The sequence below is a fragment of the Variovorax humicola genome (assembly GCF_037889915.1).
Lineage (GTDB): Bacteria > Pseudomonadota > Gammaproteobacteria > Burkholderiales > Burkholderiaceae_C > Variovorax > Variovorax humicola.
In genome coordinates this window covers 1-56,359 of sequence record NZ_JBBKZV010000032.1, presented here as the reverse complement: position 1 = coordinate 56,359, position 56,359 = coordinate 1, and the positions used below count along the sequence as shown (strand labels likewise).

The window sequence follows — 56,359 nt, the reverse complement described above, 5'->3', positions numbered from 1 at the left end:
GAAGGCGCCGCCGAACGCGACGCCCTGCTGCGGGACCTGAACGAGATGCGCGACCTGATCAGTGACCTGCTCGAAAGCGAACGCCTTGCAAGCCCGCATGCCGCGCTTCAGCGCGAGCCGATCGACCTTGCGGCGCTGGTACGCGAGGTCGCCGCCGAACTGCCGAACGGCGAATCCGTCGTGCTCGACCTGGCGACCGGCCTGCCGCCGCGTCCACTCGACCGCACGCGCATGCGCCTGCTCGTGCGCAACCTGCTCGACAACGCATTGCGCTACAGCGCCGGTGCACCGCAACCGCCGCGCGTCTCATTGAAATCACAAGGGCAGGGCGTGCGTCTCGAGGTGCGCGATTTCGGCCCGGGCGTCGACGAGGCCCAACTCGAACACCTGACAGAACCCTTCTACCGGACCGACAGCGCACGGCAGCGCGCGACGGGCGGCGTGGGGCTTGGCATGTACCTGTGCCGGCTGGTCGCCGAAGCGCACGGCGGCACGCTGGAGGTGCGCAACGCGCACCCCGGACTTGTCATCTCGGTGCTGCTGGGGTGACCCGGCGCGCCCTAATTCGAATACCAGAGCGCCGCAAAGAAGTGGCAGACGCTGCCCGCCAGCACGAACAGGTGCCACACGAAATGCGCGTAGCGCAGCTTCGAATCGAGCAGGAACACAACCGCACCCGCCGTGTAGGCCAGGCCCCCGGCAACCAGCCAGCCGAGCCCGGCCGGCGACATGCGCTCGTACAGCGGCACGGCTGCAATCAGCGCCATCCAACCCATCGCCACGTAGAGGCCAGTCGACCATAGCGGATGCCGCAGCCGATCGAACAGCTTGGCGCCCACGCCCAGTACCGCTGCCGCCGTCACGACCGCGAACAGGACCCAACCCACCGGCCCACGCAGCACGCCCAGCAGGAACGGCATGTAGCTGCCCGCGATGAACAGGTAGATGGCCGCATGGTCTAGCCGGTTCAGCAGGACCTTGGCGCGGCCCGCAGGCAGTGCGTGATACAGCGTCGAGATCAGATACAGCACGATGGCCGTGCCCGCGAACAACGACGCACCGACAATATTCGCCGCCTGGCCATGCTGCGCCGCGTCGTAGACCAGGATCGGCAACGAAGCCAGTGCCAGCAGCAGCCCAAGTCCGTGGCTTATCGCGTTGGCGATTTCTTCGCCGAGGGTCTGGATCCGGGGGGGTACGACTTCATGCATCGGCCTATTCTGCACAAACCGCTGTCGCGCGCGCTACGCCGGCCGATGTATGCCCGGGCTAGCATCCGGATCCGACACGCATCTCTCCAGGAGACACACATGACCGCCGCCTCACTCACCAATCGCCAGGTCCGCCTCGCCAAGCGCCCCGAAACCACCGCCCTGCGAGAGCACTGGAACTTCACCACCGAGCCCGTCGGCGAACCGGCCGATGGCGGGGTCCTGGTCAAGACGCTCACGCTGTCGCTCGACCCGGCCATGCGCGGCTGGCTCAACGATGCCAAGAGCTACATCCCGCCGGTCGCGATAGGCGAAGTGATGCGCGCCGGCGGCATCGGCCGTGTCATCGCGTCGAAGAACCCGGCCTTTGCGGTTGGCGACACGGTCTACGGCACGCTCGGCGTGCAGGAGTACATGCTCATTGCGCAGGAAGACATCAAGCGCAACGGCCTGGTGAAGATCGACCTGCGCGCCGGCACCATCGGCCAGTGGCTCAACGTGTTGGGCATGCCCGGCATGACCGGTTACTTCGGCCTCATGGACGTGGGCCAGCCGAAGCCGGGCGAAACCGTCGTCATCTCCGGCGCGGCCGGCGCGGTCGGCCAGACCGTGGGCCAGCTTGCGAAGATCAAGGGCTGCCGGGTTGTCGGCATCGCCGGCGGCGCGGCCAAATGCGACTGGGTCGTGAAGGAACTGGGCTTCGACGCCTGCATCGACTACAAGGCCGGTCCCGGCGCGGTGCGCGAAGGGCTGAAACAGCATTGCCCGAAGGGCGTCGACATCTACTTCGACAACGTCGGCGGCGAGATCCTCGACCAGGTGCTGGCCAAGCTCGCGCGCAAGGCCCGCGTCATCATCTGCGGCGCCATCAGCCAGTACAACAACGCCAACAGCATGCCGGCGGCCGGCCCGCGAAACTACCTGAGCCTGCTCGTGAACCGCGCCCGCATGGAAGGCATCGTGGTGTTCGACTACGCCGATCGCTATCACATCGCCATCGCCGAACTCGCGGGCTACCTGAAGGACGGCCGCATGAAGAGCAAGGAAGACACGGTGAAGGGAATCGACACCTTTCCCGAAGCGCTCAACAAGCTCTTCGCGGGCGAGAACTTCGGCAAGCTGGTGCTCGAGGTCGCTGCGGACTGATCTTGGCCAACCACCCGCGTGTGCTGCCGATCGAGAAGACCGGTGAATTGCTCGAGGCGTACCCCGATTTCCTGCTCGTCTTCTCGTACAACCCTGGTTTGCCCGGTCAGCGGAGTCGATGCGGGACTGCCCATCGGCTCGCTACCTCCTCGGCGATGGCGCTTGACCGATGACGCGTTGGCGTTGAGGCGCCAGCTCAGCTGCCGGCCTTGTTCGGGTCGCGCCAGGCCCGCTCGAAGGGCAGGCGCCAGGCGTGCGGTGCGATCAACTGGTGCACCGGCTTGGGCCCCCATGAACCCTGTTCATACAGTCGCACCGGCGGCGGCGACTCCAGCAGATGGGTCGAGACTTCCCACAGCCGCTCGATGCCTTCGGCGGTGGTGAACAGCGTGCGGTCGCCGCGCATCGCATCGAGGATCAGCCGCTCGTAGGCCTCGAGCACCTCGCCCGCCAGGCCGGTGTCGCGCATCGCGAATTGCAGGCTCAGCTTGTCCAGGCGCATGCCGGGGCCGGGGCGCTTGCCGTAAAACGAAAGCGACATCTTCGATGCATCCGCCAGGTCGAAAGTCAGGTGGTCGGGCCCCTGGGCGCCAACGCCCGAGCCCGGCGGAAACATGCTCTTCGGCGGCTCGCGAAAGGCGATCGAGATGATGCGCTGCCCCTCGGCCATGCGCTTGCCGGTGCGCAGGTAGAACGGCACGCCTGCCCAGCGCCAATTGTCGATGTGGCACTTGAGCGCGATGAAGGTCTCGGTGTCGGAATCGGGGTCCACGCCTTCCTCGTTGCGGTAGCCGCTGTACTGGCCGCGCACCACGTCGCGGGGCTGGATCGGCTCCATGCTGCGGAACACCTTGTTCTTTTCCTCGCTGATCGGCGCAGGCTCCAGCGCGGTGGGCGGCTCCATCGCCATGAACGCGAGAATCTGGAACAGGTGCGTGACCACCATGTCGCGATATGCGCCGGTCTGCTCGTAGAAGCCGGCGCGCTTGCCGAGGCTCAATGTCTCGGGCACGTCGATCTGGACGTGATCGATGAAGTTGCGGTTCCAGATCGGCTCGAACAGGCCGTTGGCAAATCGGAACGCAAGGATGTTCTGCGCCGGCTCCTTGCCCAGGAAGTGGTCGATGCGGAAGATCTGCTCTTCCTGAAACACCTCGTGCAGCTTGCTGTTGAGCGACACGGCGCTTTTGAGGTCGGTGCCGAACGGTTTTTCCATGACGATGCGCGAGCGCTCCACCAGGCCTGCCTCGCCGAGCAACCGAACCACGGTCAGCGCGGCGTTGGGTGGCACGCTCAGGTAATGCAGGCGCCGGCATTCGGCCCCCAGGGACTGTTCTGCGCGCTCGACGGCTTCGCGTAGCACCGACGCGCCGGCTGACAGCGGCACAAAGTCGAGGGTTGCGGCAAAGGTATCCCATGCCGCGGGCGTCATCTTGCGGCTCCCGAACTCGTCCAGCGCGGAGCGCGCGGCTTTGCGAAAGCCGTCGACGTCGATCTCGTCGAGCGACACGCCGATGATCCGGCAGGCGGGTATGAACCCGGCACTGCACAAATGAAACAAGCCGGGCAGCAGCTTGCGCCGCGCCAGGTCGCCGGTCGCGCCCACCAGCACCACCACTTGCGGAAACCGTGGACCGACGCCGGGAGGTATCTTCGCCATCTTCGTCATCTTGGAGTTGTCGTGCGCAATTGCCAAGCGAATTCGATGCCAGCGCTCCAGTGCAGATGCCGAAGATGACCGGCGAATCGAATGACTGTGCGATGGTCGAGGCGAGACCTCAGCCACGAGCATGCTGTTCGCGCAACTCCCGTTTCAACACCTTGCCGATTGCGCTGCGGGGCAACTCGGCGATCAGGTACAAGCCTGCGAGCCGCTGGGTCTTGCCGAGTTGGGCATTGCTCCATTCCAGCACGACGGCCGGATCGGTCGTATCGCCCGGCTTGCGGACCACAAAACCGATCGGCGTTTCCCCCCAGAGCTCCGAGGGCACGCCCACCACCGTTGCGTCGGCCACGGACGGATGGCCGCGAAGCACGGCTTCCAGGTCGCTCGGGTAGATGTTGAAGCCGCCGCTGATGATCATGTCCTTCTTGCGGTCGAAAAGCGTCAGGAAACCGTCTCCGTCAAAACGGCCTACATCGCCAGTGCGAATGAACCGCTTGCCATCGGGCGCGAACCACTCCGCCTCGCGCGTCTTCTCCGGCTGGCGGTGGTATCCGACCATCATGCCGGCCGAATTGCCCACCACTTCACCGTCGCAGCCGGGCGCCACTTCCTTGCCTTCATCGTCGATCAACCGGATATCGCTGCCTTCGGCCGGTCGGCCCACCGTGTGCAGCTTGTCCGGATGCAGATGCGCTTCAAGGATGCAGGTGCCGCCACCTTCGGTCATTCCGTAGAACTCGATCAACCCGCCGGGCCACCGCTTCAACACATCCGCCTTCAAGATAGCGCCGAAGGGAGCGCTGGTGCTGAACTTGAATTGAAACGATGAGAGATCGTGTGCGTCGAACGCAGGATGTGCCATGAGGCGCTGGTATTGCACGGGCACGAGCATGGTGTGGGTCACCCGGTGCTTTTCAGCGAGTTGCAAGTAACCCGCCACGTCGAACTTCGCCATCAAGATGACCTGTCCCCCGAACGCGATGGTCGGGAAGAACACGACCAGGGTTGTGTTGGAGTAAAGCGGCGTGGAAAGTAGCGTGACCGTGTCGGGCCCATAGCGATAACGCTCGCCGCGCTTCACATGAGACCAGCGCATTCCGTGCCCCTGCACGATGCCCTTTGGCTCGCCCGTCGTGCCGGAGGAATAAATGATGTTGAAGGGAGAAGAGGGTTGGAGCTCGACTTTCGCCGGCAGCGTGCCCGCCGGCGCCAGCCAATCGTCGAAGTCGCGGCCGACATCGGAACTGTCGAGCGCAATGCGCGGGATCCCATTCGCTATCTCAGGCCCGATGACGTCGGCCGTCGTAGCGTCGGCGAACAGCAGCTTTGCCTCGGCATCTCCTTGCATGCGCGCAAGGCTCGCGGGCGTCGAGCTCGGCGCCAGCGGTGCCACAGCCAGTCCGGCCCGCAGGGCACCCAGAAAAACGGCTGCGTAGTGGACGGAGGACGTCGCGCAAACGGCAATAACGTCGCCTTTTTGCAGGCCATCGCGCTGCAGCGCCGATGCGATCCGATCCATCAAGGTGCTCAGTGCACTGTAAGTAAGCGTGCGCTCGCTGTCGCGCAGTGCAATGCTATTTGGCCTCTCAGCGGCGTGAACCCGCACGAGATCGGCTATGAGTCCGAAGTCCTGGGCAATGGTGGCTTCAAGTGGGTCGGTGGTGGTCATAGGCAAGGTAATTGAAACGTCAACGGATCGTCGTGGCGCCGCGTTGAATGATGCCGCGAGCCTTGAGGCCGCGTCTCAAAACCAGGAGGCATGATGACCCGTTCAACCAAACCCGATGTTCGCGCGGATGACAAGCGCTCCGGTCCGCCGACTCGTCGTCGCCCGGCCCGCCAAACCAACCCTTCCTGATTCCTCGGATGGGCAGGCGCCGCATTCAGCGGGCCTGAATTCACCAGCTCACACGCCGGCGGCGTGTGCTTGCTGGTCGGCGTGGTAGCTCGATCGCACCATCGCTCCCACGGCCGCATGACTGAACCCCATCTTGCCGGCTTCTTCCTCGAACATCTTGAAGGTGTCGGGATGCACGTAGCGGCGCACCGGTAAGTGGCTGTTACTGGGTGACAAGTACTGGCCAATGGTCAGCATGTCGATGTCATGTGCGCGCATGTCGCGCATTACCTGCAAGATTTCTTCATCGGTTTCGCCCAAGCCGACCATGATGCCGCTCTTGGTTGGCACGTTCGGGTGCAACGCCTTGAACTTCTTCAGCAGGTTCAGGCTGAATTGGTAGTCGCTGCCGGGGCGTGCTTCCTTGTACAAGCGCGGCGCAGTTTCAAGGTTGTGGTTCATCACATCGGGCGGCGCGGCCTTCAGGATTTCCAGGGCCCGGTCGTCGCGGCCACGGAAATCGGGCACGAGAATCTCGATCTGCGTCGTGGGCGACAGTTCGCGAATGTTGCGGATGCAGTCGACAAAATGCTGGCTGCCGCCATCGCGCAGATCGTCCCGATCGACGCTGGTGATTACCACGTACTTCAGCTTGAGCTTGGCAATCGTCTTCGCGAGGTTGAGCGGTTCATCGGCATCGAGCGGATCTGGCCGGCCGTGGCCGACGTCGCAAAACGGGCAGCGGCGGGTGCACTTGTCGCCCATGATCATGAACGTTGCCGTCCCGTTGCCGAAACATTCGCCGATGTTGGGGCAAGAAGCCTCCTCGCACACGGTGTGCAGGTTGCTTTCGCGCAGGATCTGCTTGATCTCGTAAAAGCGCGTCGTGGGGCTTCCTGCCTTGACGCGGATCCACTCCGGTTTCTTCAGAACTTCGCCCTGCACCACCTTGACGGGAATGCGCGACAGCTTGGCGGCGGCCTTCTGCTTTGCGAGCGGGTTGTAGGATTCCTGGCTCTGGGCCTCGCGGACGACTTCAGGGGTGCTCATGGTTCAGGGGGCCAACCAGGCGGCGAGCTTTCGGCCCAGTACCTGCGCAGCTTCTTCCCAAGTGGTTTGGACCCCGATTGTAGAAAGATCGACGGTTTTCAGCCCGGCATAGCCACAAGGGTTGATGCGATCGAAGGGTTCCAGATCCATCGCGACGTTGAGCGACACACCGTGGTATGTGCAGTGGCGGCTGACCTTGATGCCAAGTGCCGCGATCTTTCCAAGGCCGCGAAAGGGGTCCCCCGGCGCGGCCGGCCCGCTCAGCGCTGCGTGCGAGAACGGATCGTCCAACCGCACATAGATGCCGGGTGCGCCGCCGACGCGGTGGCCAGTCACCGCGAAATGCGCAAGCGTGCGGATCACGGCTTCTTCGATGCGGTAGACATATTCCTTGACGTAGTAGCCGGCCCGTTTGAGATCCAGGAGCGGATAAGCCAAGACCTGGCCGGGTCCATGAAAAGTGACCTGGCCGCCCCGATCGGTCTGAATCACCGGAATGTCGCCCGGATTCAGCACATGGTCGGCCTTGCCGGCGATGCCTTGCGTATAGACCGGCGGGTGCTCGCAAATCCACAGCGCGTCTTGCGCTTGCGCCGAACGCTCCTGCGTGAATTGCCGCATGGCGGCCCAGGTGGCCTCGTAGTCGACGCGGCCGAGCCATTCGACCGCGATGACTGGGGCGGTCTCCGCCGTCAGAGCACCACCTTGACCATGGGATGCGTCGACAGCGCGCGGTAGAGGTTGTCGAGTTGCTCCCGGCTGGTCGCGGTCACGGTCACTGTCACGCCGAGGTACTTGCCGGTCTTGCTGTCGCGCAACTCGACGGTCGTGGCGTCGAATCCAGGGTCGAACTGCTTTGCAATGGCCGTGACCGCGTGCACGAAGCCGTCGACGTTTTCCCCCATCACCTTGATTGGAAATTGCGAGGGGTATTCGATCAGCGAGTCTTGCCGCGTCTCGATCTTGTCGTTGTTGTCGTTGTTGTCGGTGGTCATGGGGAAGTTCCGTTGCGCTGCTTGGCCTGCTGGTAGGCTGCATACAGGGCGTGGTAGGTGGGGCCGGGTGTGCCGGTTCCAATGGCCATGCCGTCCAGCGTGGTCACGGGCAGCACCTCCTTGCTCGCGGAAGACAGCATCAACTCATCGGCGCCGAATACCTCTTCGCGAGTGACGCGGCGCAGCTCGAATGGAATGCCGGTCTCGCGACACAGGCGTTCCAGCAGTCCGTAGCGGATACCTTTCAGCACCATTTCGTCCGGCAGCGGGCCGGCCACGCGGCCATCCTTCACGACCCAGACGTTGCTGGATGACGCTTCGCTCAATGCTTCGCCACGAAACATGATGGTCTCCGTCGCGCCCGCCTCGATGCTGATCTGCCGTGCGAGCACTGCGCCAAGCAGGCTGGTGGTCTTGATGTGCGCCTTCTGCCAACGGAAGTCATCGGACGTCACGCACGGCACGCCTGTCGCACGAACGCTGTCCGCCACTTGCTTCATTGTGTTGACCATTGCAAAGACGGTTGGCTTGATGCCGCGCGTCATCGCATGGTCTCGCGGAGCGACGCCGCGCGTCACCTGGAAGTACACGGCAAGAGAAGGCCCACCGACCTGGTCGACCAGTTGTTGCGCGATAGCTCGCCATTCCTTCTCCGTGTGCGGATTCGCCATCTGCAACGCTGCGAGCGAGCGGCCCAGCCGGGCGATGTGTTCGTCGAAGCAGAACAGGTGGCCGTCATAGGCCGGCACCACGTCATAGACGCCATCCCCGAAGATGAAGCCGCGATCCAGCACGCTGATTTTTGCGTCGCGCAAAGGCGTAAACGCCCCGTCCAGGTAGCACAGCGTCTCGGGTAGCAAGGAGGTGAGCGGGCCCATGGTGGAATTATGGACGGCGCACCTTGCCGCACCGGCCCGTACAGGAATCGCGGCGGTGTCGCAACATCCTCAGCCAACAGCGGGCTGCAAAAAGGGAGGAGGCCATGGGTTTTTACTTATAATCAATGGCTTTGTAAAAATTCTGGTTTGACTTTCGGGCGCATGCACATGAGAAAAACAGCCCGGGATGTCGAGTTTGAAGATGCAGAAGAAGAATTCAAGCCGCTGACCGCCGAGGAGGCGCAGCGGCTGCGGGAAAAGAGTCCGTCGGTCTCCCCTTGGTGGGTGATTGCGGGCCAGTTGATGGCGGGCTTGCTGGTGGCGTTGGCTGCCTGGGGTCTGACCGGGAGGCAAAATCTGGGTTGGTCGGCCGGTTACGGCGCGCTTTCGGTGGTGGTTCCGGCTGCTGTCTTTGCGCGCGGATTAACGGGCCGCCTGTCTTCCCTGAGCCCGAGCACGGCGATGCTCGGGTTCTTTGTGTGGGAGATGGTCAAGATGGCTTTGACGCTGGCAATGTTGCTGGCGGCGCCAAGGCTGATTACGGCGCTGAGCTGGCCTGCGATGCTGGTTGGTTTGGCGGTGGCAATGCAAGCGTATTGGGTGGCGTTGGTGTTCGCCCCCAAGCGCAAGAAACGAGAGAACGAGTAACAGAATGGCTGCTGAAAACGCTGCGGAACACGGTCAGACCGCTGGTGAATACATCATTCACCATCTGACGCAATGGCAAAACGTCAAGCCCAAGGCAGTTGTCGACTTCTCGGTTTTCAACTACGACTCGATGTTTTATTCGATCGCACTTGGCGCGCTTGGGTGTTTCGTCTTGTGGCTTGCCGCGCGCAAGGCCACTTCAGGTGTGCCGGGTCGCTTCCAGGCCGCTGTCGAGTTCCTCGTCGAGATGGTCGACCAGCAAGCCAAGGGCATCGTCCACAACAAGGAAAGCCGCAAGATGGTCGCGCCGCTCGCGCTGACGATCTTTGTCTGGATCTTCATGCTCAATGCGATGGACTTGCTGCCCGTCGATCTGCTGCCTTTCCTCTGGAGCAAGGCCTACGCTGCGATGGGTCACGACCCCGAGCATGCCTACATGCGCGTCGTGGCCACGGCCGACCTGTCGGTGACCATGGGTCTGTCGGTCGGCGTGCTGCTGGTGTGCCTGTTCTATAACGTCAAGATCAAGGGCGTCGGCGGCTGGGTCCATGAACTGTTCACGGCGCCGTTCGGCAACCACTGGGCCCTGTATCCGTTCAATTTCGCGATGCAGATGATCGAGTTCATCGCCAAGACCGTCTCGCACGGCATGCGTTTGTTCGGCAACATGTACGCCGGCGAACTGATCTTCCTGCTGATCGCCCTGATGGGCGGCGCCTTCACCATGTCGGCCACCGGCATCGGACTGGCGTTCGGCCACATCGTCGCGGGCACCGTCTGGTCGATCTTCCACATCCTGATCATCACGCTGCAAGCGTTCGTGTTCATGATGCTGGCGCTCGTTTACATCGGCCAGGCCCACGATCACCACTGATCCGTCTTTTCAGTTTTCAGTTTTCTTTTTTCTCGTCAACCAAGTCCCCTTAGGAGTCATCATGGAAGTTATCAGCTTTGTTGCCCTGGCCGCCGGCCTCATCATCGGTCTCGGCGCGTTCGGCGCTTGCGTCGGCATCGGCATCATGGGCAGCAAGTACCTCGAATCGGCTGCACGCCAGCCCGAGCTGATGGGTGAACTGCAAACCAAGATGTTCCTGCTGGTCGGCCTGATCGACGCATCGTTCATCATCGGTACCGGTGTGGCGCTGTGGTTTGCAACGGCCAACCCGTTCCTGGCGCAAATCGCCACCCTGGCCAAGTAAGTTTTTCTCCTCGGATCAAGTCGTCATTCCTCATGGAATGGCTTCCAGCTCCATTGCATAGAGAGGGTGAAAAGTGAGCATTACCGGTACCTTAATCGTCCAGTTGATCGTGTTCCTGATCCTGGTCGGATTCACGATGAAGTTCGTGTGGCCGCCGATCGCGAAGGCGCTCGACGAGCGCGCCGCCAAGATCGCGAGCGGGTTGGCTGCGGCTGACAAGGCCAAGACGGAACTGGCTGCCGCCGACAAGAAGGTCGAAGCAGCGTTGGGCCAGGCCCGCAACGAATCCGCGCAGCGTCTGGCCGATGCGGAGCGTCGTGCGCAAGCCATCGTGGAAGAGGCCAAGGGCCGCGCCACGGAAGAAGGCAACAAGATCGTCGCCGCTGCACGTGCCGAGGCCGAACAGCAGTCCGCCAAGGCCCGCGAAGCACTGCGCGAGCAGGTCGCTGCGCTGGCTGTCAAGGGCGCCGAGCAGATCTTGCGCAAGGAAGTGAACCCCGCGGTCCACGCCGACTTGCTGGCTCGCCTGCAGACCGAACTCTGAAGCAGAAGGCGCATCGAGGAATACCATGGCAGAAATCGCCACCATCGCACGCCCTTACGCCGAGGCCTTGTTCAAGGCTTCAGCGTCGGATCTTCAGGGCACGGGCGCCTGGCTGGAACAAGTTGCGGCCATCGCCGGCAACTCGCAGCTGCAGCAATTTGCCGACAACCCGAAGGCAACGCCCGAGCAAGTGCTCGGCGTGATCGCCGGCGTGGCTGGCGGCTCGCTGCCGGCGCAGGCCAACAACTTCCTCGGCGCATTGCTCGAGAACGGTCGCTTCGCGGCGCTGCCGGAAATCGCGCGTCAATACCGCGTGCTGGCCAATGCCCTCCGCGGCTCGTCGGACGCCGTGGTGTACAGCGCCTTCCCGATCGATGACGCTGCGCTCGCGCAGTTGACGACGGCGCTTGAAAAGCGTTTCGGTCGCAAGCTGCAGGTCTCCGTGACGCTCGACCCGTCGTTGATCGGTGGCGTTCGCGTGGCAGTGGGTGACGAAGTGCTCGACACCTCGGTCAAGGCCCGTCTTGAACAAATGAAAGTTGCGCTGGCGGCGTAAGCCTTCGGCCCCTCACAAAGAAAGAAGGAACGAGTCATGCAACTCAATCCCGCAGAAATCTCCGAACTCATCAAGAGCCGTATCGAAGGCCTTGGCGTTTCCGCCAACATCCGCAATGAAGGCACCGTGGTGTCGGTGACCGACGGCATCGTGCGCGTGCACGGCCTGTCGGACGCGATGCAGGGCGAAATGCTGGAATTTCCGCCGAGCGCGGACGGCACGCCTTCGTTCGGGCTGGCGCTGAACCTCGAGCGCGACTCGGTCGGCGCCGTGATCCTGGGCGAGTACGAGCACATCTCCGAAGGCGACACGGTCAAGTGCACCGGCCGCATCCTGGAAGTGCCGGTCGGCCCCGAGCTCATCGGCCGCGTGGTGAACGCACTGGGCCAGCCGATCGACGGCAAGGGTCCGGTCAACGCCAAGATGACCGACGTGATCGAAAAGGTCGCACCGGGCGTGATCGCACGGAAGTCGGTGGACCAGCCCCTGCAGACCGGCCTGAAGTCGATCGACTCGATGGTACCGATCGGCCGTGGCCAGCGCGAGCTGATCATTGGCGACCGCCAGACCGGCAAGACGGCCGTGGCCATCGACGCGATCATCAACCAGCGGGGCCAGGGCGTGACGTGCATCTACGTCGCCATCGGCCAGAAGGCTTCGTCGATCAAGAACGTGGTGCGCGCGCTGGAACAGGCCGGTGCCATGGACTACACGATCGTGGTGGCTGCTTCCGCTTCGGAATCGGCGGCCATGCAGTACGTGTCGGCCTACTCGGGCTGCACCATGGGCGAGTACTTCCGCGACCGCGGCGAAGACGCGCTGATCGTGTATGACGACCTGTCGAAGCAAGCCGTTGCGTACCGCCAGGTGTCGCTGCTGCTGCGCCGCCCGCCAGGCCGCGAAGCCTACCCCGGCGACGTGTTCTATCTCCATAGCCGCCTGCTCGAACGCGCAGCCCGCGTGAACGCCGACTACGTCGAAGCGTTCACCAAGGGTGAAGTCAAGGGCAAGACGGGTTCGCTGACCGCGCTGCCGATCATCGAGACGCAAGCCGGCGACGTGTCCGCTTTCGTGCCGACCAACGTGATCTCGATCACCGACGGCCAGATCTTCCTGGAAACCAACCTGTTCAACGCCGGTGTCCGTCCCGCCATCAATGCCGGTATCTCGGTGTCGCGCGTGGGTTCGTCGGCACAGACCAAGGTCATCAAGGGCCAGTCCGGTGGTATCCGTACCGACCTGGCGCAGTACCGTGAACTGGCTGCGTTCGCGCAGTTCGCTTCCGACCTGGACGAAGCCACCCGCAAGCAGCTCGACCGCGGTGCCCGCGTGACCGAATTGTTGAAGCAGACACAGTACAGCCCGCTGCCGATCTCGCTGATGGGCGCGACGCTGTTCGCCGTGAACAAGGGCTTCATGGACGATGTCGAGATCAAGAAGGTGCTGCCGTTCGAACATGGCCTGCACCAGTTCCTGAAGTCCAGCCACGCCGCGCTGCTCGACAAGATCGAGAAGTCGAAGGCGCTCGACAAGGACGCCGAAGCCGAGCTGACGACTGCCATCACGTCGTTCAAGAAGTCGTTCGCCTGATCGACCTGACTGAACTGACAAGGAGCTCTCATGGCAGCTGGTAAGGAAATCCGCGGCAAGATCAAATCGGTGGAGAACACCAAGAAGATCACCAAGGCCATGGAAATGGTCTCGGTTTCCAAGATGCGCAAGGCGCAGGAACGCATGCGCGCCGCTCGCCCCTACAGCGAAAAGATCCGCAAGATCGCGGCCAACCTCGGCAAGGCGAACCCGGAGTACACCCACGCGTTCATGAAGACGAACGAGTCCAAGGCGGTCGGGTTCATCGTCGTGACCAGCGACAAGGGCCTGTGCGGTGGCTTGAACACCAACCTGCTGCGCGCGGTCACGGCCAAGTTGCGCGAGGCGCAGGCCGCCGGCAAATCCATCGATTCCGTGGCGATCGGCAGCAAGGGCCTCGGCTTCCTGAACCGCATCGGTGCGCGCGTGGTGTCGCATGTCACCCACCTGGGCGACACGCCGCACCTCGAAAAGCTCATCGGGCCGGTCAAGACGCTGCTCGACGCCTATGCGGAAGGCAAGCTGTCGGCCGTGCACCTGTGCTACACGAAGTTCATCAACACCATCAAGCAGGAGCCGGTGGTGGAGCAACTGCTGCCGCTGGCGGCCGAGTCGCTTCAGACCGAGCAGGGCCAGCACTCGTGGGACTACATCTACGAGCCGGATGCGCAGAGCGTGATCGATGAACTGCTGGTTCGCTATGTCGAATCGCTGGTGTATCAGGCGGTGGCCGAGAACATGGCGTCCGAGCATTCGGCGCGCATGGTGGCCATGAAGGCTGCGACCGACAACGCCGGCAACGTGATCGACGAACTGAAGCTGGTCTACAACAAGACGCGTCAGGCCGGCATCACGAAGGAACTGTCCGAAATCGTTTCGGGCGCGGCGGCTGCCGCGGGCGTGTAAGCCGGTTCCACCGTCGTCCCCCTACAAACAACTTTTATCGGAGCACACATGGCTCAAGCAAACGCAGCACAAGGCAAGATCGTTCAATGTATCGGCGCCGTGGTCGACGTGGAATTCCCGCGCGACCAGATGCCGAAGGTCTACGATGCCCTGAAGTACGACGAAGGTGGCCTGACGCTCGAGGTGCAGCAGCAACTCGGTGACGGAGTGGTGCGCACCATTGCACTCGGTTCGTCCGACGGCCTGCGCCGCGGCATCATGGTGACCAACACCGGCGCGGCCATCACGGTGCCGGTCGGCAAGGCCACGCTGGGCCGCATCATGGACGTGCTCGGACGTCCGATCGACGAGCGCGGCGACGTGGGCCAGGAGCTCACCGCTTCGATCCACCGCAAGGCCCCCGCCTACGACGAACTCTCGCCCTCGCAAGACCTGCTCGAAACCGGCATCAAGGTGATCGACCTGGTGTGCCCGTTCGCCAAGGGCGGCAAGGTGGGCCTGTTCGGCGGCGCCGGCGTGGGCAAGACCGTGAACATGATGGAACTCATCAACAACATCGCCAAGGCTCACTCGGGTCTGTCGGTGTTCGCCGGCGTGGGTGAGCGTACCCGCGAAGGCAACGACTTCTATCACGAGATGGCCGATTCCGGCGTGGTGAACCTGGAGAACCTGGCCGAATCCAAGGTGGCCATGGTCTACGGCCAGATGAACGAGCCCCCGGGCAACCGTCTGCGCGTGGCGCTGACCGGCCTGACCATCGCCGAGTCGTTCCGCGACGAAGGCCGCGACGTGCTGTTCTTCGTGGACAACATCTATCGCTTCACGCTGGCCGGTACCGAAGTGTCCGCTCTGTTGGGCCGGATGCCTTCCGCCGTGGGTTACCAGCCCACGCTGGCCGAGGAAATGGGCCGCCTGCAAGAGCGCATCACCTCGACCAAGGTCGGCTCGATCACCTCGATCCAGGCCGTGTACGTGCCGGCCGATGACTTGACCGACCCGTCGCCCGCCACCACCTTCGCCCACCTGGACTCCACCGTGGTGCTGTCGCGTGACATCGCTTCACTCGGTATCTACCCCGCCGTGGACCCGCTCGACTCGACCTCGCGGCAGCTCGACCCGCTGGTGGTCGGTGAAGAGCACTACAACGTGGCCCGCGCCGTGCAAGGCACGCTGCAGCGCTACAAGGAACTGCGCGACATCATCGCGATCCTGGGCATGGACGAACTGGCACCGGAAGACAAGCTGGCCGTGGCCCGTGCCCGGAAGATCCAGCGTTTCCTGTCGCAGCCGTTCCACGTGGCCGAAGTGTTCACGGGTTCGCCTGGCAAGTACGTGTCGCTGGCCGAAACCATCCGTGGTTTCAAGATGATCGTGAACGGCGAAGCCGACCACCTGCCGGAACAGGCGTTCTACATGGTCGGCGGTATCGACGAAGCCTTCGAAAAGGCGAAGAAGGTCGCGTAAAGCGGCGCATTCGACCGCCTGGCGTCGTTGCCGTGCTCGCCGTACATTTGTCGGCTCTGCGCGGCGCCTAGTCAGACGGTCGATTGCTTGCTTTCCACACCCTTCTCCAGGATTGCAAAGGACAACAAATGGCAAACACCATTCATGTGGACGTGGTCAGCGCAGAAGAGTCGATCTTCTCGGGCGAGGCCAAATTCGTCGCGCTGCCCGGTGAAGCCGGCGAACTCGGCATCTATCCGCGCCACACCCCGCTGATCACGCGCATCCGTCCCGGTGCCGTGCGCATCGAGACGGCCGACGGCGGCGAAGAGTTCGTCTTCGTGGCCGGCGGCATCCTCGAAGTGCAGCCAACCACCGTCACCGTGCTGTCCGACACCGCGATCCGCGGCAAGGATCTCGACGACGAGAAGGCCAACAAGGCCAAGGCCGCCGCCGAGGAAGCACTCAAGAACGCGCGGAGCGACATCGACATCGCGATGGCGCAATCGGAACTGGCCGTCATGGCCGCGCAGATCGCTGCGCTGCGCAAGTACCGTCAGAAGAAGTGAGCGCGCTCGGCCTCGTGCCGCGTGTCACCGACCCACACAGAGCCGCCTCCGGGCGGCTTTTTGCTGCGCGCGATGTTCGACTTCGAATTGAAATAGGTCGAAGTTAAGCCTTGTGCGGCTGAAGAGCTGTCCCTAGTATTCGCGTTCGCCCGGCCCGCAGGCCGTGCATGACGAGACCGGAGACAAGAAGCTTGGTACGTTGGAGCAGGCTCACTGGCGATGAGATGCAGTTGCTGGAGACGACTTTCTGGTCGGCCGGCGGCTCGCGGCATGGCATGGCCGAGCGGCTGGGCTTTTCCAAGAGCAAGGCGAACACGCTGATTGCCGGGCTGATCGAACAGGGCTTGCTCGCCGAATCGGGTTTGCAGGAGTCCTCCGGTGGCCGGCGCGCAGAGAACTTGCAGTTGCACAGCGGGCTGGGTGTGCTCATCGGTGTCGATGTAGGAGCGACCAGTCTCGACGTGGCAGTGCTGCGGCCGGATCTCACGCCGCTCGCGCAGCATGCCGAGGCGGCCGATGTGCGGCAAGGTCCGGGCGTGGTGCTGGCGCGCGTGCGCACGCTCATGCGGGAACTCCTGGCGCAATGCGGCTTTGGCGCGAAGGACGTGCTGGGGATCGGCGTTGGGGTGCCGGGACCGGTCAACTTTGCGATCGGGCAGCTCGTCAATCCGCCCTTGATGCCCGCCTGGGACAGCTTCTCGATCCGCGACTACCTGCGCGAGGAATACGTTGCGCCTGTGTTCGTCGACAACGATGTGAACCTGATGGCGCTCGGCGAACTGTGGCGACTGCGCCGTTCGCTGAGCAACTTCCTGGTGATCAAGGTTGGCACGGGGATTGGTTGCGGCATCGTCTGCCACGGCGAGGTGTATCGCGGCGCTGCCGGTTCGGCCGGCGACGTGGGCCACATCTGCGTGGACCAGGAAGGGCCCCGCTGCCACTGCGGCAATGTGGGGTGCGTGGAGGCGATGGCGGCCGGGCCGGCCATCACGCGCATGGCGATCGAGGCGGCCAATGCGGGCGAGAGCGTGGCGCTCGCGACCTGCCTGAGGGAGAAGGGCCGCATCGACGCAATCGATGTTGGCGAAGCGAGTCGCGCGGGGGATGCGGCGGCCAACGGGATCATTCAGCGCGCCGGCAATCTCATCGGGCAGATGCTGGCCTCGGTCGTCAACTTCTTCAATCCGTCGCATGTGTTCATCGGCGGCGGCATCACGCGCATCGGGCCGTTGTTCCTGGCAGCTGTGCGTCAAAGCGTGTACCAGCGCTCGCTTGCGCTATCGACGCGGCACCTGGAGATCCAGTACACGCCGTTGGGCACGCAGGGCGGGGTGATCGGCGCGGGGGTGCTTGCGTTGCACGAGACTCTGAAGGTTCGTGGGGTGGCGCCGTGAGCGCCGCTCGGCCGCCCGAAGGCACTCGAACCGCAGTGCCCAGAGCGGAACGTGCCCTATGAGCGCAGTTCAGAGCCCGGAGGCGAGGCAATGAACGCCGTGGCGTCGGTGCCCGCCGTCAAGCGCAGCGTCGCGGTCGAGTTCAATGGCATCGTCAAGGCGTTTGGGCCGGTGCAGGTGCTGCATGGCGTGAGCTTCTCGCTGGCACCGGGGCGCGTGTATGGATTGCTTGGCGAGAACGGTGCGGGCAAGTCCACGATGATGAAGATCCTCGCGGGCTACGAGCAACCGAGCGGCGGCAGCTTCAGCATCAACGGCACGGTCAGGCACTTTGCGAACTCGCGCGACGCCGAGGCGCTGGGCATCGTGCTGATTCACCAGGAGTTCAACCTGGCGGAAGACCTGAGCGTGGCGCAGAACATGTTCCTGGGCCACGAGAAGAAGAAGGGGCTCTGGCTCGACGACGCGGCGATGGAGCGAGAGTCCCTGGCTGCGCTGGCCGAGGTGGGGCTGCAGGTCGACCCGCGACTCAAGGTGCGTCGCCTCATCGTGGCGGAGAAGCAGTTGGTCGAGATCGCCAAGGCGATTGCACGCCACGCGCGGCTGCTGATCATGGACGAGCCGACCGCGACGCTCACGCCGGGCGAGACCGAGCGGCTGTTCAAGCTCATCGCGCAATTGCGTGCGGACGGCGTGACCATCGTCTACATCTCGCACAAGCTCGATGAAGTGGAGCGGGTGACGGATGAGGTGATCGTCATGCGCGACGGCCGCTTCGTGGCGCGCGCTCCGACGGCCGATCTCACGCACCAGCAGATGGCGAACCTCATGGTGGGGCGCGAGTTGGCCGATCTTTTTCCGCCACGGGACCCGGTGGTTGCCGACAAGCCGCCGGCGATGCAGGTGCGCAATTTCAGTGTGCCCGGGTGGGCACGGGAGGCCAGTTTTGAGGTGCGGCCGGGCGAGATCCTGGGCTTTGCCGGGCTGGTGGGCGCCGGGCGTACGGAGCTGTTCGAAGGGCTGATGGGGCTGCGCCCGTCCAGCGGCGAAGTGCAGATTCTTGGCGAGCCGGTGCACCTGCGCAATCCGCGCGACGCCGCGCGGCACGGCTTCACCTACCTGAGCGAGGACCGCAAGGGCAAGGGCCTGCATGTGAACTTCGGGCTGCGGCAGAACCTCACGCTGATGGCGCTCGAGCAATACACCCGGCCATGGCTGCGACCCGACGCCGAGCGCGCGGCGCTGGGCGAGGCGGTGAAGGACTTCGGCATCCGTACCGGATCGCTCGAAGCGAAGGCGTCGTCGCTGTCGGGCGGCAACCAGCAGAAGCTCGCGCTCGCCAAGGTGCTGCAGCCACGGCCGAAGATCGTGGTGCTGGACGAGCCGACGCGCGGCGTCGACGTGGGGGCCAAGCGCGACATCTATTTCCTGATCCAGCGACTGGCCCGCGAAGGGCTTGCCGTGATCGTCGTCTCGTCGGAATTGATGGAACTGATCGGCCTGTGCCACCGCGTCGCGGTGATGCGGGCGGGCCGGATCGTCGCCACGCTCGATGCAGACCATCTGACCGAAGAGGAGCTGATCGCTCATGCCACCGGAACAGCAAGCTAGACCCGCCCCCGTGGCATCGACGCCGGAATCGGACGCGCCTCACCGCGCGGAAGCCAAGCCGCGCTGGACCGAGCGTCTGCGCGGCGTGGGGCCGGTCGCCGGCCTGGTGCTGCTGTGCATCGCCGGCACGCTGCTCAACAGCGACTTCGCGACGGCCGACAACGTCATGAACGTGCTCACGCGCACCGCCTTCATCGGGATCATCGCGGTGGGGATGTGCTTCGTCATCATCTCGGGCGGCATCGACCTGTCGGTCGGTTCGATGGCGGCGCTGATCGCAGGCAGCGTGATCATGTTCATCAACTGGGCGGGGCCGGCGACGGGCTCGCCGCTGATGGCGGTGGTGCTGGGTGCCGGGCTGGCGGTGGTGCTGGGCGCGGTGTTCGGTCTGGCGCACGGGTTGCTGATCACCAAGGGACGCATCGAGCCGTTCATCGTGACGCTGGGCACGCTGGGGATCTTTCGCGCGTACCTCACGTACTTTGCGAACGGCGGCGCGCTGACGCTCGACAACGACCTGTCGGACCTCTATGCCCCGGTGTACTACGCGAGCATCGCGGGCATTCCGATTCCGGTGTGGGTGTTCGTGATCGTCGCGGTGGTTGGCGCGCTCATCCTCAACCGCACCGCCTACGGGCGGTATGTACAGGCGATCGGGTCCAACGAACAGGTGGCGCGCTATGCGGCCGTCGACGTCGACCGCGTGAAGATCCTGACCTACGTGCTGCTGGGCGTGTGCGTGGGCATTGCGACGTTGCTGTACGTGCCGCGCCTGGGCTCCGCATCGCCGACCACCGGCCTGCTGTGGGAGCTGGAGGCCATCGCCGCCGTGATCGTCGGCGGCACCGCGCTGAAGGGCGGCGCGGGCAGCATCACCGGCACGGTGATCGGCGCGATCCTGCTGTCGGTCATCAGCAACATCCTGAACCTCACCAGCATCATCAGCGTGTACCTCAACGCCGCGGTGCAAGGCTTCGTGATCATCATCGTCGCGTTCCTGCAGCGCGGGCGGCGCTAGGCGGCCGCTTCCCTTTTCGTTCCGTTCCCGTTCCATCCACCACAAGGAGACATCCCGCATGACATCCATCACCCGTCGCATCGCTCTCACGGCCGTCGCGGCCGCCGCGTTCGCCAGTTTGCCGGCGTTCGCGCAGGAGAAGGTCAATCTCGGCGTTTCGATCCCGGCTGCCACGCACAGCTTCATGGGCGGCATCAACTACTGGGCCAACGAAGCGAAGAAGGACCTCGAGAAGGCGCACAAGGACTTGAAGATCACGATCAAGACGGCGGCCAACGCGGGCGAGCAGGCGAACCAGCTGCAGGACTTGTCGACTGTGACCAAGATCAATGCGCTGGTCGTGTTCCCGTTCGAGTCGGCCGCGCTGACCAAGCCGGTGGCGCAGGTGAAGGCCAAGGGCATCTACGTGACCGTGGTCGACCGCGGCCTGACCGACACCAGCGCCCAGGACGCGTATGTGGCCGGCGACAACACGGCCTTCGGCAAGATCCCGGCCGAGTACATCGTGAAGCAGCTCGGCGGCAAGGGCAACATCGTGGCGCTGCGCGGCATCGCGACGACGCTGGACAACGAACGCATGGATGCCTTCAACGCGGTGCTGAAGGGCAGCCCCGACGTGAAGCTGCTCGATGCCAAGTACGCCAACTGGAACCGCGACGATGCGTTCAAGGTGACGCAGGACTACCTGACGCGCTTCAAGAACATCGACGCGATCTGGGCGGCCGACGACGACATGGCGGTGGGCGTGCTGAAGGCGATCGAGCAGGCCAAGCGCGACGACATCAAGATCATCTTCGGCGGGGCCGGCGCCAAGGGCATGGTCAAGACGATCATGGACGGCAAGGACAAGCGCATCACGGCCGACGTGAGCTACTCGCCGAAGTTCATCTACGACGCGATCAAGCTCACGGCCGAAGCGCGGCTGAAGGGCGAGAAGCTGCCGGCGACCACGATCATTCCGTCGGTGCTGATCACGAAGGACAACGCCAAGGAGTTCTATCACCCGGACAGCCCGTTCTAAGGCGCTCCCCTGGTTGCTTGCACTTCGTGCGAGCGCCCATCCCCTCACCGGGGGCGACTCCAGCGGCCCGCATGACCGGTTTCGCGGTGTCTCCCCCGGGGCCTCTCACTTCGCCGGCCGGCTGGGTCGATTGAATGAACACTTCTACTTCTCCGCGCAAGCTGCGCTACGCGATGGTCGGGGGCGGGCGCGATGCGTTCATTGGTGCCGTGCACCGGCATGCGATTGCGCTGGATGGGCAGGCCGGCTTCGTGGCCGGCGCGCTGTCTTCGACGCCCGGGAAGGCCCTTGCCTCAGGTCGCGACCTGGGGCTGGCGGATGGCCGCAACCACGGGGATTGGCAGGCGCTGCTCGCGGACGAACTGACGCGGCCCGCGGATGAGCGGATTGACTTCGTCTCGATCGTCACGCCGAACCATGTGCACTTTCCGGTGGCGCTGGCGTTTGCCGAGGCGGGCTTTCATGTGGTGTGCGACAAGCCGCTGGTGCATACGTGCGAGCAGGCCGATGCGCTGGTGAGGGCGGTGCGCAGGGAGGGCACCGTGTTCGGCGTGACCTACAACTACACGGGCTATCCGATGGTGAGGCAGGCGCGGGCGATGGTGCGCTCGGGCGAGCTTGGCGAGATTCGCAAGGTGGTCGTCGAGTACAACCAGGGCTGGCTGGCGACGCATCTCGAGGGCACCGGCAACAAGCAGGCCGACTGGCGCACCGACCCGGCTCGCAGCGGCGCGGCAGGCGCCATCGGCGACATCGGCTCGCATGCGGAAAACCTCGTCGCGACGGTCACCGGGCTGGAAATCGAAAGCATTTGCGCCGACCTCGGCTGCCTGGTCGCGGGCCGCGCGCTGGACGATGACGGCAGCCTGTTGCTGCGCTTCAGGGGCGGCGCGCGCGGCGTGCTGATTGCCTCGCAGATCAACACCGGGCTGGAGAACGACTTGCGGCTGCGCGTGTCCGGCACGCTGGGCACGCTGGTCTGGCGGCAGGAGCAGCCGAGCCAGCTGGTGCATCTGCCGCACGACGGGCCGAAGCGCGTCCTCACGCGCGGCTCGCCTTGGCTGCACCCGTCGGCGCAGCGCGCGAGCCGCATTCCGGCGGGGCATCCGGAAGGCTTCATCGAGGCCTTTGCCAATGTGTATGGCGGCGTCATGGCCGATATCCGCGCGCATCTGGACGGCAGCGCGGCCGACCCGCTTGCGGCCGACTATCCACGTGTGGAGGACGGTGCGCGCGGCGTGCGTTTCATCGAGCGCACGGTGGCGTCGGCGGCGAGCGAGGCCAAGTGGACGTCGTGGGCAAGCTGAACATCTGTCCCGTGGCGGCACTCAAGTGCGCGATGCACGAGGGGCTGTAGGGGTGTCGTTCCTGCCCGGCGTATGTCGATTGCCCTATTTCGGTGCGCAGTACGGCACGGTAAAAGCCAAGAGGTGTCCTTGCCGACCAAGTTGCCGATCATGAAAAAACTGCTGCCTTCCACCGTGCTGTTTCTGCTTTGCGGCCCCGCGCTGGCCGCGTCGGCAGCCGACTATCCGCCGCGCAAGCCAGGGTTGTGGGAGATGACGCTGCAGACCGAGTCGTCCGGCAGCGCGAAGGCGCCCGTCGCACACACGACCCAGCAATGCATCGACGCCGCGAGCGACAAGGCCATGCGCGAGATGGGAATGGGCATGGGCAAGGAGATGTGCAGCAAGCAGGAGATGCGCGCCGAGGGCAGCACCTTCGTGGTCGACTCGGTTTGCACCATCAGCTTCGGCAGCGGCGCCAGCACCGCGACCACCCACGGCGTGATCAGCGGCGACTTCAGCTCGGCCTACAAGATGGTCATGAGCTCCAGCTACAACCCGCCGATGATGGGCCGCACCAAGGGCGAGACCGTCATGGAAGCCAAGTGGCTCGGCCCCTGCAAGGCCGGCCAGAAACCGGGCGACATGGTCATGCCGGGCGGCCAGACGATGAACATGCTCGAGATGATGAAAAACCAGCCGAAGAAGTAGGGCAGGTGCGCTCAGTTCATCAGGCTCACGTGGGCGGACACAACCCGCCACCCTTCAGGCATCCGCACCCAGGTCTGGCTTTGCCTGCCGACGCGGTCGCTGCCGGCACGCTTGAACTCGACGTTGGTCACCGCGAAGTCCTGACCGAAGCTGGTGATCGAGGTGGCGGTGATCTCGCGTTCGAGGTTCACCGCCGGCCGGCCCTTGCGGAATTCGCGGATCGCTTCGTAGCCGTAGAGGTTTTCGCCGGCGCCGTAGCGCAGTGTGTGTGGCGAGTTCCAGAACAGCATGTCGAGCACGGCAATGTCGTTGCGGACCAGCGCCTGCTGGTATTGGGCGAACACGGCTTCGACTTCGGCGAGGACAGCGGGCAGGTTGATGTCGATCATGGATGGAGCGAAGAGCAAGTTGCATGCCGAACCGGCGCGGTGGGCGGCCCCATGACCAAGGGTAGCGCTAACGGTTGACTAAAATTCTGAACATGAGCGCATCCGGCAGCCCTACACGACGTCCGCGGCGCGGCAGCGGCGCCGTCACGTTGCACGACGTGGCCAAGCTGGCCGGGGTGGCGCCGATCACTGCATCGCGTGCGTTGAGCAAGCCCTCGCAAGTGTCCGCGGACGTGCTGCGCAAGGTCACCGAGGCAGTGAACCGTACCGGCTACGTGCGCAACGTGCTGGCAGGGGGCCTGGCGTCGGCGCGCAGCCGGCTGGTGGCGGCGGTGGTGCCGACCATCTCGGGGCCGGTGTTCCTGCAGACGGTGCAGGCGCTCACCGATGCGCTGGCGGAGCATGGCTACCAACTCATGCTGGGCCAGAGCGGCTACGTCGATTCGCGCGAGGATGCACTGCTCGACGCCATCATCGGGCGCCGGCCCGACGGCATCGTCCTGACCGGCATCATGCATTCGGCCGAGGGGCGCAAGCGGCTGATGGCCGCCGGCATTCCGGTGGTGGAAACCTGGGACCTCACGCCCACGCCGCTCGACATGCTGGTGGGCTTCTCGCATGGCGACGTGGGGCGGGCGGTGGTCGAATTCCTGCGCCGCAAGGGGCGCAAGTCGCTGTCCATCGTGGCGGGCGACGACGAGCGCTCGGTGCGGCGGCTCAAGGCTTTCCAGGAGGCCGCCGCGGCCGCGGGGCTGCCCGTGACGGTGGTCTACGTGCCGGCGCCGACCACGCTGAAGAGCGGACGCTCCGCCCTGCGTCAATTGCTGGAACAGCGCCCGGACATCGACGCGGTCTTCTGCAGTTCCGACCTGCTGGCATTGGGCGTGATGACCGAAGCGCAGGTCGGCGGCGTCCGGGTGCCGGAGCAACTGGCCGTGGTCGGCTTCGGCGACCTCGAGTTTTCTGCCGACCTGCATCCCGCACTCACCACGGTTCGCATCGACGGCACGGCCATCGGGCGGCAGGCGGCGCAGTTCATCGTCGACCGCGCGGAGGGACGCGAAATTGTCGAATCGGTGGTCGACGTGGGGTTTTCCATCGTGGAGCGCGAGAGCGCCTGACGACTGAAAACGGCACCGCGAATCAGGGGTTTTGCTTTTTGCTTGATAGCGCTATCATCGACTTGGCCGGGCTGATGCGGCCCCCAACCTACAGGAACCCGTGACAACCTCCTCGACCCCCCTGGTCACCGCCATGCGCGTGATCCCCGTCGCAGGCCGCGACAGCATGCTGCTCAACCTGAGCGGCGCTCACGGCCCGTTCTTCACCCGCAACATCCTCCTGCTCACCGACAGCGCCGGCCGAACCGGCGTCGGCGAAGTGCCCGGCGGCGAGAAGATCCGCCAGACGCTCGAAGACGCGGGTCCGCTCATCGTGGGCCAGCCGCTCGGCTCGCACCAGCGCCTGCTGCAGGAAGTGCAGGCGAAATTCGCCGACCGCGACAGCGGCGGCCGCGGCCTGCAGACCTTCGACTTGCGCACCACGATCCATGCGGTGACGGCGATCGAATCGGCGCTGCTCGACTTGCTGGGCCAGCACCTCGACGTGCCGGTGGCCGCGCTGCTTGGCGAAGGGCAGCAGCGCGAATCGGTCGAGATGCTCGGCTACCTGTTCTACGTCGGCGACAAGGCGAAGACCGACCTGCCGTATGCCAGCGCTCCCGGGGCGGACAACGACTGGTTCCGCCTGCGCCACGAGAAGGCATTGACGGCTGCGGCCATCGTGCGCCTGGCCGAGGCCGCGCGTGAGAAGTACGGCTTCAACGACTTCAAGCTCAAGGGCGGCGTATTGCGCGGCGACGAGGAGGTAGAGGCCATCGTCGCGCTGCATGAGCGCTTTCCGCAGGCCCGCGTCACGCTAGACCCCAACGGCGGCTGGCTCCTGAAGGACGCCATCCGCCTGATGCGCGACATGTGCGGCGTGGTCGCCTATGCCGAGGACCCGTGCGGTGCAGAGGAGGGCTTCTCCGGCCGCGAGGTGATGGCCGAGTTCCGCCGCGCCACCGGCCTGCCGACGGCCACCAACATGATCGCCACCGATTGGCGCCAGTTGAGCCATGCGCTCGCGCTGCAATCCGTCGACATCCCGCTGGCCGACCCGCACTTCTGGACCATGGCCGGCTCGGTGCGCGTGGCACAGACCTGCCGCGATTGGGGCTTGACCTGGGGCTCGCATTCGAACAACCATTTCGATGTGTCGCTGGCCATGTTCACCCACGTCGGCGCCGCCGCGCCCGGGCGCGTGACCGCGATCGACACGCACTGGATCTGGCAGGACGGCCAGCGCCTGACGAAGGAGCCGCTGCAGATCGTCGACGGCCATGTGCAGGTACCGAAGAAGCCGGGGCTGGGCATCGAACTCGACATGGCCGAAGTCGAGAAGGCGCACCAGCTCTACAGGCAGCACGGCCTGGGCGCGCGCGATGACGCGACGGCCATGCAGTATCTGGTCCCGGGGTGGAAGTTCGACCCGAAACGCCCTGCGCTCGACCGCTGAATCGATCAACCAACCGACAAGGCTCGCCATGAGAGAAAACCGCTTGCGCACCCTCTGGAAATCCGGAGGTGCGGCCATCAATGGCTGGCTCGCCATTCCCAACAGCTTTTCGGCCGAGACAATGGCGCACCAGGGCTGGGACTCGCTGACCATCGACCTGCAGCATGGCGTGGTCGACTACCAGGCCATGGTCCCGATGCTGCAGGCCATCTCGACCACCGACACCGTGCCGGTGGTGCGCGTTCCGTGGCTCGAGCCGAGCGCGCTGATGAAGACGCTCGACGCCGGCGCCTATGCCGTCATCTGCCCGATGATCAGCACGCGCGAAGAAGCACAGAAGCTGGTCGCCTACACCCACTACGCTCCGCGCGGCACGCGCAGCTTCGGGCCGATCCGGGCCTTGCTGTATGGCGGCGCCGACTACGCCTCGCATGCCAACGACGCCATCGTGACCTTCGCGATGATCGAGACGGCGCAGGCGCTCGACAACCTGGACGCGATCATGTCGGTGGAAGGGCTGGACGCGGTCTACATCGGGCCGTCGGACCTGTCGCTGGCATTGGGCTGCCGGCCGGTGTTCGACGACGTCGACCCCAAGGCGCAGGAGGCCATCGACCACATCCTCGAACGAGCCAAGGCGCATGGCCTGGTCGCGGGCATCCACAACGGCACGGCCGAAGGTGCGATGGCGCGCATCGCCAAGGGCTTCCAGTTCGTCACCGTCAGCTCGGACGCGCGGCTGATGGCCGCGGGCTCGCAAGCCGTGCTGTCGAAGATGCGCGCCGCGCCGGCCAAGGCCGGCTCCTCCAGCTATTGAAAACATGGCGCGGCCATGCAATTGAACTCGACAAGGAAGCTCAAATCATGAAGATCGGATTCATCGGCCTCGGCATCATGGGCGCACCCATGGCCTTGCACCTCGTCAACGCCGGCCATCAGCTCTACTACGTCAAGCGCGGCAAGGTCAACGCCGAGATCGCGGCGACCAATGCCGTCGCCTGCGCCACGGGCAAGGAGGTTGCACAGCAGGCCGAGGTCGTCATCCTGATGGTGCCCGATACGCCCGACGTGGCCGCGGTGCTGTTCGGCGAGGACGGCGTTGCGCAAGGCCTGTCGAAGGGCAAGACCGTGATCGACATGAGCAGCATCTCGCCGATCGAGACCAAGGCCTTCGCGCAGAAGATCAACGACCTGGGCTGCGACTATCTCGACGCACCGGTCTCGGGCGGCGAAGTGGGTGCCAAGGCCGCGAGCCTGACCATCATGGTCGGGGGTACCGAAGCGGCCTTTGCCAGTGCCAGGCCGCTGTTCGAGCGGATGGGCAAGAACATCACGCACGTCGGTGGCGTCGGCGACGGGCAGACCACCAAGGTCGCCAACCAGATCATCGTGGCGCTGAACATCGCCGCCGTCGGCGAGGCGCTGCTGTTCGCCAGCAAGGCCGGCGCCGATCCGGCCAAGGTGCGGCAGGCGCTGATGGGCGGCTTTGCGTCGTCGCGCATCCTCGAAGTGCATGGCGAACGCATGATCAAGCGCACCTTCAACCCGGGCTTTCGCATCGGCTTGCACCAGAAAGACCTGAGCCTGGCGCTGGCCGGCGCCAAGGCGATCGGCGTGGCGCTGCCGCAGACCGCATCGGCCGCGCAACTGATGCAAGCCTGTGCGGCCAACGGATGGGACCAGCTGGACCACTCGGCGCTGGTCAAGGCGCTGGAATTGATGGCTTCGCACGAGATCGCGAAAGCCTGATACTTTGCCTCGTCGGCAGGCAGGCAGCCTGCATGGAAGGGGTCGAAGTGAAGAGGTGGCTCGTGTGGATTCTGTGGAGCGGCATGGCGTTGCATGCGCGCGCCGGGACCGATTGGTTCACCGTGGTCGGCGATCCGAAAGACCCGAACGCCAACACCGTCCAGATCGACCCGGAGGCGGCTGTGATGCAGGGCGCGCGCAAGAACATGTACATGCGCGTGAGCCGCTCGACGCGCCGGCTCAACTGGGAGAGCCTGGCCTACCGCTCCTACGAGGCGCGGGTTGCCTTCGACTGCCGCGAGAAGAAGGCCGAATACATGATCGCCACCTTCTATCCCGACCCGTTGTGGAGGGGGCTCCCGGCCATCACGACCGACTACGCGGATCAACCCAAGCCGATGGAGCTGCGCGACTTCGACCCGAACCCGACCGAGCGCATCATCCGCGCGGCGTGCCGTGGCGTCGGGGGTGACGTGAGGCCGTGAAGCATCTTTCGTAGGCCGCAGCCCACGCTGAAATGGCGGCGCGGCGTCGGAGCGCGCACCGATCCGCCGGCCTACGATGGCGGACCATGACAGAGCCGACACCGCCCCCGTCATTGCCCCCGTCATCACCCCACAGCCCGCCCGCGCGCCCGGGCGACCTCGTGGTGGCGCGGCCGGAAGGCCTGTATTGCCCGCCGGGCAATTTCTACATCGACCCGTGGCGTCCGGTGGAGCGTGCCGTCATCACGCATGCGCATTCCGACCATGCGCGTATCGGCCACGGGCATTACCTGGCGCAGGCCGACAGCGAAGGCATCCTGCGCACGCGGCTTGGTTCCGACATCCGCTTGCAGACGCTGGCCTACGGCGAGGCGGTCGAGCATCACGGCGTGCGCTTGTCGCTGCATCCGGCGGGCCATGTGCTCGGTTCGGCGCAGGTGCGGCTCGAACAGGGCGGGCGCGTGTGGGTCGCCTCGGGCGACTACAAGACCGAGCCCGACGGCACCTGTGCGCCGTTCGAGCCGGTGCCTTGCGATACCTTCATCACCGAGTCGACCTTCGGCCTGCCGATCTACCGCTGGCCGACACAGGCGGCCCTGCTCGCGGAGATTAACGAATGGTGGCGGCGCAACGCGGAAGAAGGGCGCGCATCGGTGCTGTTCTGCTACGCCTTCGGCAAGGCGCAGCGCGTGTTGCATGGCGTGGACGCGTCGATCGGGCCGATCGTCGTGCACGGCGCGGTCGAGCCGCTGAATGCGGTATATCGCGCGGCCGGCGTGGTGCTGCCGCCGACGGTGCGCGTGACCGACGCGGGCGTCGATGCGCGCATGCTGAAGCGGGCGCTGGTGCTCGCGCCGCCGTCATCCCAGGGCACGCCATGGATGCGGCGCTTCGGCCAGTACACCGATGCGTTTGCAAGCGGCTGGATGCAACTGCGCGGCACACGGCGGCGTCGCGGAGTGGACCGCGGCTTCGTCATGAGCGACCACGCCGACTGGCCCGGGCTGCAGCAGGCCATCGCGGGCACCGGTGCCGAGCGAGTTCTGGTGACGCATGGCAGCGTCGCGGTGATGGTGCGCTGGCTTGCCGAGAACGGGATGGATGCGCAAGGCTTCAGGACCGAGTACGGCGATGACGACGTCGCCGACAAGGCCGAGGCCGGCGCGACCACGCCATGAAGGCATTCGCCGCCCTCTACAGGGAACTCGACGCCACCACGTCGAGCCTCGGCAAGCAGGCCGCGCTGCAACGCTACCTGCGCGAGGTGCCGGCAGGGGATGCGGCATGGGCGGTCTATTTCCTGGCCGGCGGCAAGCCTCGGCAACTCGTGCCGGTGAAGCTGCTGCGCCTGCTCGCGCAAGAAGCGGCCGGCCTGCCCGAGTGGCTCTTCGATGAAAGCTACGAGGCGGTGGGCGACCTCGCCGAAACCATCTCGCTGCTGCTCCCGCCGCCTACCGAGCAGCATGACCTGGGCCTCGCGGTGTGGGTCGAGCAGCACCTGCTGCCGTTGCGCAAGACCGCGCCGGAACAACTCGCCGACGCGCTGCGCGCGCAGTGGCGTCAACTTGCACCCGACGAGCGGCTCGTCTATTTCAAGCTCATCACCGGCGCCTTTCGCGTCGGCGTGTCGAAGCTGCAGGTCACGCAGGCGCTGGCGGCCGTCGGCGGCATCGACGCAAAGCGCGTGGCGCAGCGGCTCATGGGCTACACCCATATCGGTGGCCAACCGGGCGCGAAAGACTATGCCGCGCTGATCTCGCCGGAGAGCAGCGGCGAGCAGAACCAGAAGACCAGCGGCCAGCCGTATCCGTTCTTCCTCGCGCATCCGTTCAACGCCGCGGTGGACGAATTCGATGCCTTGCTGGGGCCGCCTGCCGACTGGATCGTCGAATGGAAGTGGGACGGCATCCGCGCGCAACTCGTCAAGCGCGCGGGTGCCGTGTGGCTGTGGTCGCGCGGCGAGGAACTCGTGACCGAGCGCTTCCCCGAACTCGCAACGATGGGCGAGGCGCTGCCCGACGGCACCGTGCTCGACGGCGAGATCGTGGTCTGGCGCGACGACAGGGTGCAGCCCTTCGCCGAACTGCAACGCCGCATCGGCCGCAAGACGTTGGGTGCGAAGCTGCTGCGCGAGATTCCGGTGGTGCTGCTCGTGTACGACCTGCTCGAATGGCAAGGACGCGACCTGCGCGCGATGCCGCAAGACGAGCGCCGCGCGCTGCTCGATGACCTCGTGGCGCAGGTGCAGCATCCGCATCTCATCGCGAGCCCGATGCTCACCGGCGGGCGTTGGGCAGATCTTGCACGGCAACGCGAAGCCGCGCGCTCGATGGGGGTGGAGGGAATGATGCTGAAGCAGCGCCGCGCGCAGTACGGCGTCGGCCGAACCCGGGATGTCGGCACCTGGTGGAAATGGAAGATCGACCCACTCAGTGTCGATGCGGTGCTGATCTACGCGCAGCGCGGCCATGGTCGGCGTGCCAGCCTCTACAGCGACTACACCTTCGCCGTGTGGGATGGGCCGCCGGAGCGGGAAGACCGCAAGCTGGTGCCGTTTGCGAAGGCGTACTCGGGCCTGACCGACGAAGAGATGGCGCGCGTCGATGCGGTGATCCGCAAGACCACGGTGGAGAGCTTCGGGCCGGTGCGCAGCGTGCGGCCGACGCTGGTGTTCGAACTCGGCTTCGAAGGCATTGCCCGCAGCATGCGCCACAAGAGCGGCATCGCGGTGCGCTTCCCGCGCATGTTGCGCTGGCGCGAAGACAAGCCGGTGGAAGAGGCCGACACGCTCGATACGCTGGCGGCATTGCTCCCCGCGCAGGCGGGACAGGAAGCGCCGCTCCCAACCGCCGCGGGTGCAGGCGCCGACCCGTGAAGACCGCCGACCTGATCGCATGGTTTGCGTCGCGCGGCTGGAAGCCGTTCCAGTTCCAGCGCGAAGTCTGGAAGGCCATCGGCGAAGGCCGCTCGGGCTTGCTGCATGCGACCACCGGCGCCGGCAAGACCTATGCCGTGTGGCTCGGCGCGCTGAAGGCCTTCGGTGCGAATCCGACGGCGGCTTCGCGGCACCCGGTCGGACGAAAGGTCGCGCCGCCGCTCACCGTGCTGTGGATCACCCCGATGCGTGCACTCGCCGCGGACACCTTGCGCGCGCTGCAGCAACCGCTCGAGGCGCTGTTGCCCGATTGGACCGCCGGCGCGCGCAGTGGCGACACGCCCACCGGCGAACGCCTCGCGCAGAACCTCCGGCTGCCGACCGTGCTGGTCACCACGCCGGAGAGCGTCAGCGTGATGCTCTCGCGTGCGGACGCGAAGGATGTGCTCGACACCTTGAAGATGATCGTCGTCGACGAGTGGCACGAACTGCTCGGCAACAAGCGCGGCGTGCAGGTGCAACTCGCGCTCGCGCGCCTGCGTCGCTGGAATCCATCGCTGTGCGTGTGGGGTATGTCCGCCACGCTCGGCAACCTGCCCGAAGCCATGCGCACGCTGCTGGGTCACCATGAAGGCAGGATCGTGCAAGGGCAGGTGCCCAAGCAACTCGTCATCGACTCGCTGCTGCCAAGCCGTGCCGAGCGCTTTCCGTGGGGCGGCCACCTGGGCCTCACGATGCTGCCGCAGGTCATCGAGGAGGTGGCGAACAGCAGCACCACGCTGGTCTTCACCAACACGCGCTCGCAGGCGGAGATCTGGTACCAGGCGATGCTCGAGGCCAAGCCCGAGTGGGCCGGCGTGATCGCGCTGCATCACGGCTCGCTCGACCGCGCGGTGCGCGAGTGGGTCGAGGCGGGGTTGAAGAATGGCGAATTGCGCGCCGTGGTCTGCACGTCGAGCCTCGACCTCGGCGTCGACTTCCTGCCGGTCGAGCGTGTGCTGCAGATCGGCTCGCCCAAGGGCGTCGCGCGCCTGCTGCAGCGGGCAGGGCGATCGGGCCACGCACCGGGCCGGCCGTCGCGCATCACGGTCGTGCCGACGCACAGCATCGAGATCGTCGAAGGGGTTGCCGCAAGATCGGCGGTCGCGGCCGGCCACATCGAAGCACGCAACACACCGGTACAGCCGCTCGACGTGCTGGTGCAGCACCTGGTCACCGTAGCGCTCGGCGGCGGCTTCAGGCCCGACGACCTGTACGACGAAGTGCGCGAAACCGTGGCGTATCAAGGCCTTGGCCGCGAGAGCTGGGACTGGTGCCTGTCGTTCGTCGCGCAGGGCGGCCCGTCGCTCGCGGCCTATCCCGACTACCACCGCGTGGTGCCCGACGCGGAAGGCATCTGGCGCGTGCCGGATGCGCGGCTGGCGCGGCGCCATCGCGTGAACATCGGCACCATCGTCAGCGATGCGAGCATGTCGGTGCAATACGTGGGCGGCGCGAGGCTCGGCAGCGTCGAGGAGAGCTTTGTCGCACGCATGAAGCCGGGCGATTGCTTCCTCTTCGCGGGCCGCATGCTCGAACTGGTTCGCATCCGCGAGATGACCGCCTGGGTGCGTCGCGCCAGCGGCAAGCGCCCGGTGGTGCCGCGCTGGGGCGGCGGCCGCTTTCCGTTGACGACGACGCTGGCCGATGCGGTGGTGCGGCAACTCGCGCAGGCCGGCGAAGGCCGCTATGAATCGCCCGAACTGCAATGCGTGCGCCCCCTGCTCGAACTCCAGCAGCAATGGTCGGCATTGCCGACACCGCAGACGCTGCTCGCCGAAACGCTGCGCACGCGCGAGGGCTCGCACCTGTTCCTCTATCCATTTGCCGGGCGGCAAGTGCACCTCGGCCTGGCCAACCTGATCGCCTGGCGCGTCGCGCAACATGCGCCGCGCACCTTCTCGATCGCGGTCAACGACTACGGCTTCGAGCTGCTGAGCGCGACCGAGGTCGAATGGCCCACGCTGCTCCCGCAGGTGCTCGCGCCGACCGATGAAGCGACCTTGCTGCACGAGGTGCTGGCGAGCCTCAACGCCAGCGAACTCGCGCAACGCCGCTTCCGCGAAATCGCGCGCGTGTCTGGACTGATCTTCCAGGGCTACCCGGGCGAGAAGCGCAGCAACAAGCAACTGCAGGCCTCGTCGTCGCTGTTCTGGGAGGTGTTTCGCAAGTACGACCCGCACAACAGATTGCTGATGCAGGCCGAGCAGGAACTGCTGGCGCAGGAGCTGGAAATCACCCGCCTGCAGGCCAGCCTCGCGCGCATCGCCACGCAGCAACTCGTGAGGAAAGCGCTGGCGCGGCCGACGCCCTTCTCGTTCCCGTTGATGGTCGAGCTGTTCCGCGAAAAGCTCACCAACGAGAGCGTCGCCGACCGCATTGCACGCATGGTCGAGCAACTGGAGAAGGCAGCGGGCGGGGCCGTGCCGATGGGCAATGTGGAGCGTGTGAAGAAGACGCTTGCGTTCGGGCAGGAAAGCGCACTGGGGCGCGACGGCGATCGCGTCGCGAAAGCACGACGCGAACGCAGGCCTTCCCGGCCCTTGCCGCCATTGTGAAACCGTGAAATACGGCGTTCGCAGTTCGTGTGAAACCGCACATGGACCTCCGGCGGGGAGTCGAAATCGCAATAACCTCGAGGCTGCGACGTGGCAGTCCTGAACCGGGCGATGCCTGGTGACGGCCACAGGGAGGCGCAATGGATACCCCGCTTTTTCTTTCACACGCGGCCCGCGGGTCAGCAAGTCACGCACGACCCTTCGACTACCGTCGGCCGGATGGCGCCGGTCGACCCCATTCTGCGACGCATTGCGATGCAGCACGGACGTACAAGCAGGCCATGAACGACTCGCTTGCCCTGCAACAGGAAGTCACCGGCTTCTTCGACGCATTCGTGGTTGCGTTCAGCACCTTCGACGGCCGCCAGGTTGCGCGACTCTATCGCGCGCCGTTTGTTGCCGTGCAGAGCGACGGCACTGCGGTCTGCTTCAACACCCATGCGGAAGTCGAGGCGTACTTCCAGGTCGTGGTCGATGGCTATGCCGGCAAGGGTGGCCGTTCCGGTCGGTACACGGGGCTGGCCGTGACGCCTCTGGGCAGCAGGGCGGCGTTGGCCAGCGTGACATGGCACATCGGTGGCGGGGACGGCAAGGACATCGCGACCTGGCGCGAGTCGTACAACCTGGTTCGCATGGACGGCCTGCTGTACGTGGTCGCATCCGTCGACCACGCCGAATGAACCGTGATGAAGCCCGAACGCAGCCGAACGCGCTCAGCGCCCCTGGTTCGCCTTGACCCAGCGCACGATGTCTGACGTGCCCATGGCGCCGGCCTGGCGCGCGATCTCGCGTCCGCCCCGGAACAGGGCCAGCGTCGGAATGCTGCGGATATTGAATCGGGCACCGAGATTCGGCACCGCTTCGGTGTCGACCTTGGCCACCCGCACGTGCGGCTCCAACTGCGCCGCGGCCTGCTCATAGCCCGGCGCCATCTGCCGGCACGGCCCGCACCAGGGCGCCCAGAAGTCGATCAGTACCGGGATCTCGTTGCGGGCGATGTGGCGGTCGAAGGCGGCTTCATCGAGCGCCGTCGACCGCGCCGTGAACAGCGGCTTGTGGCAGTTGCCGCAATCGGGCGCGCTGCCGAGCTGGGCCTCGCGCACGCGGTTGGTGGTGTGGCAGTGCGGGCAGACGATGTGCAGCGAAGGCGAATCGGTCATAGGGCAGGGCTGTCTCCGGTGTTCTTCTCTGGCGCCCCCATCGCCGCTGCCGCAATGACAATGCCCTCTTCCTCGGCCCATGCGCGTAGCGCACTCTCGGTCTCGCGCGTGTCATATTCGTACCAGGCTTGCAGCATGCCCTTGCGTTCCAGCAGGTCCTTGAATCTGCCATACGCCCCGCGCTTGTGAAAAATCTCCCGCACGGCATTGATCGATCCCGGCAGGCGCTCTTCGGCGAAGGCGATGGCGAGCTTCTTTCCGAGGTTGAGGTCGCGCTTGTGAGGCACGGAGACGTAGATGCTCCCGTCCTCGATGTCGTCCGGTAGTTCTTCCTCGAGATCCGAAAAAGTCGATGACCAGTGCACCTGGCCGGTGACGCGAGAAACAAAGGCCTGGTTCACCATGTCCGGCGATGCGCTCACCCAATCGAACGCCATCAAGAGATCGTCGAACTTCACAGGGACGCTGGAGGTCATGATGAGCAGGCTATGTGTTTGCTATGTGTTTGATTACCTTGGCCGCTTGCAGCGACAGCGCCGGCACGGGGATTCGGTCCGAACGACGCGCCGAGCAGCAGTTTGCGACGAGTGACCACGACGCTTTCTTGCACGATTGAGCGGCAATATTATTACGTGAACGGGCGCTCTCGCGGTCTGTCGACGAGTAGCTGATGAAGACATCTGCCATGGCGCTCCTTTGATGCCGGGGCGTGTCGATCTCCGACGACACAGGGTGGTCGTCACCCCGGGTGGTACCACGCCATGAATTGCTGGGCAAGCGCGTCGCCGCGGGCTCTGAATGGCACTCGCGCGCTTGGCAGTCCAGGTTGAAATCGCGTTGCGCGGCGACACCGCCCGGTTCCCCGTACATTGATGCCTGCGAAAAGCGGTGACCGCTTCATCGCCTTCGCCCCATCGGAAGAATTGAATGACCGCCGACCAGCTCCAGTTCCTGAACCCATTCCGCCACGGCTTTGCGCGCGTCGCCGTCGCCGTGCCGCGCAACCGCGTGGCCGACCCGATGTTCAATGCCGCCGAGGCCATCGCGCTCTACCGCGAGGCCGCGTCCAACGGCGCCGTCGTCGTGGCGTTTCCCGAACTGGGGCTGTCGGCCTACACCTGCGACGACCTGTTCCACCAGGCGGCGCTGCTCGACGCGTGCGAGGTCGCGCTGCAGCAGGTGATCGAGGCGTCGGGCTCCATCGGCGCAGCTGCCATCGTCGGCCTGCCGTTGCGGGTCGACCACCGGCTGTTCAACTGCGCGGCCGTCGTCGCGGGCGGCAAGCTGCTTGGCGTGCTGCCCAAGACCTACCTGCCCAACTACGGCGAGTTCTACGAGGGCCGCCAGTTCAGCGCGGCCGATACCGCGCTCGCGACGGAAATCGACTGGCGCGGCGAGCGCGTGCCCTTCGGCGCGAACCTGCTGTTCCAGTGCAACCAGCTTCCATTGCTCAAGCTGCACGTCGAGATTTGCGAAGACGTCTGGGTGCCGATTCCGCCGTCGAGCTACGCCGCGCTGGCCGGTGCCACGGTGCTGGTGAACCTGTCGGCGTCGAACATCACGATCGGCAAGTCGGCCTACCGGCACCAGCTGGTCAGCCTGCATTCGGCGCGCTGCCTGGCGGCGTACCTGTATTCATCGGCCGGCATCGGCGAGTCGACCACCGACCTGGCCTGGGACGGCCAGGGCCTGATCTACGAAAGCGGCGAGATGCTGGCCGAGAGCGAGCGCTTCAGCAACAGCTCGCACATCGTCGCGGCCGACGTGGACCTGGAGCGCGTTTCGCGCGAGCGCATGCGGCAGAACTCGTTCGGCGTCTCGGTGCAGAAGCACAAGGCCGAGCTGACGAGCTGGCGCACGGTGCCCTTCGACGTGACCGTGCCGGCCCGTGTGGCACAGGGCCTGCTGCGCAGGGTGGAGCGCTTTCCGTACGTGCCGGCCGATGCCAGGACACGCGACGAGCGCTGCCACGAGGTCTTCAACATCCAGGTGCAGTCACTGGTGCAGCGGCTGGAGGCGACCGGCATCAAGACGGTCGTGATCGGCGTCTCCGGCGGGCTCGATTCCACGCATGCGCTGATGGTCTGCGCGCAGGCGATGGACCGGCTCGGCCTGCCGCGCGCCAACATCCTCGGCTACACCATGCCCGGCTTTGCCACCAGCGCGCGCACGCTCCAGCAGGCGCACCAGCTGATGGCGGCCACGGGCTGCACGGCGCAGGAAATCGACATCCGGCCGAGCTGCCTGCAGATGCTGAAAGACCTGGAGCACCCCCATTCCGACGACACGCCGAAGTACGACATCACCTTCGAGAACGTGCAGGCCGGCGAGCGAACCAGCCACCTGTTCCGGCTGGCCAACCTGCACAACGGCATCGTGGTGGGCACCGGCGACCTCAGCGAGCTGGCGCTCGGCTGGTGCACCTACGGCGTGGGCGACCACATGTCGCACTACAACGTGAACGCGAGCGTGCCCAAGACGCTGATCAAGCACCTGGTGCGCTGGGTGGCGGACAAGGGCCGGATCGGCACCGACGGCAGCGCGGTGCTGCTCGCCATCCTCGACACCGAGGTCAGCCCGGAACTGATCCCCTCGAGTCCCGGCGCCGAGCAGCCGGGCCAGAAGACCGAAGACACGATCGGCCCCTACGAACTGCAGGACTTCCACCTGTACTACACGCTGCGCTACGGCTTCAGGCCGACCAAGGTGGCGTTCCTCGCGTACACGGCCTGGCATGACCGCACCCGCGGCGCCTGGCCCGACGAGTCGCACGAATTGGTGCGCAACGAATACGGGCTGGCCGAGATCCGGAAGCACCTCGGCACCTTCATTTGGCGCTTCTTCAAGACCAGCCAGTTCAAGCGGTCCTGCGTACCCAACGGGCCGAAAGTCGGCTCGGGCGGCTCGCTGTCACCACGTGGCGACTGGCGCGCGCCGAGCGATTCGGAAGCCGAGGTCTGGCTGGCCGAACTGCGCGGCGTGCCGGACGGGCCGGACGCGGGAGACAAGGCGGCCGCCCGGGCCTGAACGGAGCCCGCGCCGCAGCGACCGCAGACATCCGCCCCGTCGACCGCAGACATCCGCCATGGCCGCCAGCGACAGGCTTCCCGGCACCATGGGATTGGCCATTTGCGACACTCCACGCACCGTGCGCTCCACCGCCGCATCCGCTTTCGATTCGTTGTCCTGCCCTGTTCAATGGGCGGGCGAATCCATGCTGCTCTTGCCCGACCGCGCGCTCTGGTGGCCATCGGCGCACACACTGTTCGTTGCCGACCTGCACCTCGGCAAGGCGGCGACCTACCGCGCGCTCGGCCAGCCGGTGCCGGGCGGCACCACGCATCGGAACCTCGCGCGGCTCGACCGTCTGATCGCCCTGCACGCGCCGCGGCGCATCGTGTTCCTCGGCGATTTCCTGCATGCGGCGCAGGCGCGGCCCGTACTCGGTGCGGTGGAAGCCTGGCGTGCCCGCCATGCCGCCGTCGCGATGACGCTGGTGCGCGGCAACCACGACCGCCGCGCCGGCGACCCGCCCGAGGGGCTGTTCATCGAACTGGTCGACGAGCCCTGGCTGCTCGGCCCCTTCGCCTGCTGCCACCACCCGCAATCGCATCGCACGCATTTCGTCCTGGCCGGGCACCTGCACCCGGTGTGCAGGCTGAACGGGCGTGGACGCGACAGTTTGCGTTTGCCCTGTTTCGTCAGCGAACCAGACCGCGCTATCCTGCCAGCCTTCGGGGAGTTCACCGGCGGCTGGCTCATGGAAGCGATGCCGCACCGGCGCTTTCATGGCGTGGGTGGCAACGGCGTATGGGCGTTGCCGGCACAGTAATTGCTGAGTCTCGATGTTGTTCGACCATCCTTCCTTTGCCGCACCGGACCTCCGTGAGCGCGCGGCCCGCATGCTGATAGCGTCCGCCCCCATGACGCAGCTCAGCCTGGCCGACGCGATGATCATCGTGGACTCGATGGAGCCCGCCTTCGTCACCATGGGCACGGTGGTGATGGAGGAGGGCGAGACCGAAGACACCGGCTACATGGCGCTGGTGCTCGAAGGCGAACTGCGCGCCGAGAGCGGCAATGGCATCGCCGGCGAGCGACTCGTGATCTCGATGATCGGCCCCGGCAGCCTGCTCGGCGACATGGGTGCCATCGACGGCTCGCCGCGCTCGGCCACCTGTACCGCACTGACCGACGTCAAGATGGCGATCCTGTCGAGCACCATGCTGCTGGCGCTGATCGACTCGCATCCGGCCATTGCGGCACGCCTGTTGCTGGCCATCTGCACCGGCATGTCGGCACGGCTGCGCGAGAACAACCGAAGGCTGCGCGCGCTGTCGAGCGTCAGCCGGGCGGTGCAAATGGAATTGGATGCGACACACGCGGTGAACCGTCGCTTGCTCGGCGCCTGAACCGGGGCATCGACGCGGCATCGGCGCACTGCCATGCCTTGCCCAGCGGCGGCCGCGAAAAGAGCCCCGACGCACTGCTCAGCGATGCCAGTTCGTGTGTCGCTTCGAGCAGCACCGGATTCGAGTCAAGTAGCTTTGGCAAGCCGCAGTCCAGGCCATCGCGCGGCATAGTCGGCGGCTTTGCGCAGGTACAGCATGCGGTGGTTGCACAACGGATTGGGTGCCAGCAGGCCGTTGTAGATCGCGTCGAGCCCATGCGGTGCATAGAGCGTCGGCCCGTGCGGGCCAGGTTGCAGCGCAACGCAGGTGCCGGCGACCAGGAAGCGGTCGATGCCGTCGCGCGCGCAGGTCAGCGCCGGGTAGTCATGGCCGAACCAGTCGGCGTACCAGGTGTGAACGCGCGCCTGGTTCTTCGCCTCGACCACGATGCCGCGGTCTTCGAAAAGGGCTTGAACGCGCGCGCCCACCGCCCGCTCCGCTGCTTCCGACAGGTCGCTTGGATCGAAGTAAAACAGGTCGTAGTCGCGGATGCCATCGGTCGGCGCCCGGCCTGCGCGCAGATTCCACACGGTCTGGAACAGGCAGCCCGCCACCAGCCATGCGTCGAGCAGGGCGAGGAGCGGCATGCGTTCGAGGATGACGCGGTTGTGGTCGTTGCGCAGCGCGTCCTGGATGAAACGCGCCGCCGCTTCGGGCGGCAGGCTCACAGCACCGCGGGCTCGTCAGGTAATTGGTTGCCGGACTGCGCGCCCGGCGCCTCTGGAAAGTGTTCGACCAGCAAGGCCGAAACCTCCTCGAGCGCCTCCGTCAGACCGTCCTCGAAGCGGCCTTCGCGAAACGCTTCGCCCATGCGCTTTGTCATGGCCGCCCACTCGGCGGCATCGACGTGCGCATCGATGCCGCGGTCGGCCACGATCTCGATCGCATGCTCGGCCAGCAGCAGGTACACGAGCACGCCGTTGTTGTGCTCGGTGTCCCACACGCGCAACTTGCCGAACAGCATGATGGCGCGCTGCCGTGCGGGGGCATCGCGCCAAAGGTACGACATCGGCAACCCGGCCTCGACGCAGATGCGGATTTCGCCCGTATGCCGGTGTTCGCTGGCCGCGACGCGGCGCGTCAGCCGCTCCAGCATCTCGGGCGGGAGCACGCGACGCACCTGCGCTTCGTCGACCCAGCGATGGCGCCAGATGCGGCCCAGTTTGGAGAAGAACGTTGCGGCCATGCCTACCAATCCCCCGAGGCTCCGCCGCCACCGAAGTCACCGCCACCGCCGGAGCTGAACCCACCCCCGCCCGAAGATCCACCGCGGAAACCACCGCCTCCGCCAAGACCTCCGCCGAATCCGCCGCCGCCGAACCCGCCGCCACGCCCTCCGCCCATCATCGGCAGGCCGATGGCGCCCGAGATCAGTGTGAACACCAGCGCCGCGATCCCCGCCAGCACCGCCAGCACGATGCTGGACGTGATCACCATTGCGACCGCCCCGGCCCCCAGCCCCATCACCAGCGGCCCCACCTTGTTGCCGAGGATCGAACGCACGACGCGGCCGATCACCAGCACGCCGAAGAACAGGAAGATGCCGAGCTGGCCCCAATCCATGTCACCGACGTTGAACCCGCCCGCGCCCTGGTCCTTTTCGTTCGCACTGGGCTCCGGCAAGGCCTCGCCGCTGATGCGCGCAATGAGTTGGTCGGTCGCGGCGCTGAGCCCGCCCGCAAAGTCGTTGTTGCGAAAGCGCGGCTTCATCTCGTTGTCGATGATGCGCGCCGCCGCCAGGTCGGGCACCGCGCCTTCGAGCGCCTTGGCCACTTCGATGCGCATCTTGCGGTCGGCCTTGGCCACGATCACCAGCACGCCGTCGCCGACTTCCTTGCGCCCGATCTTCCAGGTGCTCGCCACGCGATAGGCGTAGCTCGCGATGTCCTCCGGCGCCGTGGTGGGCACCATCAGCACGACGATCTGCGAGCCCTTCTTCTTTTCGAAGTCCGCCAGCTTGGCTTCGAGCACCTGGCGCTGCGTGGCGTCGAGCGTGTTGGTCTGGTCGATCACCCGCGCCGTGAGCGCGGGCACCGGCAGGACGCTTTGTGCCACCGCGGTGCCCAGCATCAGGGTCAACAGGAGGAAAGTGGCCAGTACGCGCCCCAGCTGTGCGGCCGCCGCACGCGCGGCACCTTCGGCGAACACCGCGGAGCCGGCTATGCCGCGCGGCGGGTGTTGCCCCGGGCGAGGGGGTTGGCGCAGCGACACGAAGCGCGCTTGACTTGGTGGGGGGGCCTATTTGTTGAAATCGACCTTGGGCGGCTTGGAGATCTCAGCCTCGTTCTGCACGCTGAACGTCGCCTTCGGCTCGTAGCTGAAGATCTTCGCCGTGATGTTGGTCGGAAAGCTGCGCGCGAGCACGTTGAATTCCTGCACCGTCTTGATGTAGTTGTTGCGTGCCACGGTGATGCGGTTCTCGGTGCCTTCGAGCGTCACGCGCAGGTCACGAAAGGCCTGGTTGGCCTGAAGCGTCGGATAGCGCTCGGCCACCACCATGAGCCGCGACAGCGCGCCCGACAGTTCGCCCTGCGCCTGCTGGAACTTGTTGAAGGCCTCGGGGTTGTTGAGCGTCTCGGGCGTCACCTGGATCGACGTGGCCTTGGCGCGCGCCTCGACCACCTTGGTCAGCGTGTCCTGCTCGAAGTTGGCCTCGCCCTTCACGCTGGCCACGATGTTCGGCACCAGGTCCGCGCGACGCTGGTACTGGTTCAGCACTTCGCTCCAGGCCGATTTGCTGCTCTCGTCGAGCTTCTGGAAATCGTTGTAGCCACAGCCCGTCAAGGACAGGGCCACCATGATCATGAACAACCAGCGTTTCATTATTCGTTCCTCCTGAAAGACAAGGCGGCGACGGTAGCATAGATGCATGTCGGTCGATACTTTTCAAGCGCTGCAAGCGGCCGGGCGCCCGGTATCACCGCCCGCACGCGCTGCTGCGTCGACCTTGCTGCTCGCCGGTGCCAGCGGTGCACTGGGCAACGAACTGCTGAACCGCATGGCCGGCGCGCAACGCCATGCCTGCCTGCTGGTGCTCGCGAAGGAGCCGATCATCGACGGGTTGCGCGGCGTCGAATCGTTGCAGGTGCCCGCCTTGCCGATCGCACAGTGGCCCTTGTGCGCGGCCGATGTGGCGCTGGTTTCATTCGACCCGCCCCGGCTTTATCACGATCGCGAACGCGCGCTGTGGACGCCCGCGCCCGCCGATTTGCCCGAGCTGGCGCGCTGGCTCAAGGCCTGCGGGGTGAAGACCATCGCCGTCGTGCAGCCGCACGCGCAGGGCCGGATGCCCGACGCCCTCAAGCGCGGCTTGGCCAGCCTCGACGAGCATGCCGTCGTCGCGCTGGGATTCGAGCGCGTGCTGCTCGTGCGCTCGGCGCAGAAGCCGGCGGCGCAGCGCCTTGCCAATCCTGCCGAGCGGCTGGCTGCGTGGATGCTCTCGATTTTTCGCTACATGGTGCCCAGCAGCGAGCAGCCGGTGCGCGCAAGCAAGGTCGCGGAGTTTGTCGAGCGCGCATTGCAGTCGGCTCCGCCGGGCGTGCACATTGCCGCACCCGATGTGGTGTGGCTTGCCACACAGGGCAGCCTGGACGAGGTGGTGGACACCTGGCTGCGCGTCGATCCGTCAGCCTGACTCACTCGGCCCGGAGAAATCGGAACCGGCCCGGGCATCCCCGGCGGCCGGTGGCTGCGCTCTTATTTTTGAGCTGAATGTGAAACACTTCCTGCGTTGCCCACACGGTAGCCGGACCGATTCGGCGCGAGCAGGGCAAAATTGGCCCCATGCCCAAGCCCCCTCACCGCGCCGCCGCCTTGAGCGGAACTGCCGACGATGTCGAGGCGGCTTTCTACGAGTCGCTGCAGCGCGGCGACGTCGAGGCGCTGATGACCTGCTGGTCCGACGACGACGAAGTTTTTTGCGTGCATCCCGGCGGTCCGCGCCTGGTCGGGCCGATCGCTATCCGGGCGGCGTTCGAGCAGATGTTCGGCAACGGCGTCATTCACGCCACACCGGCGCACGTGCGCAAGGTCGAGTCGCTCGCCAGCGCGGTGCACAACGTGCTGGAGCGCATCGAAGTGCTCACGCCGGACGGCCCGCGCCATGCCTACGTGCTGGCCACCAACGTTTATCACAAGACCGCCGAAGGCTGGCGCATGGTCGCGCACCATGCCAGCCCCGGCTCCGCCCGCGAACCCGACGACGCGAGCGAGGCACCGCAAACACTCCATTGATGCAAACGTACGCAGCACCTCACTGGTTGCCCGGCGGCAACCTGCAAACCATCTGGCCCGCGTTGTACGGCAGGCGAACGGAAGGCCCCGCGCCGGTCTACAGGCGCGAGCGCTGGACGACGCCGGATGGAGACTTCATCGATATCGACTTCCTGGACCAGGGCGCGCCCAGGAAAGGGCAGCCGCTGCTGGTGCTGTTTCACGGGCTCGAAGGCTCGTCGCGCAGTCACTACGCCGAGGCCTTCGCGGCATTCGCGGCGGCGCGTGGCATGGCTTTCGCGGTGCCGCACTTTCGCGGCTGCAGCGGCGAACTGAACCTCGGGCCGCGCGCCTATCATTCGGGCGATTTCGAAGAGATCGGATGGATCCTTGCACGGCTTCGCCTGATGCACGATGCCGTTGGTGGCGGCGTCTTGTATTCGGCGGGTGTGTCGCTCGGGGGCAATGCGCTGCTGCGCTGGGCGGAAGAAGCGGGCAACAGCGCCGGCCGCATCGTGCGGGCCGTCGCAGCGGTGTCGGCGCCCGTCGACCTGGCCGCAGGCGGCCGCGCCATCGGCCGGGGCTTCAACAAGCTGGTCTACACGCGCATGTTCCTGTCGACCATGAAGCCCAAGGCGCTGGCCAAGCTGGCGCAGCATCCCGGCCTCTTCAAACGCGAGGCGCTCCTCGCGGTGCGCGACCTCTACACCTTCGACAACGTCTTCACCGCGCCGCTGCACGGTTTTCGCGACACCGACGACTACTGGCGACGAGGCTCGGCCAAGCCGCACCTGTCGGAGATCCGAATTCCGGCGCTGGTGGTCAACGCCGCCAACGACCCGTTCGTGCCTGCCCACAGCCTGCCGCGGCCCGGCGAGGTCGGTGCCAACGTCACGCTCTGGCAGCCGGCACAGGGCGGCCATGTGGGTTTTCCGCGCGGCCTGCCGCCCGGACATGTGCAGGCGATGCCGCAGGCCGTCGGCGAGTGGCTCCGCGCACATTAGTGCCGTGCCGGTTGCTTTAGCAAGGTCGGTAGATCTTCGTGCGGGGGTGGCGCGGAGCCTGGGGGAGAGCAAAATGCCTCCATGGATGACATCGTCAAGCAGGCCCTCGTCAAATGGCCCAATGTGCCCCATTGCTACGGCTGGCTCGGACTCGATGCCCGTGGCAACTGGTATTTGCGCGACGACCGCACGCAGGCGGCGGGACCGTTCGTCGAGGCCAGGGGCTCGCTGCTGCAGCACGTCAAGCTGATCGACTTCATCCAGCGCAATTACGAGTGCGACGCGGCCGGGCAATGGTTCTTCCAGAACGGGCCGCAGCGCGTGTATGTGGAGTTGGAGGCGGCGCCGATGGTGTGGCGAATTGCCGAAGGCGATTTCGCGGTCACGTCGCACACCGGCGTCCCGGCTGAACCCACCGCCTGCCTGATGGACGAATCAGGAAAACTCTACCTGGTTGCAGCCGCCGGGCTGGGCCTGGTGCACACGCAGGATGTCGGCGTGGCGGCCGAAGCCATCGAGCAAGGCCACTGGCAGCCCGAAGACGTCCTGGCCGCCGATCTGCCCGGACGTTTCGGCCATGTGCTGAGCCCCGCGGCGACGCGTTCCACGCAGAAGCTATAACCCCATGACCCGCCCGTAACCCGGGCATGACCCGCGACGCCAATGAAAAAGCCGACCCAATGGGTCGGCTTCATGGGGGGCAGAGTCTTCCTATTTGGCGGGAGCCGGTGCGGCAGGCGCCGTTTCAGGAGCAGCAGCGGCCGGCGCGGCGGCCGCTGTGGGGGCCGAGGCAGCCGCTGCTGGGGCCGGAGCAGCCGCAGCTGGGGCCGGAGCAGCCGCAGCTGGGGCCGGAGCAGCCGCAGCTGGAGCCGGGGCAGCCGCAGCTGGAGCCGGGGCGGCACCGTTGGCCGGCGCGGCACCTTCGGCGGGCCGTTCCGGCACCGGGAACTTGGCACCGCCTGCATTGGCCAAGTAGACAACGGCGCGGCCGATTTCGAGGTCTTCGAAGTCGCCGCCGCCCTGGGCCGGCATGGCGCCCTTGCCCTTGAGTGCGTGCTCCAGCAGGGTCGCGAAGCCCTGGCCGATGCGCGGACCCCACGCGGCCGCGTCGCCGTAGTGCGGTGCGGTCGGGATGCCCGGCGTGCCATGGCAAGCCACGCATTGGCCCTTGAACACCACTTCGCCCTGCGCGAGCGGTCGATTGGCGTCACGGATCTCGATGGAGCCGACGCGCTTCAGGCGCTCGGCCACTTCCTTGTCGCGCGCATCCTTGGTGACGCCGTACAGGTCGAGTTCAGTCTTGGCCGCGCCGGCGGGCTGCGTACCCGACACGACATAGGCAACCAGCGCAAAGATGATCCCGATCGGGACGACGAACGAGAAGAAAACCGCCAGCAAGAGTTGCCTGGGGTTCTTGATCGGGCCGGTGTGGGCTTCTTCTGTGGCCTGGGAATGCGGGTCTGCGCTCATGGCGTCCTCAAAATCGGGGGCTTCTCGGGGGTCTGCAAATCAACGGGCGATTATAGGGAGGGCCACTGCATGCCCCGGCTCATGCCTTCCATCCGCCCCCCAGCGCCTTGTACAGCGTGACCTGGTTCTGCAATTGCTGCAGCCGCGCCTGCACCGTGGCCAATTGCGCGGTGAACAGCGAGCGCTGCGCGTCGAGCAGGTCGAGCGAGCTGGCAATGCCGTTGCGCCAGCGCAAGGTGTTGAGCCTCAGCCGCACGGTCTCCGCCTCGGTCGTTGCGCGCAATGCCCGTACCTCATCGCCGAGCGTCTGCCGGCCGGCGAGCGCGTCGCCCACGTCGCGGAAGGCACTCTGGATCGACTTCTCGTACTGCGCCACGGCGATTTCGCGACCGGCACGTGCCGAGTCGAGGTTGGCCTGGTTGCGGCCGGCATCGAAGATCGGCAAGGTGATCTGCGGCGCGAACACCCATGCCTTGGTGCCGCTGTCGAACAGGTTGGAGAACTGCGTACTCTGCGTGCCGACCGAAGTGGTCAGCGCCACGCGCGGGAAGAAGGCCGCGCGCGCCGCGCCGATGTTGGCATTGGCCGCAATCAACTGCTGCTCGGCGGCGCGGATGTCGGGCCGGTCGGCCAGCAGGTCGGACGGCAGACCGGCCGGCACGTCGGCCATGGGCTGCGCATCTTCGAGGCTGCGGATGCCAGCCATCGATTCGGCCGGCACCGGCGCGCCGAGCAGCAAGGCCAGCGCGTTCTCGTCCTGGAGGCGTGCCCGTTGCAATGCCGCAAGTGCCGCGCGTGCGTTCTCGGCGAGCGAGTTGGCCAGTTGCATGTCGATCTCGGACGACACGCCGTTGTCAAAGCGCATCTTCGTCAGGCGTTGCGAATCTTCGCGCGTGGTCAGCGTCTGCCGCGTGATCTCCAGTTGCTCTTCGTCGGCCAGCAATTGCAGCCAGCCGTTGGCCACCGATGCGATCAGGCTGATCTGCACCGCATTGCGTGCCTCTTCCGTCGCGAGGTATTGGGCCAGCGCCGCGTCCTTCAGGCTCGTGATGCGGCCGAAGAAATCGATCTCCCAGGCGGTGATTCCAAGGTTGACCGAATACTGCGACGTCACACTGCCGCCCAGGCCGAACGTCTGGAACGGATTGGGGCTCGAGCGCGAACCGCTGGCTGCCACGCCCACGGTGGGGAACAGCGCCGATCGCTGCACCTGGAACTGCGCGCGCGCCTGCTCGATGTTCTGCACCGCGATGCGCAGGTCGCGGTTGTTGGCCAGCGCCGTGTCGATGAGCTTGGCCAGTCGCGGGTCGGTGAAGAAGTCCTGCCATGCCACGGTCGATGCGGCCGCGCCACCGGGCTGCGGAGGATCGCCGGGGAACACGTTCGGCACCGGTGCGGCCGGGCGCTCGTACGTCGGCGCAAGCGAACAGCCGGTCGCGACCAGCGCCGCCGCCAGCACGAGGGGCACGAGGGGCACGAGGGGCACGAGGGGCACGAGGGGGATCAGTTTCATGCTGCGTGATGACATGGTGGTGTGCTCGCGTTCAGTCATGGGCCTCTTGAATGCCCGCCGCCTGCGCGTGGCGCAAGTCCGCTTCATGCTGGCGCTGGCTGCCCTTGAACAGCGTGCGCACGACCACGAAGAACACCGGGACGAAGATCACCGCGAGCGTGGTGCCGGTGAGCATGCCGCCGAGCACGCCCGTGCCGATGGCGCGCTGGCTGGCCGAGCCCGCGCCCGATGCCAGCGCCAGCGGCAACACGCCAAGGCCGAAGGCCAGCGAGGTCATGATGATCGGCCGGAACCGCAAGTGCGCCGCAGCCAGCGCCGATTCGATGATGCCCCGTCCGGATGCCTGCAAGTCCTTCGCGAACTCGATGATCAGAATCGCATTCTTCGCCGACAGGCCGATGATCGTGATCAGCCCGACCTGGAAGTAAACGTCGTTCGAATACGAGCGCAGCAGCGTCGCCAGCAGCACCCCGAGCACGCCGAGCGGCACCACCAGGATCACTGCCAGCGGAATGGTCCAGCTCTCGTACAGCGCGGCCAGGCTCAGGAACACCGCCAGGATCGAGAAGCCGTAGAGGATCACCGCCTGCGAGCCCGCCAGCTTTTCTTCGCGCGACTGACCGGTCCATTCGAAGCCGAAGCCGGCCGGCAACTGCGAGGCCAGTTTTTCCATTTCGTTCACCGCCGCGCCCGAGCTGTAGCCCTGTGCGGCCGAGCCCGAGATGCGAATGGCCGGATAGCCGTTGTAGCGCACCGTCTGCTGCGCGCCATTGGCCCAGCGCGTGCTCGCGAAGGCGCTCAGCGGCACCGGCTGCCCCTGCGTATTGCTCGCGTTGAGCTTGAGCAGGTCGGCAGGCTGCATCCGTGCCGGCGCGTCAGCCTGCACCACCACCCGCTGCAGGCGGCCGCGGTTCGGAAAGTCGTTGATGTAGGCCGAGCCGAGCGCGGTCGACAACGTGGTGTTGATCGCATCGAAGGTCACGCCCAGCGCGTTCGCCTTGTCGCGATCGATGTCGATCTGCAGTTGCGGTGCGTCTTCCAGGCCGTCGGGGCGTACCTGCGTCAGGATCGGGCTCTTGCTGGCCATGCCGAGCAGCTGGTTGCGTGCGTTGATGAGCGCTTCATGGCCCATGCCGCCGCGGTCCTGCAGGCGGAAGGTGAAGCCGCTTGCGGTGCCCAGCTCTGGAATCGGCGGCGGCGAAAGCGGATAGATGAACGCATCGCGCACGCTCATCAGCGCGCCGAATGCGCGGCCGGCAAGGGCCTCGGCCGAGTGGGCCGGATCGCGGCGCTCGTCCCAGTCCTTCAGCGTCACGAAAGCCAGGCCGGCGTTCTGCCCCTGCCCCGAGAAGCTGAAGCCCAGCACGCCCACCATGCTCTGCACTTCGGGCTGCTTGAGGATGAAGTCTTCCACCTGCTTCACCACCGACAGCGTGCGTTCCTGCGTGGCGCCCGGCGGCAGTTGCACGTTGACGATGATGTTGCCCTGGTCTTCCTGCGGCAGGAACGAGGTGGGCAGGCTGCGGAACACGAACACCACCGCGCCGATGATCGCCAGGTAGATGACGAGGTAGCGCGCCGCGCGCTTCAGGATGCGCGCCACCAGGCTTTCATAGCCTTTGGCCGTGCTGCTGAAGCCGCGGTTGAACCAGCCGAAGAAGCCGGTCTTCGCGTGATGATGCCCGGCCTCGACCGGCTTCAAGAGCGTCGCGCACAGGGCCGGGGTGAGCGACAGCGCCATCATGGCCGAGAAGGCGATCGACGCCACCATCACCGCCGAGAACTGGCGGTAGATGTTGCCGGTGGAGCCCGAGAAGAAAGCCAGCGGCACGAACACCGAGATCAGCACCACGGTCACGCCGATGATCGCGCCCGAGATCTGCTTCATCGCCTTGCGCGTGGCTTCGAGCGGCGGCAGGCCTTCCTCGCTCATGATGCGCTCGACGTTCTCGACCACCACGATCGCGTCGTCCACCACGATGCCGATCACCAGCACCATGCCGAACATGGTCAGCACGTTGATCGAGAAGCCCAGCGCGAGCAGCACGGCGAAGGTGCCGAGCAGGGCGATCGGCACCACGATGGTCGGGATGATCGTGTAGCGCCAGTTCTGCAGGAACAGGAACATCACCAGGAACACCAGCGCCACCGCCTCCAGCAGCGTCTTCACCACTTCGGTGATGGAGATGTTGACGAAGCGCGAGCTGTCGTACGGAATGATCCACTTCACGCCCTGCGGGAAGTACTTCGACAGCTCCGTCATCTTGTTACGGATTGCCTTGGCGGCGGCCAGCGCGTTGCCGCTCGGCGCCAGCTGCACGCCGATGCCCACCGCCGGCTGCCCATTCAGGCGCGCCGCGGTCGCATAGGCCTGGCCGCCGAGTTCGATGCGCGCCACGTCGCGAAGGCGCACGGCGGAGCCGTCGGTGTTGGCGCGCAGCACGATGTTGCCGAATTGCTCGACGGACGAGAGCTGCCCGTTGACCACCACTGTCGCCGCAATGCTCTGGCCCGTGATGTTAGGCAGGTCGCCGATCGAGCCCGACGACACCTGCGCGTTCTGCGCGCGAATGGCCGCGTTGACATCGCCCGTCGACAGGTTGAGGCCCTGCAGCTTGGTCGGATCGATCCAGATGCGCATGGCGCGCTCGGTGCCGAACAACTGGGCTTGGCCGATGCCGGGCAGGCGCTGCAGTTCGGGCACCACGTTGCGCGCCGCATAGTCGCCCAACGCCGTCGTGTCGATGGCCGGATTGTCCGAAGCCAGGATCGTGAACAGCAGGAAGTTGCTGCGCGACTTGTCGACCCGCACGCCCTGTTGCGTCACGGCCGCCGGCAGCCTCGGCGTGGCGCGCGACAGCCGGTTCTGCACGTCCACCTGCGCGAGGTCGGGGTTGGTGCCGGTCTCGAAGCTGATCGTGATGGTGCCAGTGCCATCGGCCTGTGCCACCGACTCCATGTAGATCAGGCCCGGCGAGCCGTTCATCTCGCGCTCGATCACCGCCAGCACGCTGTCTTCGAGCGTCTGCGCCGATGCGCCGGGGTAGGCGGCGGTGACGACGATGGCGGGCGGCGCCACCGGGGGATATTGCGAGATCGGCAATTGCGTGATGGCCACGCTGCCCATCACGATGATGAACAGCGCGATCACCCACGCGAAGATCGGGCGCTCGATGAAGAACTTGGCCATGCGGGCGCGCTCCTTACTGCTTGGCGTCGGCTGCCGCGTTGGCTGGCGCCGAACCGGTGGACGCGGCGGATTCAGTGGCGGGGGCAGCCGGGGCGGCAGGCGACGCGGCACTCGGGGCCGCGGCCGCGGGCTTCCACGGCACGGCCTTCACCGCTGTGCCCGGCGGCATCATCTGCAGCTTCTGGAAGCCGTCGACCATCACCTGTTCGCCGGCCTTCAGCCCGTCGAGCACCACCCACTGGTTGTTCTGCGCGGTGTCGATCTTTACCGTGCGCTTCGTGATCTTGCCCTCGGCATCGACCACCGACACCGTGTCGCCCTGCTGCGTGCGCGTCACGGCCTGCTGCGGAATCGTGATCGCGTTGTTGACCTTCGCCTGCTCGATGCGCACGCGCACATACAAGCCCGGCAGCAAGTCGCCCCTGGGGTTGGGCACCTCGGCGCGCAGCGTGACCTGGCCGCTGGTGGCGTCGACCGTGAGGTCGGTGAACAGCAGCTTGCCGGTCTGCGCGTATTCGGTGCCGTCCTCGAGCACCACGCGCACGCTGGCGGCGGCCGCGCCCTCGGCCATCTTGAACTGGCCGGCCTGCATGGCACGGCGCAGCTTCAACACGTCGGTGGCGGATTGCGTGAAGTTCACGTAGAGCGGATTGATCTGCTGGATCACCGCGAGCTGCGTCACGTCGTTGCCCTGGCCGACCAGCGCGCCTTCAGTGACCAGCGCGCGGCCGATGCGCCCGGAGATCGGCGCCGTCACCGTGGCATAGCCGAGGTTGATGTTGGCGGTCGTCACCGCCGCGCGACCGACGGCCACGTCGGCTTCGGAGGCCTTGGCTGCTGCCACGGCCGTGGCGTATTCCTGCTTGCTCACCGCGTTGGCCTCGACCAGCGGCTTGTAGCGCTCGGCCAGCGCCTTGGCCTGCGCCGCATTGGCCTCGGCGCGGGCCAGCGCGGCGGCGGCGCTCTGCGCGGCGGCGGCGTACGGGGACGGGTCGATCTTGAACAGCGGCTGGCCGGCCTTTACGTCGCTGCCTTCGCGGAACAGCCGCTCCTGCAGGATGCCGGCGGCGCGGGCCCGCACCTGCGCCACACGAGAAGCCTCGAGCCGGCCCGGCAGTTCGGTCACCAGGCCGACTTCGCCCGGCGTTGCGATCACCACGCCCACCTCGGGTGCCGGCGGCTTGCCGCCACCGCCCGCGCCACCGCCTGCCGCCGCGCCGCCCGCGGCCGGCGCCTCGCTCTTGCCGCAGGCGGCCAAGGTCATCAGCGCCACGACGGCAGCAGCGGCAACGACGGAACGCACCGAAAACGACACACGTTGAGTGACATGCGATGCAGGCATGCGATTCCTTCCAGTGGGAGCGAAGAGAGACGGGAGTGGGGCGCAACCTGCGAAGCAAGAACCATGGCAATGCGGCGTCCCGAGGGCAAGTCCGCTAGTTTACATACGTCGGTGAATGTATAGTCTGCGCGCCCGGCCACTCCGGAATCTACACAACCCAGGAGCAGACCGCATTGGCGCGCCGTACCAAGGAAGAAGCACTCGCCACCCGCCATCGCCTGCTCGATGCGGCCGAGTTGCTGTTCCAGTCGCAAGGGGTGTCGAACACCTCGCTGCAGCAGATCGCCGAGCAGGCAGGTGCTACGCGCGGCGCTGTCTATTGGCATTTCAAGGACAAGGCGGATTTGTTCCACGCGATGATGGAGCGCGTCACCTTGCCGCTCGAAGCCGCACGACATGCGAGCGACCATCCCGCGCACGACCCTCTCGATGTGATCGAAAAGGCGATGGTCAGCGCGTTGCGCCAGGTCACGACCGACCCGCAGGTGCGCCGCGTGTTCGAGGTGGCCACGCACAAGGTCGAGTACGCGGGCGAGACCGCGTCTCTGCAGCGCCGTCACCTGGAAAGCCGCGACGCCTGCGTGATCGATTTCGAGAAGGCACTGCGCCAGGCCGCGCGCCGTGCCAAGGTCAAGCTCGCCATGCCCGCGCCGATGGCCGCGCAGGGGCTGCATGCGCTGGTCAGCGGGTTGATTCAGAACTGGCTGCTGGATCCGGAAGCGTTCGCGCTGGCGCCGACGGGGCGACGTGCGTTCAACGTGTACCTGGCCGGCCTTGGATTCGATCGGACGGGTTCGCGACCGGAGATGGAGGCAAAAGCCCCTGATGTCGCCAGCAATGCCGCGCAATAGGCGATAATGCGAGGCTCCGGTTCGATGCCGGCGCAAACCCTCTCTCGCTGTATTTCAACGGATAGAATTCGGCCCTCCGAAGGCTGAGATCCAGGTTCGATTCCTGGCGGCGGGACCAAATTCAAAGGCTGGAAGCGTGCGTATGCTTCCGGCCTTTTTCGTTTTCCCTCTGAAATGCCTTGTCGGCCATGCGAGTGCGTGCGCAGAAGTGTGCATCAATCCGGGGGCATTAGGGGGCATTGCTGGGGGCAACTTCTACGGAATTGGGGGGCACTTTCGGCGCAGACCGCCGCCCGCTAGCAGCACTCGACAATCTCGAAGGCTTAAGAAGCCTTGACTCCAGTCGGACTCCCTGTAGACGCTAGCAAGAGAGCCCAATGCGATCGCCACTTGACGATGTGGACCGCCGGACTTTTCGCGATTGATTCGAACGGCGTTATCTAGTCGGGGCGGAGGCGCGGTCCAATCTGGCCGTGCTGCAACCTTCGAGCGACGTTGTATTCTTCGCGCGCGAGGGTTGGCCTCTCAAGCATCCGTGCATGCTGGATGCGCGGTCTCAGGCTCTAAGCGCTTAAGGCTCTTGGCATGATGTCTGCCATCACGCGACGTTCAAGAATTTCACATATTCACTGGAGCAATATTTTGGAACGAGACTACTTTGGAACCGCCTATCGGCAGGCACAAGATCCTGGCGCCCCGTGGTTGATCAGCTTCGTTGCGACCGCTGAGGAGGTCTCCACTTGGGCGGGGATTCCCCGCAGATCGGAGAAAGGGCTGGTCGGCTTTCAAAGGCCGGATGACGCCGCTCGTGTCGACCGTGCCCAGGAGTACTTCAAAGATCCGGTCAATCAGTCACCCACTGCGCTGATTGTTGGCATCCATCGAGTGAGCAGCGAGACTGACCGGCGCGTGCGCTTGCAGTTCCTAGATGGCCACAATGATTTGCCAACGCGTCCTTGCAAATTAACGATTTCCTTCGATCCAGAGCCGAATTCACTTGCGGATGCGGTTCAGAGTATCAAGGCACAGATCAGCCTCCGGCTCAGTGAGACCAGTGGGGCAGACGACGATTCTGACGATGAGGAAGACGATTCGGACTCCGATGGGGAGGACGACGATCCAGTCGGCGACGATGGTGAGATCGAACTCGGCCGCTCCCTGCTCATGGAACTCGCCAACAAACTCGAAGATAGCACCTGGTGCGAGGCAAATAAAACTGACCTATTTGATCTCGCTAAGCCCTGCACAGTAATTGACGGGCAGCATCGACTGAAGGGTGCAACTAGATGCGAGCGAAACATTCCTTTTGCCGTAATCGCAATCTATGACTGCAGTTGGCCCGAACAAGTTTTTCAGTTCACGGTCGTCAACTACACAGCCCAAGGAATCCCTGATCAATTCATCACGCAAAATGCTGCTCTGTCGCTCACTGGCGATGAACTGGAAGACTTAAAAGCACGACTTACTCAGGCAAAAGTCAAGGTCGTTGAGTATGAGCTGATGCGAGTCGTGAACTTCGACGGGACCAGTCCGTTCTATCAACTGGTCTCAATGGCTAGTCAAGGAAACGAAGAAACCAAGATTGGCTATAAGACCATGGTCAAGATTGCAAAGGCTTGGCACAACGGCAAACACAGTGCAATTAAGCAGATCGTCGCGAATTTGTATCCTGACATCACCGGGAAAGCGAGCATCGTGAAACGGGAGCGACAACACCGGTGGGTAGACGGTGATTGGGGCATATTTTTCATCGATTTTTGGGATGCCATTCGCGGCTACTACGAGAAAGAGGCGCCGCCAGAATTCAAGCCGTGGAAGGTGGGCGCTTCGAACCTTATGTTGGCGGCAACTCTGTTGGAATTGCAAAATGTCTTCCTCTTCAATCTGACGCAACAGGATGAGGAGTTTTTTATTCCAGATTCACAGAGCAAAGAAACTCCACTTGAGCAACTTCGCGCAAAAATTCGTAAGAGGGCTGAGAAGGTTGCTTCGCTAATTCCAGTCGAATTCTTCCAGCGTACCTGGAAGATGAAAAGTCTTAATACTGGAGCCGGTCGTGCTGCTATCCAGACTGCGCTTAAGACTTTCCTCGAAAAAAAGGGAAATTATCAGTATGACAAATCCAGTCTCATCACCGGCAAGACTAACTGATATCGAGAGGATTGAGCTCTTTAAGCGCATCTTCATCTATCACGGAGCCATTCCGGGGGAGACGGTTACTGATTTTTTCTCCGAGGCAGATCGCATTCGGATCGTTCCGCTTATATTTGGCTTGATGCCAAGCCGGGCAGTGCATAGATTAAGTCGAGATACCTTGGTGAAGCCATTGATCGTTGAGCATCTGCGGGAACTGGGAATTAAGTCCGATGATCATTTGCTCGTGACGGTGCTAAAAGAAATAGCGGATCAACTGTATTTCACAAGCGGGCAAAGACCCGTTAGACGCAAGATGGGAATTGCGGATTTGCGTATGACTCGCATGAGCATGTACAAAGCCTTGCGACAAAGGCAAGCAGAAAGATGTTCCCTATGCGGCGTCCCATTGAAGGACGCAGAAGAGCATCTCGATCACCGAATTCCATTTAGACTTCTTGGAGACATCGCGAAAGGAACTAATTGGCAATTGCTGTGCAACGATTGCAATGTTGGAAAATCGTCCTGGCTCAGCGCTCTCCAACCGTCGGTGGCTCAAAACTGGTTGTACGGGGATCTCGATATGGAAGATCTCAATCACTTCGACAACGAGAATTCCTATTTGGGTTTAACCGCAAGATATTGCGTTCTGGCTCAGAGAAAATCCTGTACATATCCCGGCTGCGGGAATGGGGTGAAGGACTCACAGTTGCGCCTCAAATTAAGATTACCGTCAGCGCTTCCGGTGGTGGATCACTTCGAGGTGCGCTGTCAGGAGCACTTCTATGCGACCGCTTCCTCTGTATAGTTAAGAATCGATATCCGCATGGGCCGCGCCCGCACGGGCTCAGAGTTAGCAGGGCCCGTGCGGCGCCACTTGTGGACGAGGTTGGGGTTGAGGCCAATGAGCAAACGCATGAACCACCGAAGCGCAAAGGGCCCCGCGCACGCTGCCAGACTTGCCGCATCAAATTGGCCGCGAGGCGGCGCGGAGTAAGCGGCTCGCCGTCCCACCTTGAAGGCGGACGTGAGGCGTGTGTGGACGCCTGGATCAGGCCGGTCGCCAGTTGTGAGGCAGAAGCTCGTCGATGCGGCTGTTGAGA

At 65.2% G+C, this 56,359-nt stretch carries 54 protein-coding genes and 1 tRNA gene (1 of these 55 cut by a window edge); 37 read left to right on the top strand and 18 right to left on the bottom strand.

Features of this window, described 5'->3' with window-relative positions:
- On the top strand, positions 1-549 hold the end of the coding sequence (locus WKW80_RS30675) for a sensor histidine kinase (RefSeq protein WP_340367374.1). The gene continues 744 nt to the left of window position 1, outside the view; 549 of the gene's 1,293 nt are visible here — the last part of the coding sequence; its start codon lies beyond the left edge, outside the window; it ends in the stop codon at positions 547-549.
- A gap of 11 nt (positions 550-560) precedes the next feature.
- Here the strand turns inward: WKW80_RS30675 and trhA are convergent, their stop codons facing one another.
- Positions 561-1,211 (bottom strand): PAQR family membrane homeostasis protein TrhA, encoded by a 651-nt coding sequence (gene trhA, locus WKW80_RS30670; RefSeq protein ID WP_340367373.1) that lies wholly within the window; start codon positions 1,209-1,211, stop codon positions 561-563.
- Between the two features lie 99 nt (positions 1,212-1,310).
- Between trhA and WKW80_RS30665 the strand changes: the two genes are divergently transcribed.
- Entirely contained in the window at positions 1,311-2,357 is a 1,047-nt protein-coding gene (locus tag WKW80_RS30665; protein ID WP_340367372.1) for an NADP-dependent oxidoreductase, read from the top strand.
- A gap of 196 nt (positions 2,358-2,553) precedes the next feature.
- On the opposite strand, the gene zwf is transcribed toward WKW80_RS30665, so the two are convergent.
- The 6 genes from zwf to WKW80_RS30630 all read right to left on the bottom strand — a co-directional run bounded on the left by zwf (position 2,554) and on the right by WKW80_RS30630 (position 8,783).
- Positions 2,554-4,017, bottom strand: a complete 1,464-nt coding sequence (gene zwf / locus WKW80_RS30655; protein ID WP_340367371.1) for a glucose-6-phosphate dehydrogenase — start codon at positions 4,015-4,017, stop codon at positions 2,554-2,556.
- Positions 4,018-4,135: 118 nt separating this feature from the next.
- Positions 4,136-5,692, bottom strand: coding sequence for a class I adenylate-forming enzyme family protein (locus WKW80_RS30650; protein WP_340367370.1), 1,557 nt, complete (start codon positions 5,690-5,692; stop codon positions 4,136-4,138).
- A 237-nt stretch (positions 5,693-5,929) separates the two neighbouring features.
- Complete coding sequence (gene lipA, locus WKW80_RS30645; RefSeq protein WP_340367369.1) at positions 5,930-6,910, bottom strand: lipoyl synthase; 981 nt, start codon at positions 6,908-6,910, stop codon at positions 5,930-5,932.
- 3 nt (positions 6,911-6,913) lie between these two features.
- Positions 6,914-7,582 carry a lipoyl(octanoyl) transferase LipB gene (lipB, locus tag WKW80_RS30640; RefSeq protein ID WP_340367398.1) on the bottom strand — a complete coding sequence of 223 codons (669 nt, stop codon included), beginning with the start codon at positions 7,580-7,582 and terminating at the stop codon, positions 6,914-6,916.
- Between the two features lie 20 nt (positions 7,583-7,602).
- A complete protein-coding gene (locus WKW80_RS30635) occupies positions 7,603-7,905 on the bottom strand; it encodes a YbeD family protein (RefSeq protein WP_340367368.1) in 303 nt (100 codons plus the stop codon).
- Complete coding sequence (locus WKW80_RS30630) at positions 7,902-8,783, bottom strand: D-amino acid aminotransferase (protein WP_340367367.1); 882 nt, start codon at positions 8,781-8,783, stop codon at positions 7,902-7,904. The genes WKW80_RS30635 and WKW80_RS30630 overlap by 4 nt, the downstream gene beginning before the upstream one ends.
- A gap of 168 nt (positions 8,784-8,951) precedes the next feature.
- Here WKW80_RS30630 and WKW80_RS30625 point away from each other — a divergent pair, with 168 nt between their 5' ends.
- From WKW80_RS30625 to WKW80_RS30555, 15 genes are all read left to right on the top strand, one after another.
- Positions 8,952-9,431, top strand: a complete 480-nt coding sequence (locus tag WKW80_RS30625; protein WP_340367366.1) for an ATP synthase subunit I — start codon at positions 8,952-8,954, stop codon at positions 9,429-9,431.
- Positions 9,432-9,435: 4 nt separating this feature from the next.
- Positions 9,436-10,305, top strand: a complete 870-nt coding sequence (gene atpB, locus WKW80_RS30620) for a F0F1 ATP synthase subunit A (RefSeq protein ID WP_340367365.1) — start codon at positions 9,436-9,438, stop codon at positions 10,303-10,305.
- Positions 10,306-10,366: 61 nt separating this feature from the next.
- Entirely contained in the window at positions 10,367-10,630 is a 264-nt protein-coding gene (atpE, locus tag WKW80_RS30615; RefSeq protein ID WP_165908898.1) for a F0F1 ATP synthase subunit C, read from the top strand.
- Between the two features lie 73 nt (positions 10,631-10,703).
- Entirely contained in the window at positions 10,704-11,174 is a 471-nt protein-coding gene (locus tag WKW80_RS30610; RefSeq protein ID WP_340367364.1) for a F0F1 ATP synthase subunit B, read from the top strand.
- Between the two features lie 25 nt (positions 11,175-11,199).
- Positions 11,200-11,730 (top strand): F0F1 ATP synthase subunit delta, encoded by a 531-nt coding sequence (locus tag WKW80_RS30605; RefSeq protein ID WP_340367363.1) that lies wholly within the window; start codon positions 11,200-11,202, stop codon positions 11,728-11,730.
- A 36-nt stretch (positions 11,731-11,766) separates the two neighbouring features.
- The gene (gene atpA / locus WKW80_RS30600) at positions 11,767-13,320 is read left to right on the top strand and encodes a F0F1 ATP synthase subunit alpha (protein WP_340367362.1); all 1,554 of its coding nucleotides are present in this window, start codon (positions 11,767-11,769) and stop codon (positions 13,318-13,320) included.
- 30 nt (positions 13,321-13,350) lie between these two features.
- A complete protein-coding gene (gene atpG / locus WKW80_RS30595; protein ID WP_340367361.1) occupies positions 13,351-14,226 on the top strand; it encodes a F0F1 ATP synthase subunit gamma in 876 nt (291 codons plus the stop codon).
- 48 nt (positions 14,227-14,274) lie between these two features.
- Positions 14,275-15,690 (top strand): F0F1 ATP synthase subunit beta, encoded by a 1,416-nt coding sequence (gene atpD / locus WKW80_RS30590; protein WP_340367360.1) that lies wholly within the window; start codon positions 14,275-14,277, stop codon positions 15,688-15,690.
- 128 nt (positions 15,691-15,818) lie between these two features.
- On the top strand, positions 15,819-16,238 hold the full coding sequence (locus WKW80_RS30585; protein ID WP_340367359.1) for a F0F1 ATP synthase subunit epsilon: 420 nt from the start codon (positions 15,819-15,821) through the stop codon (positions 16,236-16,238).
- 224 nt (positions 16,239-16,462) lie between these two features.
- Positions 16,463-17,632 carry an ROK family protein gene (locus tag WKW80_RS30580; protein WP_340367397.1) on the top strand — a complete coding sequence of 390 codons (1,170 nt, stop codon included), beginning with the start codon at positions 16,463-16,465 and terminating at the stop codon, positions 17,630-17,632.
- A 90-nt stretch (positions 17,633-17,722) separates the two neighbouring features.
- Positions 17,723-19,243 carry a sugar ABC transporter ATP-binding protein gene (locus WKW80_RS30575; RefSeq protein WP_340367358.1) on the top strand — a complete coding sequence of 507 codons (1,521 nt, stop codon included), beginning with the start codon at positions 17,723-17,725 and terminating at the stop codon, positions 19,241-19,243.
- Positions 19,221-20,261 (top strand): ABC transporter permease, encoded by a 1,041-nt coding sequence (locus WKW80_RS30570; RefSeq protein WP_340367357.1) that lies wholly within the window; start codon positions 19,221-19,223, stop codon positions 20,259-20,261. Before WKW80_RS30575 ends, WKW80_RS30570 begins: the two co-directional genes overlap by 23 nt.
- A gap of 58 nt (positions 20,262-20,319) precedes the next feature.
- Positions 20,320-21,282 (top strand): substrate-binding domain-containing protein, encoded by a 963-nt coding sequence (locus tag WKW80_RS30565; protein WP_340367356.1) that lies wholly within the window; start codon positions 20,320-20,322, stop codon positions 21,280-21,282.
- Between the two features lie 134 nt (positions 21,283-21,416).
- On the top strand, positions 21,417-22,589 hold the full coding sequence (locus WKW80_RS30560) for a Gfo/Idh/MocA family protein (RefSeq protein WP_340367355.1): 1,173 nt from the start codon (positions 21,417-21,419) through the stop codon (positions 22,587-22,589).
- A gap of 150 nt (positions 22,590-22,739) precedes the next feature.
- Entirely contained in the window at positions 22,740-23,279 is a 540-nt protein-coding gene (locus WKW80_RS30555) for a DUF3617 domain-containing protein (RefSeq protein ID WP_340367354.1), read from the top strand.
- Positions 23,280-23,290: 11 nt separating this feature from the next.
- On the opposite strand, the gene hpxZ is transcribed toward WKW80_RS30555, so the two are convergent.
- Positions 23,291-23,668 (bottom strand): oxalurate catabolism protein HpxZ, encoded by a 378-nt coding sequence (hpxZ, locus tag WKW80_RS30550; protein ID WP_340367353.1) that lies wholly within the window; start codon positions 23,666-23,668, stop codon positions 23,291-23,293.
- Between the two features lie 92 nt (positions 23,669-23,760).
- Between hpxZ and WKW80_RS30545 the strand changes: the two genes are divergently transcribed.
- The 9 genes from WKW80_RS30545 to WKW80_RS30505 all read left to right on the top strand — a co-directional run bounded on the left by WKW80_RS30545 (position 23,761) and on the right by WKW80_RS30505 (position 34,610).
- Entirely contained in the window at positions 23,761-24,789 is a 1,029-nt protein-coding gene (locus tag WKW80_RS30545; RefSeq protein WP_340367352.1) for a LacI family DNA-binding transcriptional regulator, read from the top strand.
- 100 nt (positions 24,790-24,889) lie between these two features.
- The gene (gene gudD / locus WKW80_RS30540) at positions 24,890-26,224 is read left to right on the top strand and encodes a glucarate dehydratase (RefSeq protein WP_340367351.1); all 1,335 of its coding nucleotides are present in this window, start codon (positions 24,890-24,892) and stop codon (positions 26,222-26,224) included.
- A gap of 28 nt (positions 26,225-26,252) precedes the next feature.
- On the top strand, positions 26,253-27,041 hold the full coding sequence (locus WKW80_RS30535) for an HpcH/HpaI aldolase family protein (RefSeq protein WP_340367350.1): 789 nt from the start codon (positions 26,253-26,255) through the stop codon (positions 27,039-27,041).
- Positions 27,042-27,061: 20 nt separating this feature from the next.
- Positions 27,062-27,973 (top strand): 2-hydroxy-3-oxopropionate reductase, encoded by a 912-nt coding sequence (locus WKW80_RS30530; protein WP_340367396.1) that lies wholly within the window; start codon positions 27,062-27,064, stop codon positions 27,971-27,973.
- Positions 27,974-28,005: 32 nt separating this feature from the next.
- Positions 28,006-28,458 carry a surface-adhesin E family protein gene (locus tag WKW80_RS30525; RefSeq protein ID WP_340367349.1) on the top strand — a complete coding sequence of 151 codons (453 nt, stop codon included), beginning with the start codon at positions 28,006-28,008 and terminating at the stop codon, positions 28,456-28,458.
- Positions 28,459-28,544: 86 nt separating this feature from the next.
- A complete protein-coding gene (locus WKW80_RS30520; protein ID WP_340367348.1) occupies positions 28,545-29,636 on the top strand; it encodes a ligase-associated DNA damage response exonuclease in 1,092 nt (363 codons plus the stop codon).
- The gene (locus WKW80_RS30515; RefSeq protein WP_340367347.1) at positions 29,633-31,333 is read left to right on the top strand and encodes an ATP-dependent DNA ligase; all 1,701 of its coding nucleotides are present in this window, start codon (positions 29,633-29,635) and stop codon (positions 31,331-31,333) included. Before WKW80_RS30520 ends, WKW80_RS30515 begins: the two co-directional genes overlap by 4 nt.
- Positions 31,330-33,930 (top strand): ligase-associated DNA damage response DEXH box helicase, encoded by a 2,601-nt coding sequence (locus WKW80_RS30510; protein ID WP_340367346.1) that lies wholly within the window; start codon positions 31,330-31,332, stop codon positions 33,928-33,930. Before WKW80_RS30515 ends, WKW80_RS30510 begins: the two co-directional genes overlap by 4 nt.
- Before the next feature lie 281 nt (positions 33,931-34,211).
- Complete coding sequence (locus tag WKW80_RS30505; protein ID WP_340367345.1) at positions 34,212-34,610, top strand: hypothetical protein; 399 nt, start codon at positions 34,212-34,214, stop codon at positions 34,608-34,610.
- Between the two features lie 33 nt (positions 34,611-34,643).
- Here WKW80_RS30505 and trxC read toward each other — a convergent pair whose 3' ends face one another.
- The gene (gene trxC, locus WKW80_RS30500; RefSeq protein WP_340367344.1) at positions 34,644-35,090 is read right to left on the bottom strand and encodes a thioredoxin TrxC; all 447 of its coding nucleotides are present in this window, start codon (positions 35,088-35,090) and stop codon (positions 34,644-34,646) included.
- Positions 35,087-35,566, bottom strand: coding sequence for a hypothetical protein (locus WKW80_RS30495; protein WP_340367343.1), 480 nt, complete (start codon positions 35,564-35,566; stop codon positions 35,087-35,089). Before WKW80_RS30495 ends, trxC begins: the two co-directional genes overlap by 4 nt.
- Before the next feature lie 451 nt (positions 35,567-36,017).
- On the opposite strand from WKW80_RS30495, the gene WKW80_RS30490 reads away from it, so the two are divergent.
- From WKW80_RS30490 to WKW80_RS30480, 3 genes are all read left to right on the top strand, one after another.
- A complete protein-coding gene (locus WKW80_RS30490) occupies positions 36,018-38,117 on the top strand; it encodes an NAD(+) synthase (protein WP_340367342.1) in 2,100 nt (699 codons plus the stop codon).
- A gap of 58 nt (positions 38,118-38,175) precedes the next feature.
- Positions 38,176-38,922 (top strand): ligase-associated DNA damage response endonuclease PdeM, encoded by a 747-nt coding sequence (gene pdeM / locus WKW80_RS30485; RefSeq protein WP_340367341.1) that lies wholly within the window; start codon positions 38,176-38,178, stop codon positions 38,920-38,922.
- A 91-nt stretch (positions 38,923-39,013) separates the two neighbouring features.
- Positions 39,014-39,502 carry a cyclic nucleotide-binding domain-containing protein gene (locus tag WKW80_RS30480; RefSeq protein WP_340367340.1) on the top strand — a complete coding sequence of 163 codons (489 nt, stop codon included), beginning with the start codon at positions 39,014-39,016 and terminating at the stop codon, positions 39,500-39,502.
- Between the two features lie 125 nt (positions 39,503-39,627).
- Here WKW80_RS30480 and WKW80_RS30475 read toward each other — a convergent pair whose 3' ends face one another.
- From WKW80_RS30475 to WKW80_RS30460, 4 genes are all read right to left on the bottom strand, one after another.
- Positions 39,628-40,209: a nucleotidyltransferase family protein gene (locus tag WKW80_RS30475; protein WP_422822994.1), complete on the bottom strand. Its 582-nt coding sequence runs from the start codon at positions 40,207-40,209 to the stop codon at positions 39,628-39,630.
- Positions 40,206-40,727: a TPM domain-containing protein gene (locus WKW80_RS30470; RefSeq protein ID WP_340367339.1), complete on the bottom strand. Its 522-nt coding sequence runs from the start codon at positions 40,725-40,727 to the stop codon at positions 40,206-40,208. The genes WKW80_RS30475 and WKW80_RS30470 overlap by 4 nt, the downstream gene beginning before the upstream one ends.
- 2 nt (positions 40,728-40,729) lie before the next feature.
- The gene (locus WKW80_RS30465; protein WP_340367393.1) at positions 40,730-41,611 is read right to left on the bottom strand and encodes a TPM domain-containing protein; all 882 of its coding nucleotides are present in this window, start codon (positions 41,609-41,611) and stop codon (positions 40,730-40,732) included.
- Positions 41,612-41,779: 168 nt separating this feature from the next.
- Positions 41,780-42,364 carry a LemA family protein gene (locus WKW80_RS30460; RefSeq protein ID WP_340367338.1) on the bottom strand — a complete coding sequence of 195 codons (585 nt, stop codon included), beginning with the start codon at positions 42,362-42,364 and terminating at the stop codon, positions 41,780-41,782.
- A 46-nt stretch (positions 42,365-42,410) separates the two neighbouring features.
- Between WKW80_RS30460 and WKW80_RS30455 the strand changes: the two genes are divergently transcribed.
- The 4 genes from WKW80_RS30455 to WKW80_RS30440 all read left to right on the top strand — a co-directional run bounded on the left by WKW80_RS30455 (position 42,411) and on the right by WKW80_RS30440 (position 45,378).
- Positions 42,411-43,175, top strand: a complete 765-nt coding sequence (locus WKW80_RS30455) for a hypothetical protein (RefSeq protein WP_340367337.1) — start codon at positions 42,411-42,413, stop codon at positions 43,173-43,175.
- A 149-nt stretch (positions 43,176-43,324) separates the two neighbouring features.
- Positions 43,325-43,774 (top strand): YybH family protein, encoded by a 450-nt coding sequence (locus WKW80_RS30450; protein WP_340367336.1) that lies wholly within the window; start codon positions 43,325-43,327, stop codon positions 43,772-43,774.
- Complete coding sequence (locus tag WKW80_RS30445; RefSeq protein ID WP_340367335.1) at positions 43,774-44,757, top strand: YheT family hydrolase; 984 nt, start codon at positions 43,774-43,776, stop codon at positions 44,755-44,757. The genes WKW80_RS30450 and WKW80_RS30445 overlap by 1 nt, the downstream gene beginning before the upstream one ends.
- Before the next feature lie 81 nt (positions 44,758-44,838).
- Entirely contained in the window at positions 44,839-45,378 is a 540-nt protein-coding gene (locus WKW80_RS30440) for a DUF2946 family protein (RefSeq protein WP_340367334.1), read from the top strand.
- A 90-nt stretch (positions 45,379-45,468) separates the two neighbouring features.
- Here WKW80_RS30440 and WKW80_RS30435 read toward each other — a convergent pair whose 3' ends face one another.
- From WKW80_RS30435 to WKW80_RS30420, 4 genes are all read right to left on the bottom strand, one after another.
- Positions 45,469-46,227 (bottom strand): c-type cytochrome, encoded by a 759-nt coding sequence (locus tag WKW80_RS30435; protein WP_340367333.1) that lies wholly within the window; start codon positions 46,225-46,227, stop codon positions 45,469-45,471.
- Positions 46,228-46,306: 79 nt separating this feature from the next.
- Positions 46,307-47,755, bottom strand: a complete 1,449-nt coding sequence (locus WKW80_RS30430) for an efflux transporter outer membrane subunit (RefSeq protein WP_340367332.1) — start codon at positions 47,753-47,755, stop codon at positions 46,307-46,309.
- Between the two features lie 16 nt (positions 47,756-47,771).
- Positions 47,772-50,930, bottom strand: coding sequence for an efflux RND transporter permease subunit (locus WKW80_RS30425; protein ID WP_340367331.1), 3,159 nt, complete (start codon positions 50,928-50,930; stop codon positions 47,772-47,774).
- A 13-nt stretch (positions 50,931-50,943) separates the two neighbouring features.
- Entirely contained in the window at positions 50,944-52,272 is a 1,329-nt protein-coding gene (locus tag WKW80_RS30420) for an efflux RND transporter periplasmic adaptor subunit (protein WP_340367330.1), read from the bottom strand.
- A 173-nt stretch (positions 52,273-52,445) separates the two neighbouring features.
- Here WKW80_RS30420 and WKW80_RS30415 point away from each other — a divergent pair, with 173 nt between their 5' ends.
- The 4 genes from WKW80_RS30415 (at position 52,446) to WKW80_RS30400 (ending at position 56,064) form a co-directional block, all read left to right on the top strand.
- Complete coding sequence (locus tag WKW80_RS30415; protein WP_340367329.1) at positions 52,446-53,123, top strand: TetR family transcriptional regulator; 678 nt, start codon at positions 52,446-52,448, stop codon at positions 53,121-53,123.
- Between the two features lie 43 nt (positions 53,124-53,166).
- Positions 53,167-53,241, top strand: a tRNA-Arg gene (locus WKW80_RS30410).
- Positions 53,242-53,708: 467 nt separating this feature from the next.
- Positions 53,709-55,274: a ParB N-terminal domain-containing protein gene (locus tag WKW80_RS30405; RefSeq protein ID WP_340367328.1), complete on the top strand. Its 1,566-nt coding sequence runs from the start codon at positions 53,709-53,711 to the stop codon at positions 55,272-55,274.
- Positions 55,237-56,064: an HNH endonuclease gene (locus tag WKW80_RS30400; protein WP_340367327.1), complete on the top strand. Its 828-nt coding sequence runs from the start codon at positions 55,237-55,239 to the stop codon at positions 56,062-56,064. The genes WKW80_RS30405 and WKW80_RS30400 overlap by 38 nt, the downstream gene beginning before the upstream one ends.
- Positions 56,065-56,359 lie beyond the last annotated feature (295 nt).

Excerpts from the sequence above, each read along its gene's own strand:
- WKW80_RS30405 (WP_340367328.1), top strand. The coding sequence starts at position 53,709 with ATGATGTCTGCCATCACGCGACGTTCAAGAATTTCACATATTCACTGG.
- WKW80_RS30650 (WP_340367370.1), bottom strand. The coding sequence starts at position 5,692 with ATGACCACCACCGACCCACTTGAAGCCACCATTGCCCAGGACTTCGGA.
- lipA (WP_340367369.1), bottom strand. The coding sequence starts at position 6,910 with ATGAGCACCCCTGAAGTCGTCCGCGAGGCCCAGAGCCAGGAATCCTAC.
- hpxZ (WP_340367353.1), bottom strand. The coding sequence starts at position 23,668 with ATGATCGACATCAACCTGCCCGCTGTCCTCGCCGAAGTCGAAGCCGTG.
- WKW80_RS30560 (WP_340367355.1), top strand. The coding sequence starts at position 21,417 with ATGAACACTTCTACTTCTCCGCGCAAGCTGCGCTACGCGATGGTCGGG.
- trxC (WP_340367344.1), bottom strand. The coding sequence starts at position 35,090 with ATGACCGATTCGCCTTCGCTGCACATCGTCTGCCCGCACTGCCACACC.
- WKW80_RS30515 (WP_340367347.1), top strand. The coding sequence starts at position 29,633 with ATGAAGGCATTCGCCGCCCTCTACAGGGAACTCGACGCCACCACGTCG.
- WKW80_RS30630 (WP_340367367.1), bottom strand. The coding sequence starts at position 8,783 with ATGGGCCCGCTCACCTCCTTGCTACCCGAGACGCTGTGCTACCTGGAC.
- WKW80_RS30455 (WP_340367337.1), top strand. The coding sequence starts at position 42,411 with ATGTCGGTCGATACTTTTCAAGCGCTGCAAGCGGCCGGGCGCCCGGTA.
- WKW80_RS30555 (WP_340367354.1), top strand. The coding sequence starts at position 22,740 with ATGAAAAAACTGCTGCCTTCCACCGTGCTGTTTCTGCTTTGCGGCCCC.
- WKW80_RS30635 (WP_340367368.1), bottom strand. The coding sequence starts at position 7,905 with ATGACCACCGACAACAACGACAACAACGACAAGATCGAGACGCGGCAA.
- atpG (WP_340367361.1), top strand. The coding sequence starts at position 13,351 with ATGGCAGCTGGTAAGGAAATCCGCGGCAAGATCAAATCGGTGGAGAAC.
- WKW80_RS30545 (WP_340367352.1), top strand. The coding sequence starts at position 23,761 with ATGAGCGCATCCGGCAGCCCTACACGACGTCCGCGGCGCGGCAGCGGC.
- WKW80_RS30495 (WP_340367343.1), bottom strand. The coding sequence starts at position 35,566 with ATGACCTCCAGCGTCCCTGTGAAGTTCGACGATCTCTTGATGGCGTTC.
- atpD (WP_340367360.1), top strand. The coding sequence starts at position 14,275 with ATGGCTCAAGCAAACGCAGCACAAGGCAAGATCGTTCAATGTATCGGC.
- WKW80_RS30400 (WP_340367327.1), top strand. The coding sequence starts at position 55,237 with ATGACAAATCCAGTCTCATCACCGGCAAGACTAACTGATATCGAGAGG.
- WKW80_RS30585 (WP_340367359.1), top strand. The coding sequence starts at position 15,819 with ATGGCAAACACCATTCATGTGGACGTGGTCAGCGCAGAAGAGTCGATC.
- WKW80_RS30565 (WP_340367356.1), top strand. The coding sequence starts at position 20,320 with ATGACATCCATCACCCGTCGCATCGCTCTCACGGCCGTCGCGGCCGCC.
- atpB (WP_340367365.1), top strand. The coding sequence starts at position 9,436 with ATGGCTGCTGAAAACGCTGCGGAACACGGTCAGACCGCTGGTGAATAC.
- WKW80_RS30535 (WP_340367350.1), top strand. The coding sequence starts at position 26,253 with ATGAGAGAAAACCGCTTGCGCACCCTCTGGAAATCCGGAGGTGCGGCC.
- WKW80_RS30445 (WP_340367335.1), top strand. The coding sequence starts at position 43,774 with ATGCAAACGTACGCAGCACCTCACTGGTTGCCCGGCGGCAACCTGCAA.
- trhA (WP_340367373.1), bottom strand. The coding sequence starts at position 1,211 with ATGCATGAAGTCGTACCCCCCCGGATCCAGACCCTCGGCGAAGAAATC.
- WKW80_RS30490 (WP_340367342.1), top strand. The coding sequence starts at position 36,018 with ATGACCGCCGACCAGCTCCAGTTCCTGAACCCATTCCGCCACGGCTTT.
- WKW80_RS30520 (WP_340367348.1), top strand. The coding sequence starts at position 28,545 with ATGACAGAGCCGACACCGCCCCCGTCATTGCCCCCGTCATCACCCCAC.
- WKW80_RS30470 (WP_340367339.1), bottom strand. The coding sequence starts at position 40,727 with ATGGCCGCAACGTTCTTCTCCAAACTGGGCCGCATCTGGCGCCATCGC.
- zwf (WP_340367371.1), bottom strand. The coding sequence starts at position 4,017 with ATGGCGAAGATACCTCCCGGCGTCGGTCCACGGTTTCCGCAAGTGGTG.
- WKW80_RS30665 (WP_340367372.1), top strand. The coding sequence starts at position 1,311 with ATGACCGCCGCCTCACTCACCAATCGCCAGGTCCGCCTCGCCAAGCGC.
- WKW80_RS30440 (WP_340367334.1), top strand. The coding sequence starts at position 44,839 with ATGGATGACATCGTCAAGCAGGCCCTCGTCAAATGGCCCAATGTGCCC.
- WKW80_RS30625 (WP_340367366.1), top strand. The coding sequence starts at position 8,952 with ATGAGAAAAACAGCCCGGGATGTCGAGTTTGAAGATGCAGAAGAAGAA.
- WKW80_RS30570 (WP_340367357.1), top strand. The coding sequence starts at position 19,221 with ATGCCACCGGAACAGCAAGCTAGACCCGCCCCCGTGGCATCGACGCCG.
- atpA (WP_340367362.1), top strand. The coding sequence starts at position 11,767 with ATGCAACTCAATCCCGCAGAAATCTCCGAACTCATCAAGAGCCGTATC.
- atpE (WP_165908898.1), top strand. The coding sequence starts at position 10,367 with ATGGAAGTTATCAGCTTTGTTGCCCTGGCCGCCGGCCTCATCATCGGT.
- WKW80_RS30575 (WP_340367358.1), top strand. The coding sequence starts at position 17,723 with ATGAACGCCGTGGCGTCGGTGCCCGCCGTCAAGCGCAGCGTCGCGGTC.
- WKW80_RS30435 (WP_340367333.1), bottom strand. The coding sequence starts at position 46,227 with ATGAGCGCAGACCCGCATTCCCAGGCCACAGAAGAAGCCCACACCGGC.
- WKW80_RS30425 (WP_340367331.1), bottom strand. The coding sequence starts at position 50,930 with ATGGCCAAGTTCTTCATCGAGCGCCCGATCTTCGCGTGGGTGATCGCG.
- WKW80_RS30460 (WP_340367338.1), bottom strand. The coding sequence starts at position 42,364 with ATGAAACGCTGGTTGTTCATGATCATGGTGGCCCTGTCCTTGACGGGC.
- WKW80_RS30450 (WP_340367336.1), top strand. The coding sequence starts at position 43,325 with ATGCCCAAGCCCCCTCACCGCGCCGCCGCCTTGAGCGGAACTGCCGAC.
- WKW80_RS30430 (WP_340367332.1), bottom strand. The coding sequence starts at position 47,755 with ATGTCATCACGCAGCATGAAACTGATCCCCCTCGTGCCCCTCGTGCCC.
- WKW80_RS30580 (WP_340367397.1), top strand. The coding sequence starts at position 16,463 with ATGCAGTTGCTGGAGACGACTTTCTGGTCGGCCGGCGGCTCGCGGCAT.
- WKW80_RS30505 (WP_340367345.1), top strand. The coding sequence starts at position 34,212 with ATGAACGACTCGCTTGCCCTGCAACAGGAAGTCACCGGCTTCTTCGAC.
- WKW80_RS30420 (WP_340367330.1), bottom strand. The coding sequence starts at position 52,272 with ATGCCTGCATCGCATGTCACTCAACGTGTGTCGTTTTCGGTGCGTTCC.
- WKW80_RS30465 (WP_340367393.1), bottom strand. The coding sequence starts at position 41,611 with ATGCTGGGCACCGCGGTGGCACAAAGCGTCCTGCCGGTGCCCGCGCTC.
- WKW80_RS30480 (WP_340367340.1), top strand. The coding sequence starts at position 39,014 with ATGACGCAGCTCAGCCTGGCCGACGCGATGATCATCGTGGACTCGATG.
- WKW80_RS30525 (WP_340367349.1), top strand. The coding sequence starts at position 28,006 with ATGGAAGGGGTCGAAGTGAAGAGGTGGCTCGTGTGGATTCTGTGGAGC.
- pdeM (WP_340367341.1), top strand. The coding sequence starts at position 38,176 with ATGGCCGCCAGCGACAGGCTTCCCGGCACCATGGGATTGGCCATTTGC.
- WKW80_RS30605 (WP_340367363.1), top strand. The coding sequence starts at position 11,200 with ATGGCAGAAATCGCCACCATCGCACGCCCTTACGCCGAGGCCTTGTTC.